Genomic DNA, 57,671 nt, shown 5'->3' with positions numbered 1-57,671 from the left:
ATTCTTAACAAATCCGGGGATAGCGAAGCGCTGCTGCAAGCAGTTCGCCGAAATGGCGCAAACTCGTTTCAAAATGAGAATTGCTGCGATTTTACGTTTCTTTACACAGTTTGGTTTTATTGTATTAACCTACTTATACACTTGAGGGTAGAGTCAATCCAAAATCGAGTGACATTCCACTAATCTCTAATTTGTCTTTTTATTTTCCGATAATCCCAAGGGTCAACAAATTTTTTATCACTCCAAACCCCAATTTTTTGCTGTTGCGCTTGTGCTTCGGCTTGTTGTACTATGTCCTTGCTCGGACATTTACTTAAATAAGAACGATATACTTTAGCCAATCCTTCTCTTAGCAAAACTTGCTGTAAAAAAGTGCCATCTTTTAAACGCACCTCTGCAATTTTTCTGCCATAGCTATCGCTGTCTGTGATATTTAACTGTACACGATTATCTGTTTGCTTGATCAGTTCCTCTATCCGTATTTTTGCTTTCATCCCCCAAACAAACTGACTTACATCTTTAGTAATTTTACTCTTTTTTTCTTTCTGAGAATGGGGTATTTCTGGAGCATCAATACAAGCAAACCGCACTGTGAACTTTTGACCATCAGCATTTTTCAACACTAATGTGTCACCATCACTGACTCTCTCAACCAGATTACCTTGAGGGGCAAACAAGTTATCGCACGCCATTAAACTCAAGGCAATGGTAGCTGTACCCAGCCAAATTAACCCTTGTTTTACAAATTTATTCATCTTCATACAGAAGGTTGGATTAGTCACTGCAACTCATCATTACATACATCAATCATGATTCTCTTATGAAGATTATGAAGCCTATTAAAGACTCTCAAAGCAATTCTGTTGATCAAGATATTGAGGAATTCCTCAATCAGTTAGAAGATATTGTTCTAAATCATTCCATATCAGATACAAGTAATTCTACAAACCAAGAAAGCAGTGAGAATACTCATACTTTTGATCTAGCCGCTTGGGAAGATGCAATTGCTGATATTGAACAGTATTTAGAGCAAAAAAACAAATAGGAATCAGGACTCAGGAGGAAGAAATAATATTAAATCTGGAAAAGTAACCGATAAATGAACGGTTTCAAAGCTGATTTCTTACACCTAATTCACCTTTTCAACCCGAAAACTCTTGATTTACTCAGGTTTTCGGCTTATCCAGCATTTTCTGCCTTTGAGCTTCATATAACATTAAAGCAGCAGTGATCCCTACATTCAAAGATTCTACTCCAGGACTGAGGGGAATTTTCACCTGGATATCCGCTAATGCGGCTAAATCCGCTGATAATCCTGCCCCTTCGTTACCCAATAATATTAAACTAGGTTTACGCCAATCTACTTGCCAATAGGTTGAATCGGCATTAGGTAAGGTAGCTATTACTTGCATTCCTGCTTGCTGACTTTGCCGAACTGTGGTTTTCAAATCTGCACTTACAGCCATGTTTAAGCGAAACCATTGTCCAGCAGAAGCTCGTAAAACCTTGGGATTATCTAAATCTACACTATCTTCACTTAACCACAAACCTGATGCACCTGCGGCTGCGGCTGTGCGAATCATAGTTCCTAAGTTACCAGGATCTTGGACAGTTTCTAAGGCCAGAACTAAGCCAGTGAAAGGAATTTGTCTTGGTTGTGCCTCTCGTTGAGCGATAGCTACTATACCATCAGGATTGACAGTTGTAGCCATTGCTGCTAGAACTTCTGGACTGACAATTTCCACCCGATAGCACTGACTACAAATCACTTCCCATAGTTGGTAATGTGTATCATGCCATTGCGAAGTACAACATACCGCATCTAAGGGATAGGAAACCGCACAAGCTTCCTCCAGCAAATGCGTTCCTTCCAATAAAAATAGTTGTTGCTTATTTCTCTCCTTTGTGGAGTGCAACTTGCGGATTTGTTTAACTAAAGAATTTTGTAAACTTGTGATCACAATCTTAGATTTTAAATTTCGGATTTGAGATTAATCCAAAATTGATATGCGGAACCCCGGACTTGAACCCGTTCGTTAATCTCAACCTCTGATTATAGCGTTACTTGTATTTACTCAACTGCCAAGTATTTTCGGAAAATTGAGCAACCGGAAAATTCAGCGATCGCTAGGTAACAAATTGGTTTATGCTGTAAATAGTCAAAGTTTAAGAAATATTAAATTCTCTTCCCAGTATACTCATGCAATGTATTGTTAATCGCCGCGATCAGTTTTCAGCAGTTGGTCGGTATTGGTTCCCCGAACTGAGTGAAATCGAGAATTTAGAAAAATTTGGTGCTTACTCGAAATTTCCTGGACATGGACATAACTATGTCTTGTTCATCTCTATGATTGGGGAATTAGATGAGTATGGGATGGTACTAAATCTGTCCGATGTGAAGCACGTCATCAAAGAGGAAGTTACCGGTCAACTAGATTTTTCCTATCTCAATGATGTGTGGACAGAATTTCAACAAACTCTCCCCACGACGGAAAATATGGCGCGAGTGATTTGGGAACGGTTAGCACCCCATTTACCTTTGGTGCGCGTCCAGTTATTTGAACATCCTCAACTTTGGGCAGATTATCAGGGAGAGGGAAAACAAGCTAATTTAACTATCAGAACTCATTTTAGTGCTGCTCACCGCCTAGCGCCCAACCTCAGTGCTGATAAATATGGTAGATGTACTCAGACTCACGGACATAATTATCATCTAGAGATGACTGTGGCAGGGGAAATAGACTCCCGTACGGGCATGATTGTGGATGTAGCTGCTTTAAATCGAGTGGTGGAAGATTATGTGGTGAAAATATTTGATCACTCTTGTGTAAATGAGGATATTCCTTATTTTGCCGATATTGTCCCCACGACAGAGAATATTTCCCGTTACATTCATGGTCTTTTAGAATCGCCCATTGATGGATTAGGGGTGAAGCTATCCAACGTTAAACTGTTTGAAAGTCATCAACTGTGGGCAGATTATTCGGGTCAGGATATGGAGGGGTATTTGAGTATTAGCACTCATTTTAGCTCTGCTCATAGATTGGCACACCCTGATTTAAGTTTGGCCAAAAACACGGAAATTTATGGTAAATGCGCCCGTGTAAATGGACATGGACATAATTATCAATTAGAAGTGACCATAAAAGGGGATATTGACTCCTCTACGGGTATGGTGATTGATTTGGGGGCTTTAAATCAGATAATTACAGATTATGTGATTGAGCCATTTGATCATACTTTCTTAAATAAGGATGTTGCTTTCTTTAATCAAGTTGTGCCGACTGCGGAAAATATTGCTCTTTATATTAGTAATACTTTGCGATCGCCTATTCAAGACTTAGGTGCAACTCTTTACAAAGTTAAATTGGTGGAAAGTCCCAATAATGCTTGCGAAATCTATGCGGCTGATTCTGAATCAATATCTGTTAATACAGCAGTAAGTCAACCAGTATTGGCAATAGTTTAAACCTATCCAGATCCTCAACTTCCTTGAGAAGTCGGGGATCTATTTTGATTCATAATGATAACGAGCTTGTAAAAAATAAACTTTATTTTCTATGACTTTATAAACCAAACGATGTTATAAATCAATGCGTCGTGACCAAGTATCAGGAACAATATATTTAAGAGGTTCAGGTTTACCTAAGCCCGTAAACGGTTGACCATCAAGAATATCAGCTACTAAATCTAATATCTTATCCCCTTTTTTGCATTCCTAACTCCTCTTTTAATTCAGCTAATGTTTGAGGAGTTTCTATTGTTGTTTGAGTCCATTCTAAAGCCCGAAATAAACGTTTAGCGTTTTCAGGTGATCTTAATAAATAAACACACTCTAATAAACTGGAAAGTTCATCTTCGGCAATTAACGCCACATTTTTCTGATTACGACGTTTAATTACTATAATTTCCCGTTGGTCACACACCTGATATAAGATAGTTGCTAAATTCAACTTTGCTTGCGAGTAAGTGGTTTCTTTGCTTAACATTCTCTTTTTTAATAAGTTTTACAACTATATTGTACAACATAGGAACTCAAAGCTAGTTAATCAGATCATTATTTGGTTAGTAAAAATATATTTGGATATTTTATGCGAACTGCAAAAAGCCGTCTTCAGGATTATAAAATTCACTCAAGATTGTAAGGATTGATAATTTTAACTGGTGTCATTTTAAAATCATCAATATTGCGAGTAACTAAAGTCAATTTATGATAATGCGCTGTTGCGGCAATCAGACTATCCATTACGGCTAATTTTTTACCTTTCAATTCTGCATTTGCAGAAAATTTTGCCCAATTATCTAAAATATCATCATGTATCGGTAAAACACGGGAATAAAATTCAATTTCTACTTTTTGCAGCCATATTTTTAGTTTTTGATATCGTTCAGGTTGTGAGTTTTGGATTTTATAAATCCCTTTTTTTATTTCAGCGATGGTAATACTACTTAAAAATAGCTGTTCCATTGGTTGCTGATTAAACCATTGACTAACTTGGGGGTTGGGAGCTTTTTTAACAAACTCAGACATTACACAAGTATCAATTAGATAAGTCATAGTTCAAAATTCCTGCCTGTGTCTTGATCACGTTCAAACAATGAGGCGATATCATCTTCGGCAGATTCATCATCTATAAAACGTAATCGCTCAAATAAAGGCAGTTCCTTTTTTTGTTGCTGCAAGTAGTTGGATAATATGTTGATGACTGCTTCCTGTGCATTTTCATAGTGACTGACTGCGATAATTTCATTAATTAATTCATCATCTATTGTGATCATGGTCATTGTTTTATTCTCCGTTCTTTTCATAATGCTAATTATCGGTTAAACAAATACCGACGACCGGCTAAACTGCGTAAATAGCGATAAATTAACCAAGCTAAAAGTCCTAACCCAAAATTGAATAATAGTTCTTGGACTATAAACCAGAAAATTTTCGGATCAAACCAAAGTTCCCACCGCAAAGGACTAATTTTTCTGGAGAGAATCAATAATCCAAATAGAGAATTTCCGCCTAGTGATAGGATTGACAATACTAAACATCTTTGCCAAGTGCGGACTGAGGATGTACGTCCAGAAATTAACTCTAAAGGATGTTTTTTCTGGAGTTTTCGCAGTAGTTGTTCTAACCGCCAAAACATCCATAATAGTACAGGAAATAAACAATAAATGAGTAAATTTGTGGGTCGTGAAAACCTCACAGAAATAGATAAAATATTGACTAAAGCATGAAAGAAAACAGAATTTAACCAAGCAATAAAAATTAAATGCCGATGGCGATTAAACCTTTTACTGGCAGAAATGTATATTGCTAAAGCATATCCCCAAGGAGCAGAAAACATGGCATGGACTGGTGTACCAATGCTACGGTCGAGAATGGAAGATGTGCCGTGATATAAATAAATCCAGGTTTCTTCCGCTGTGAAACCTAAAGCTACGGCTATGGTAAACAAAAAAACTGTGGTAGCTCGGAGATGATACTGACGTTGTAGATAGGAAATGGGCAGAATAACTGCTACTAATTTACAACCTTCTTCAATGGGAGCGATCGCTAATATTTGCCGGAAAACGACCCCAGAAAAATGACGCTGGATCTGTTGCCAGTCTAAAACTCGGTTAGCCACATTTTCCATAGCCCATTCTAAGCCCAGAGCAGCAAAACCAGAGATAGCGCCAATAATGAACAAAACCCATAAATTGAACCAAGGTGGGGCAGCAGGAGTTCTGCGGTAATAAAACCACAAAAACAGCAGGGGGGGGATAACTGCCCACAACACTAAATATAAATTAGCCACTCACCTGAGCAATGATAGTACGGTGACGAGGACTATTGCTAGTAATAGAAGGAGGTTGGAAACCTGCCCCAATTAAGGCTTGTTCAATATCCAAACTGAAATATTCATCTAAATAAGGTTCGGTACTTTTAAGCAACGTCAAAATATAAGTTGGCATTTTTTTGTAAATTTCCGATTTGGGATTCATGTCCATAATTGCTAGGTGTCCACCGGGACGCAAAATACGTCTAGCTTCAGCAAAAATCTGGTGAGTTGCTGATTGAGGTAATTCATGACACATCAAAAAAATCGAAGCTAAATCAAAGGAAGCATCTGCTATGCCTGTAGATTCTGCTTGACTATGTACCCAGTTAATTTGGGTTTGACGTTCTTGGCTACGATAGTTAGCCACAGCTAAGAAGTAAGGGGATAAGTCTAAACCGGTAATTTTGGCGTGGGGATAAACTGCCTGTAGGGCAAAGGTACTCATGCCGACGCTACACCCTAAGTCTATAACATCTTGTGGCTGCTCAGAAATAGAATTTTTGAGGATATCGTGAAAGCTTTGGCGAAGTTTTGCGTCACCTTGATTTTCCGGTTTCTGCCAAATCCTAGAGTGGACAGCATGAGCCGCAGATTCTACTTCAAAAGCAGCTTGCCAACTGAGATTTCCGGTTTCATAGGCGTGGAATGAGGTGACGTAGTAATCTGGGTAGTTTAGCTGCGGATTTTGGACTTGCGCTAAATCGCTTCCCCAATCACGGGTTTGCAGTTTCTCTACTTCCTTTGTCCAAAATACACCAATTTTTTCAGCCCGTTTAATCATCATTTGTCTAGCTCGGTGTTTAGCAAGATTAGCTACGGGTTTAATGGCTAAGATGCTATTGACGAAACGGGATGCTAAATCAGGTTCGGTCTTGATGGTAGTAGTCATAAATCAATTTTCTCTGGAACACTCTTTTTAACTTATGACATATTGGCTGGATTTGAGTCTATATCTGGCTAAATTTAGTATTTTCTCAAGTATTTTTACTCTGCCGAAAGATTAGATCTTGCTGGCTAAAACCGCGAGTTGTGTATAGTTAATCAGATTAATGGTGTTGTTAGCAGTATCAATTTTAATCCATTCCTTTTCAGAGAGTTTTTCCATGATTTTGGTTGTTTCTTCCAAGGTGATTTCTGTCACCTCTGCCAAATCTTTCAGGGGAATGTTAAAAATTTTCTGGACTTGTTCTGATTCTTGACTATAACTATCGGTTAAACTTATTAAGGTATGGGCAAGTTTAACCGCAGGTGGTGACAAGCGCATTTGTAGCCGCAGATTAATTTGACGAATTCTGCCTACCATCAGTTGCAGCATTCTATGATGTAAATGTGAGTCTTGAAACAGGATTTGAAGAAAGCTCTCCCTAGAAACACTTAGTAGTTTTACTTTGGAAAGGGAAACAACGTCCGTTGACCTGGGGAATTCATCTAAAACAGCCATTTCTCCAAAGAAATCACCTGGTCCTAAAATTGCTATGGTGAAGGATTCTTCTCCATGGGTGCGGCGAACTTTCACCCAACCGGAAACAATAAAGTAAACTGCATTACCCCAGGCATCTTCCATTAAAACAGCCCGTCCTGATGGGTAATCATGTTCAGTTGCTATATTCAGCAGCCATTCTCTGGTTTCTAGACTTGATGTACTTAGGAGTGGAAAAGTATCAATAATAATATCTTTTTTCATCTAAACCTCCAAGAGACCCCCACCAAAACTGTACTCAGTTTGGTGATGGGAGGAATGGAGGGTTAATTGTGAAATGTCCCTTGAGTAATTTTGTGCGCCAGCACAAACAATGAAAGGGACAGTTGAGCAATTAACAAATCTTTGATTTTCCATATTCGTAACCGTCCTTTTTGTGAATTGATTTACAGTATTTGTAAGAGATACCTTGAATCAGTCCAGATATTGTTGAGATATTGAAACTACCGCTAGTCCTCACCGCTACTCGTCCGATATATGCCCCAATCTTTTTACCTTTTGTGACAACAGCTTTCACAATGTCTCCGGTTTGAAAACCATTAACAAATTTGAACCGGGGGACATATCTAGAAGGAAAACCGTACTTGTCAGTTCGGCAAGATTGTCTAGTGCCGTGACCATTAGCTGTAATTAGCAATGGCTTAACACCTTTGATATTGAGAATTGGAGTTGATTGACCAACACAAGCTGCATCAATCCAGTGCGTTTTCTCTAGATTTTGCTGACTTCTATTAAACTTTGTTAACCCTCCTGAACCTGTTTCTACAGGTAATCCGGTTGCTTTGAAAACGAATAGTAATACCAAGCGAGTTGCGTTTACTGCCGCTGCATCCGCCAGTGGTCTTTTAGCTTGCTTCAAGATTTTTTCTAACTTTAAAGGGTCTTTTTTGAGGAAATCTTTGATGTCTTTCGTGCCTTTTTTAGTGTTACATTTTTCACAACTTAAAGTGAGATTTGTAATTGAATTACTACCACCCTTGGCTCGTGGATGAATATGCTCTACTTGAAAAGGAACGTCTTTCACTCCACAGTAGGCACATTGTCTACCCCACTTTTCTAGTAAGTATTCTCTGCTTTCGTAACCAGCTAAAGTTCCCTGTTGATATTCCTTACCTTGAATATCAGGATTAGCCATTAACTGCATATCAAAGCGTACTAGCTCTTGGCTAATATCCTCAATTGGTGCGAGTTTACGCAATCTTTCAACCCAAGTTTTAATATTCTCAACCCGACTTTGTAAGCTCGGTGCTAACCATCCTTCTGGGAGGTTTCTGTTTAAGAACCTTGGTTGTCTGTAACGAGTTTTTCTGGCACGTCTAGAACCTCTTAATTGTCTTCTAGGTCTTCTAGAGGTTAAAGCATCTCTAATTGCAAAGCCTCTATGTTTTAATTCAGCAGCAAATACAACCTCGCCAGTTGAATCGTTAACTAATGCCATTCCCGTGAATTTTGCACCAGGATCAATCTTTAGTCTTAGCGACGATACTGGGGAGTCAGGACAGGATTTTTTGAGAATAATTGTGAATGGAAACTGTCTAAATATTGCTGCTTTTTTGTTTCTCAATAACTGTCTAGCCTGTGCTGGATTAATTGGGTCTAGTGGTCTTTTTTTAGTGTCTAAAACAAATACTTTGGACATAATATTTTGCTCCGAAGAGCCTCCTTGCGGGTAATGTTAGCTTTGACAATGTTAGAGGTCGGTAACTATCTTAAAAGCACTGGTTTAACCCTTAAGCCTGTTTAACTTTGAAGTTCTAGAGCAGGGAACTAGCTACGCATCCCCTGGTAGGTCTTTAACTCTTACCTCTAACGTAGTTCGGTTAAGAACTGAGTCTGGTCAACTAGGCTTTTACAAGCCCTCACTTACCCGAAGGGAAGTGATGGGTGGTTGACGAATATATCTAAGGAAGGATGGTAAGTAGAAATCAGGGGGCAGTGGATAGGAATTTTTTCATTACCAATTACCAATTATCAATTATACCCAACATGACTTAATTATTTGATTCTCCAGTTAGGGGTAAAGCAAGAGCTAAACCCCTACAAATATAGGGTTTTCGTGATTTTACAAAAGTCCATGTCCCAACCGTTTTGAGTATACCTATAGGACTCCTATTTGATTTTTGATAGCCTGCGTGGCGTAGCCATACAAGACTCAGTAGGTATCAATTCTGTCTTTCCTGTTCCCAGTTAAGAGTTCCCTGTTCCCTGACCACACAAGTAAATTCACAGAATCAAACCGGATTCCTATATGTTAATTCTGAATTCTCAGAGTTTGGGCGGCAAGATAAATTTTTGTCCATTCACCTAGAACTTGATGATTTTTAAGTTGTAGTTGTTGGGCTATAGTTTCTATGGAGTTACCTGCTTTGCGGAGGTTGAGGATTTGTTGTCCTAGAGGGGTGATTTTTTCTGGAAGTTGTTGCCATTGGGTTTCTGTTAGCCCTAGATTATGTTCTTCTAGGGAAGTGGACAGCCAGTTATCAATCAGTTCTGGTTGACCTTTGATGGCAAAAACGCGGACGGCATGATAACTGAGTTTTTCCCGCAGACGATATACTTCTTTGATGGGTTTATGGAGTTGTTTGGCAATTTCTTCTTGGGATGTGCCTTGCAGATATAAGCGCAACCAATCTACTGCCTGTTGTCCAATATTTTCTAACAGGTATTGTTCAAATTTTTCCTGTACGAGTTGACGGTTGACTATTTGTTCTTCTAGGTGTTGGGTTTCTTGATATTGAGCGATCGCCTGATTATCAACTAAGTTCACTGGATTGTCGTTGTTTTCGGCGAGAATTTCCTCGGAAACAAGTTTCACTAATTCGCTGCTAGGTACTTGTGTTAAGCCTCCCCGCTGAATCCTTCGCAGGTAGTTAACAAAGCGGTATATTAAGATTGGTTGATTCCGAACTGGACGTAAACAATATTCTTCGATGCTGGCAAATAGTAATGTGTCCCGCAACCTTTTGTCCGTTGTTAATGCGGCAATGTGAGTCATTTGTTGTTGGATATATGAGTCACTTTGTATCAGGTCTTGGAGGACTTCTTGCAGGACATCAATAACGCTCCGTTGGCGATCGCGGCTGAGAGATATCCAAGTTTGAATTTTGTTTCTGACTGCCACTACACTACCCAATCGGCTAATCAGTTGACGATAAGCCTTCTCTCTGCCTATACCTAAATAACGTTTGTGCAGAATTCGCCACCGATATTCCATTGCTTGTTTAGCAATTTCTATTTCTTTTGGGTTAAGTAAATTAAACCTTTCTAAATCTACTCCCAAAAGCCAGTTAAGAATACTTTCTCTAGTAGTCTGACTTTGTTCTGGACATTCTGTACTTAGTCGCTGTTGCCAATATTGAGCTAGATTTGCCCCATCTTTTGTCATAGCAATATTGCACTCCTCGAAATTAGATTTAGCGATTTAGTAGCAGGTAATAACTCCTATTTAATTCGTTCAATAGACTGCAATACCAAATTAAGTAGGTTAGCATTGAAAATTGTCGTTATGGGAAGGCAAGAGGCAAGAGGCAAGAGGCAATAGGCAAGGGGTAATAGGCAAGGGGTAAGGGACTTCCAATAAAAAAATACCCAAAAATTTCTTGTGGTGCGGGACGAAAAGCCCGCTAATTATCAGGGACGGGCAGGATGCCCATCCCACAAAATTGGATAATTTATTTTTTGGTGTTCCCTAAGAGGCAAAAGGTAAAAGGCAAAAGGCAAAAGGCAAAAGTGAAGAAGCTTTGGGCGATTTTACTTTTATTTACACACTTTGGTTTTATTGTGTTCACCTACTTATAGGCTTTTGAACGATTGAGAATGGTGGGCTTACTTACGCCGTATTCTGCTAGTTAGGGAAAGAGGGAATAGGAGGTCACTTGATTTTGGATTGATTCCACCAAACCAGTGTAGAGGTTGAAAATTTGGAATTAACGTTAGCGAAGCGTACGCAGCGCAGCGAGTATTTTTCCGTCCTCAAGTACGGGTAATTATACCAAATTTTTGTAATCTAAAATCTAAAATCTAAAATTCCCGGTCATTACCCATTACCCATTACCTATTAACCATTACCAGCCGAATATACAAATTAGCCTCTAGCTGCACCAATGATGGGATTTTCCACAGAATCTCGATACTGTTGAACGTCTGCTGTGTAAGCAATTGGCAATACAGCTTCTACGTTTTCGTGGGGACGGGGAATAATTACCCAAGATTCGAGAGTACCACCATAAACTTTTTCTACAGCATCCACACCGGCTGCCATAGCGGCTTTGACTTCAGAAACATCACCACGAATATTGACGGTAAAGCGAGCGCTACCAACTCTGATATAACCAACGAGGGTAACTCGACCGGCTTTTACCATTGCGTCTGCTGCTGCGAGAACGGCGGGAAAACCCTTGGTTTCTAATGATCCAACAGCTTGTAGTGACATTTTAATCTCCTGTTATGAATATAAAGTTATCGGTTGCTACAAATTATTTTTATGAAGGAATACTTCAATTTTTGATAGCTAACTCTCTTAGAAAATACGGAAAGGTTCGGATTTGGAGGTGAAGTGGATAGGTAAAACTGTTTCCACATTTTCCGGGGGGTTGGGAATAATGTAGTGGGTAATAACCTCACCACCATAAACTTCTTCACCAGCAGTAATTCCAGCGGCTACGGCTGTTTGCACTTCCGCAACGTGGCCTCTGACAGCAACTATCATACGACCACTTTCGGCGATACCGTAATAGACAATGGTGACACCAGCGGCTTTAACCATTGCGTCTGCTGATGCTAAAACCGCAGGAAAACCTAATGTTTCAATTACGCCAACTGCCATTGGCATGGCTTGAATCTCCTACGTTTGGGATAACCGATTCTTATTTTACAAGAAAATGGGCGCCAAAGCCCCGGAATTAAAACCTAAAAATTTTTAGTTGATCACTAGGTATTGGTCATGGTGGTACGCACTGATGTACACTGGAATTTATGTTTCCAAGTTTTCTTCCTGCCGCCGTTGGTCAACTCACAGAACCAACATCCATCGCTTTGGCTCAAAATATCCAAAGTCAGGCGATTAGCACGTTTCTATCTAATGAATCCATTAATACCACTTATATCCAACAAGGTCACGGTGGTACACCGATTTTATTAATTCATGGTTTTGATAGTTCGGTGTTAGAATACCGCCGACTTTTGCCTCTATTGGCGGAAAAAAACGCAGTTTGGGCTGTAGATTTGTTGGGATTTGGTTTTACAGATAGATTACCGGGGATTGCTTACAGTGCGATCGCCATTAAAACCCATCTCCACTCGTTTTGGCAAACCCTGATTAACCAACCTGTGATTTTGGTGGGTGCATCAATGGGTGGGGCTGCGGCTATAGATTTTACCCTCACCTATCCAGAAGCAGTAAAACAACTGGTATTAATAGATAGTGCGGGATTAAAAGGTAATTCCCCATTAAGCAAATATATATTTCCACCTTTGGACTATTGGGCAACGGAATTTTTGCGGAATCCCAAAGTGCGTAAAAGTATTTGTCGAACTGCATACAAAAACCCTGATCTCATCTCTGAGGATGCTTTGTGTTGCGGAGAATTACACTTACAAATGCCTAATTGGACTCAAGCCTTAATTGCTTTTACCAAAAGTGGCGGTTATGGCGCTTTTAAATTTCCCCAACTTGCCCAAATTGAGCAACCAACTTTAATTTTATGGGGCGATAGTGATAAAATTTTGGGAACTGGGGATGCTCCCAAGTTTGCCAAAGCTATTCCCCAAAGTAAGCTAATTTGGATTAAAGATTGTGGACATATTCCTCATTTGGAACAACCGCAAATTGTCGCTCAACATATATTAGAATTTCGGAATTAATTTCATAATTAGACAACAAAAGCAAAAGGTATACTAAACACGGGTGAGATTTAAGGGACTACCAAGAAATAAATTGTCCCAAAAAATAATTTATGGTCATTCTAGAAATAAAAATAATCATGATTAGAGGAAATATTGCGGTTGCTGAGTTTAGGGCATAAAAAGCACATGAAAAGTCTACACTCAGAAAAAAGTAGCCGAGTGAGAAGTATGTCTATTTGAAATTATCAAGTGTTTAGTTGAAATGAAAAGTTAAGTTAAGTTTTTCCAAAACAGATATCAATAAACCAATTACCTAGATTCGGCAAAATTTCATCTGCAGAAATGTATTCTTCCCCAGATATTAATATCTTAAAAATGGAACAATACCAGCATATTCCTTTTTTAATGTTTGTTAATTCTAATGTCATGAGAATCTTTAAGAGTCCGACTTTTACAGAAGTAGCAAGATTGGACACGAAAAAGGTTTTAGAACATTATAATCCAAAAAGCATCGAAGGAATCATCTATCAATCTACTTTAATAACTTTAACTCAATCATGGTTAAGAGATTTAGCTTATCATTGGAAAAGTCAAACCCCTCCTTACATTGAGGAGATGAAGGAAATTGGCTTATTTACTCTTTTGTTTGATGGTACAACAGAGGAGTTAGAATTATTATGATTATTTATTTAGAAACTAATTCAATTATGGCAATTGCCAAAGGAAGAGACTTGAATTTCTAATCTGATTATAGCATGATATATTAAAAATAATTCTAGGAAATATGATAAAATGTAACAATACCTTGTCCAAATTAGAAAAAGCCTTGATTTGTAGCGACTGTCTTGATTGTCAAGCGATCGTTAAGGAAAAATTTAAAGTCTAGGAAAAAAGTCAGAAAATAGAGGAGAAAAACAGAACAGAACAAAACAGGTAAATTATAGATTGCCATAAATTACCAAACTAGATTGGAGGTATAAAAACGACAGTAGAACTTTATGCAGAAATTGGTTGTGAGTCTTGAGAAATAGACCAAGGAAGATGATCTCGAATCATCGCATTTAAAATAACTAACATTTTATGAACGCAAGCAGTAATGGCCAATTTTTTGGGTTTACCACGTTCAACCAAGCGCTCATAAAAAGTTTTGATAACAGGATTATGACGCATGGCAACAACAGCACCCATATAAAGAATGGCACGAACATGGGCGCGACCACCATTAATCATGCGCTTACCTTTGTGCTGACCACTATCATGATTAATTGGTGCAACACCAACTAAGCGAGAGATTTGTTTGGCAGTTAATTGACCTAATTCTGGTAAGTCAGAAACTAAAGTGGTAGAAATTACTTGACCAATGCCAGGAGTAGTTTTGAGTAGATTGACTTTATCAATCCATTGTTGATTATTTTGGGTCAACGTCTCAATTTCTTGATTGAGTTGTTGAAGATGTTGCTCAAGATAATCAATATGGGATTCAATATCTGTCAAAGCTTTACCACGAGCGCGGTCACGGCGATTCTTTTCCGCTGTAGACATTTCTACTAATTGTCTTCGGCGACTAATTAATTCGCCTAATTGACGTGACATTTCACTTTCGATTGCTAACACCTCCGGTTTCATTGCTTCACCGAAATGCGCCAAAATCTGTGCATCAATGGCATCGGTTTTGGCTAACTTACCTGTAGCTTTAGCAAAGTCTCTTCCCTGACGAGGATTGATTAATGCTACTGGTAAAAGAGCCGCTTGCAATTGAATGATTAATTCTGTTTCTAGTCCTCCTGTTGCTTCCAGTACGATTAGGTTTAAATCGTTAGATTGAAGTTGCTTAACTAGATTAGCTATTTCTGTTTCAGTATTAGCAAATTGAAATGCTTTACCCATTGGACGGATATAAACATCAAGTGTTGCTTTACTTACGTCAATGCCTACCCATTGGGAGATATAATCCATTTTTAACTCTCCAATTTCAATTACTTCTTTTTAATTTGTTTTGTTTTTATTCATCCCCTTGATTTCACTCATCCTTGCACGATACGGGCTATATTATCTATGTCTTTGTTCATAGTTTTTACCCCAGGCGACTGTTCGAGTTCTGTCATGGAGATTGTTGTGGTGATCCTTGCTACAAAGCGGTCTTTTCTGACCCAGGTTGGGACGGTCTACCACTTCTTCTAACATACCTCTAAGATACAAGGTTGGGTTGTGGAACGTGAACGTTCGCGGAGCAATTAGCATGAAACCCAACAAATGCGTTGGGTTGCGCTGTCGCTTAACCCAACCTACAGGAAATGCACAAGGTATTGATGTAATAGAAATATTTTCTTCATCAAAATTAGTTAAACAAAAAGCAGCTAGAAACTATGAAAGCCTTAGAAGTTACTGGAAAAATTCAACAGGGACAATTAACCTTAGATTATCCTTTAGAAGTTGATGGTTTTAATATTGTTAAGGTAATTATTCTCCTACCAGAAGCAGATGACATTGAATCTGATCCTGATGACACTCCAATTCAGGAAATAAAAGAGAGTTTAAAAACAGCATTACAAGAAGCAAAAGCAGGAAAAAGAATCCCTTTAGAAAAAATGTGGGAAGGAATTGATGCAGAATGATTCTTTTTTAATTAATATTGATTTAACTCCTGAATATCAGAGAAATTTAAAACATTTAGCCAAAAAATACCGAAATATTCGTTCTGATACTCAATCTTTCATTACACAATTGCAAAAAGGAAATTTATTAGGAGATAGATTAACTGGTTTTAATGAAGATGTTTATATTTATAAAGCTAGAGTCAAAAATAGTAAGTAGGTAAACAAAATAAAAATGAGGGGTATTGCATTTTTTAAAATGGCTGAAACTCAATCAGAATCTCGCATTGAGACAACTTTACATACCGTTATATACCTTTAAATTTTTCTGTTTACCTACTTAATCTTCAAAAAGGTAAAAGTGCTGGTTATCGGGTAATTTGTTTACTTGAATCAGAAACCAGCATTTTATTGTTAACCATTTACAGTAAATCTGAACAAGAAGATATTACAGATTATGAGATTAATTCTATTTAAGAGGAGTTTTATAGAGATGAATAAAAAACGCCAATAAGATAAAGATAATAAATGTTGGGTTTCCTTGCGTCAACCCAACCTACTAAAAGTTATCAAATATCTAATTCTATTTGATTAACTTTCACTTCTTTGTGTTTTTCTGCACTTTTAAGAACTTCATTAATTAAGGGAATATTTAACTTTTGTTTGTTTTCAATAATATCTTGAATTGTAATAATCTGAACTTTATCACAACTATGAGTCATGAATTTATTTTGATAAAAGCCAGCGGATTTGGCGGTTTTTAACATATCTTTTGTAGGATTTTCTAAGGTTATAAATATAGCTATACTGGCATTTTCTAGCGTCATTGTTCCTAGTAAATCCCGGATATCTCCTGATTTAACTTTACCAGATTTAACTTGAAAAATTACTTTCTCTAGTTCACCTTTATCACCATAAAATAAAACAGTTCCATCTACTCCTTTATCTGCTCCTTTTTTAGTGTTAATTATGGCTCGATTATTAGTATAAGTTAAAATTGCCCATTTTTCAAATTCTTTACGAGTGCGATCATCTGCTTTATTTGCTAATGCTATTGCACTTTCTATATCTTTAGGAATACCATGAAGTTTGATGGTATCTACAAAATCTTTACCAAAGCTGTCTTCTAATCTTTTTAAAATTAAACTAATACTTTGATAAGTAATATCAATTCCTATCCATTGTCGGTCTAATTTTTGGCAAACTGCAACAGTTGTACCACATCCACAATAAGCATCTAATATTATATCATTTTCATTAGAACTGGCTTTAATTATTCTTTCTAGTAATGATTCTGGTTTCTGTGTTGGATAACCTAAACGTTCTGGATCATTAGCATTTAATATATTAATTAACCACCAGTCTTCAGGTATTTTACCAAGAGGATGAGGTTTATAGACTTTATTAGTACCTTTATGTTTTCCCCACATTGCATCATCAGTTCGTCCAATTCCTTCCGCTTGATAGGGCATCCTAATTTTATCTGCATTGAAAATGTAATCTTTTGTTTTTGAATATCTAAAAATTACATCATGTCGTCTACCAAAATCCTTTTTAGGAGAACCTCCACCACGATAACACCAAATAAGTTCATTCAAAAAATCTCCACCCTGAGAACAAAAAACAGCATCTAATATTAACTTTAAATAGTGACTAGACGTAGGATCACAATGTAGATAAAAACTACCTGTAGGTTTCAAAACTCGATGAATTCCTGTTATTCTTAAAGTCATACTCACCAAATAAGCGAGTAAACTTCCCTTTCCTAAGACATTACTTAAACCTGAAATTAAACCAATACATTGTTGAGTAAATAAACCATGATAATTAGTAATAATTTCATCTATTCCCCGAATAGCGTGATCATCCCATTCCCAAGTATCAATAAATGCTTGAGCTTGTGCTTTATCTTCTGCACCAATATTATTATAAATTTGATTGTAGTTGCGTTTAGAATTAAAAGGAGGATCAATATAACATAAGTCAACAGACTCATCTTTTATGTAACGTCTTAAAACTTCTAAATTGTCCCCATAATAAAGTTGATTAACCATTGTTTTCGTGCAATTATTTTGCTTAAATTAACCCTGATTAATCATTCTTATACCTAATTACTTTTTTGTCATACCAGAAAATATGAGATATTCTCTGATGTTTTATTAAGAAATTTTAAGAAAATACCTGAAAAACCCTGATAATCTGGAAACAGATTGAGTTATAATGGCTACAAAGATTAACTCATCTAAGTTTTATGACTGTTACAGAAATTTTACAATTTGTGGATAATTTAGTATTTACTAAGACTGATAAACATTTAGATGATCTGCAAAAAAAGATTATTGAGGAACTATTTCAGGGTAAAACTTATAGACAAATTGCCAATATTTATGATTATGATGAGGGTTATATCGGTGATGAAAGTAGGAATCTATTTAAAATATTATCTGAAAGTTTAGGTCAAAATGTTAATAAATCTAATTTTTGTTGGACTATAGAAAGAGTTACAAAATCTAGAATTATTAATTTTGAAAAAAATAATATTAATTGGTGTTCTAATAATCAAACATCAAATCATTATCAACAGAATAATAATATAGAACAATCTAAATCCTCTTACCATGATTTAACGCTATCCCCTAAAATTACTCGTTTTTACGGAAGAAAAAAAGATTTAGATTATTTATCTAATGGGATATTAAATCAACACACTCATTTAATCTCTGTGTTAGGATTATCTGGAATTGGTAAAACTACCCTTGTGAAAAGATCTGTTGATCTAAATCTCCAACAATTTGAAGTTATTATCTGGAGAAGTTTAAAATTTCCTAAATCCCTAGATTTACTTATTGATGATTTATTGAATGTTTGTCAACAAGAAGCTAAAGCAACCATAGATGATAAATTAAAACAATTATTTAATATCTTTAAAAATAAAAAATGCTTAGTTGTTTTAGATGATTTAGAAAATATCTTTGTTAATTGTCAATTTGCAGGACAATATAAACCTGAATATCAAGATTATAAAACCTTCCTCCAAATGATCACAGAAATTGAACATCAAAGTTGTTTAATTCTCATTAGTCAGGAAAAATGCCAAGAAATGATTTCTTTAGATAGTGAACTTTATCCGATTCATTGTTTAGAATTATCAGGTTTAAATAATGCAGCTACAGAGATATTAAAAAATCAAGGATTAAAAAATGAGGAAACTTGGTTAAACTTAATTAACTTATATGAAAGTCATCCTAAATATTTACAATATATCAGTATTTTAATTAAAGATGTCTTTCAGAGTGAAGTTGCCGAATTTATCAAAGAAAATAGTTTAATTTTAACAGAAGATTTTAAATCTCTGTTTGATTTAATATGGATGAGATTATCTGAAGTTGAAAAAGAGATATTATTGAAAATTAGTCAAAATGATCAACCTATATCTAGAGATGAGATAAAACAACTTTTATCATTGTCATCAATGGATATAATTAACGGGTTACAATCATTAACAAGAAGATTTTTAGTATCCAAATTAGAAAATGATCAAAAACTATATACTCTTTCTGCCGTTTTTAAAGAATATCTCAGAATTTATCATCATTAATTATACTCCCTTCCTCTTGCTATTGGCATCTGGACTATGAGAAAATTATTTATGCAGCATCTCAGCACAAAAGGCTATGGACTGATAGAATGTGTTCACTTTCATAGCTAAGTTGCTTATAAATGAGGTATTTATGAATCAAATTCATCGGGTGGCGATTGTCGGCGGAAATCACGGTAATGAGTTAACGGGAGTTTACTTGGTGAAAAAGTTTCAGCAATATCCCCATTTAATTCATCGAGGCAGTTTTGAAACTTTATCATTACTTGGTAATCCTAAAGCTATTGCTGCACGGACAAGATATATTGATACAGATCTGAATCGTTGCTTTAATCAAGATAAATTATCAAATTCAAAAATTTCAAGTTACGAAGAATTAAGGGCAAGAGAAATTCAACAAATATTACAACCAGAAAATCAAGAATCTGTAGATACAATTATTGATGTACATACAACTACTGCCAATATGGGATTATGTATTATTCTGGGAAATTGGCATCCTTTTCTGCTGAAATTAGCTGCTGTTTTGAGTGCAGTTAATCCTTCTGTGAAGGTTTATATTCATGAACAACCTCAAGGTAGTGGTTTTCTGCGTTCTTTGTGTGATTTGGGTTTTGCGATTGAAGTTGGTGCCGTACCCCAGGGAATTTTAAATGCGGAATTATTTCAACAGACTGAACAACTTATTTATAGTATTTTAGATTATTTTGAAGACTATAATCAAGGAAAAGATTTGCCCAAAAATAATACACTAACAGTCTACAAATCAATTGGTGTGATTGATTATCCAAGAAATGAAGTAGGGGAAATTCAGGCGATGATTCATCCCCAACTTCAATTCCAAGATTATGAACCTTTGCATCCTGGTGATCCTATTTTTCTGACTTTCACAGGAGAAGAAATTTTCTATCAAGGAAATTCTACTGTTTATCCGATCTTTATTAATGAAGCTGCCTATTACGAGAAAGGAATTGCGATGCACATTAGCGAACAGCAGTTAATTAAGATTGGCTAATTCTCTGGTTTCCATGACTCTGATGATATTGTCTTTTCTCATTAATTCACGATATATATTTAGTGTTTCTTCATTCACTCTTGCGGCACTAAATCTTTCTAAATTTTGTTGGGCGCGGAATTTCCACTGATCTAAAAGTTGGCGATCGCTCAATAATTGTGTCAAAGTATTAGCTAAGGCTGGAATATCCTTGGGTGGCACTAAAATCCCCGCTTGACTATAATCTAAAGTCTCAGGAATACCATCTACATCACTGGCTATAATCGCACAACCAGCTTCCCGCGCTTCCGTTAGCACTAAGCCAAAAGATTCGCAATGTGAAGCCAGAACAAAGATATCTGTTCCTAACATATAGCGTTGCGGTTCTGCCTGAAATCCTTCAAAATGAATGCGATTACTAACACCTGTATTTTGCACCATTGCCTCAAATATCGAACGATCTGGACCATCTCCTACCAAATACAAATGTGCTTGCGGAAAGTCTGAGGAAACTATTTTAAATGCCTCAATTAACTCATAAATACCTTTGCGGGTATACATCCCAGCCACAGTAGTTATAGATGGATGTGGCATTTCTACTGGTTGATAATCTGCCAGTTTTTTATGTCGAGGACTTCCTAAAGTTCCATTACTAACCACGCGCAATTTTTGAGGTGGAATACCCCGTTTAATCATTGAATTAGCTACTGCTTTACTAACTGCAATTACCTGATCAGCTAACCCCATGAGGATAGCACTATGTTGAAACTCATTATGGACAGTAGAAACTAAATGATATTCTCGATTCTTGCGAAAAATACCTGCTAAAATCGCTCCTGTCATCATGTGTACATGAACAATATCCGGTTGAAAATCTTTAATAATTTGGCGATAATGCCAAGCAGCTTTAATCAGATTTAATGGTGTCCGACATTGATTTAAATGAAAATGTTCAACACCGTGATCTGCTAATAATTTTTCATATTCTCCACCAGCAGAAGCTACAGCAATATCCAGACCACTTTTTGCTTGTAAACAAGCTAAATCTACAGCAACATTAACAATTCCATTACCGATTTTTTGGACATGATTAGTAATATGTAGAATCCGCATTTAAATTCTCTCCACTGTAATTATTGATAGTAAATCTTCAGATGCTTACCACTCGCAACTTCACTCGGATTTAAAAAATATTTCTTCCGAATATAAAAATCGGTTAATAAATCCCCGAGGTAACATCTCAAGCTGGGAAGGATAGGCAGCAATAGCTTTTTGTTTTTTCTCTTTTACTGATGTTACTGATAAGCGATAAGCCGCTGCAATGTCTTGTAACTTCAACAGAATAAATAATGGCGATCGCCAAAATACCCAAATAGGGTATTGAAGTATTTCTGTATGAATTTGCGATTGGATAATTGCCTCTTTCACTAAATTATAAGTAGCTTCATGATCTTGATGACAGTCTTTACGGTGAGGCACATAAACCTCTCCCGGTTGATATAAATTTAGTAGTTCTGAAATTTCAGTAATTATCTGTTGCCTTTTCTCTATATTCAAAGAAGCTAAACTGCCATCTTGGTGATTTAAAAAATGAATCTCTGAAGGGGTTACTCCCAAAATATTTAACGCCATCAAAGATTCTTGTTGACGAATCTGGATAACTTGATTTTGCATAAGTGGATCTAAGCCATGAGAACCTCTACCGTCAGTTAAAAAAGTTATACCTACTTGTATTCCTTGTTCTCTTTTACGGGCAATCATCCCTCCACAACCAAAGGTTTCATCATCTTGATGAGGAGAAAAAACCATTGCTGATTTTTCAGAAAATTTCAAAGGCTGACTTCCCCAATGCAAAATCCACCAGGAAATTAAACTACAATGAATATATTGTATCTGATTTAACAATTTATTAGGGATGATTTTTTCTAAAGAGATTAGGTTTTTTTTATGATTCATAAATTTAAAATTGATTCCAGACAAAATTCAAATTTTGTAGATAATAAATATTGATGCTTCCCATAATTAAAATAACTATTTTTATAATAGTCAAACCCTAGACAAGAGTATTTATTTTTTTAATAAAGTTATGCTGAACATATCAATAAGAAAGTGTTTAAAAATCAGATAGATGCCAAAAAACTCTCTCAGAGTCTGTTTAAAAAGTCATGATTGCTGTATCGAATATTTTACCCCTCCCTAACCCTCCCCTTATAAAGGGGAGGGAACTAGTACCGCAAGGCGGAAGTCAAAAGTCAAAAGTCAAAAGTCAAAATGAAGACAGTATAGGCTTTTGGAGGATTTAGAATGGTTGGTTTATTTACGCCGTTTTGTACTAGTAGTCTGTCAACCCGAAAATGACGGGTGAAGGCAAGCAGGGGGAGAAGAGAGGCACCGGGGGCAGGGGAGGGAAGAACAGAAGTTTTTTCCGATCATTACCCGTCAAAATAAATTTGACGAACTACTAGATTTTTATTGTCACCCCTCTTTACAAAGGGAAAGGGGGGTAACAATGTGATGAAAATTACGGGATACCACTTTTCAAACAACCTCTCAGTAGTATGGAGGATTAGCAAAGAATAAATTTGAATTGCCTATATTTTACAAAAAGCTGGATCAGTTGACGACTAAGGCTTGAATGCTTACTATTTTTCTAGCCAGAAGTGTTTCTATAGAAACAGTAAATTATCAGTTAGATTAGTTAGAATTTATGGAAATCATCGAAATCCCCATAACCTACCATATAGCGGTATGCACTCTTTGTGAGATCCAGTCAGCAAATCGTTAAGCCTGTAGGGACGTGGTTTTCCCGTCCTCGATTGTATTGCATCCTAAAAATAACTGCTATATAAAGTTAAGCAGTGCTTAATCACAGTAGGGCTTAATGTTTACCATTAAATTTAGCTAGTTTTTGTATTCCATCAGACTGTAATGATTACTAAATTTTGGCTGAAGTTATAAATTGAGTAATTATTGCATTAGTATAAGTTATCTTGGGTATGCAATGGTGTGCCACTATCATGCAGATGAATTGGATTAGTTTACTAAAAGCGCAACAAACTGACTTCTTAAACCGGGTGAAAAAACCGAAAACGGCGGATCTTTCTCTTTTAGAAAGTCGAGTTAAAGGTTATCACAGTGAGGTAATGGCATTTGCGGGGGATTCATTAACGAAAATTCTTGAATGTTCTCGTCAGCAAGCTGAAATCCTCGCCAAAAACCCTCCACCGATACCACCTGAATATCCGGAATATCCTGATTGGATCATTCCCTTTCCGACTTATTTTCAACGCCAAGCAGAAGATTATCTTGTCCGTGAACAAATTGTTGATTGGATGATTACGGAACGGTTAGGAAAATTAGTGAGAAAAGTGCCACAAGACACTTTAGAAAATATGGGTTTGGATGATGAGGGAAATTTACGCGGTGAAAGTAAGTTTACTTATTTGTTAGCAAATAACCCAAAAGTAAGTATTCAAATTCACGTAGCAGATGGAGAAAGTTTTAATGGCATTAAAAAAGATAAAATTCGTTGGTCTGTTAGTCAAGAAGATATCAATAACCACCAAGTATTGATTTTCTTGTGTTTGTTTTATCCAGGAAATACCCAGTCAGGATACCACAAACAAACAGTGATTACTGGTTTTTTACCGACAAATCAACTAGATTTTTCAGACTCAAAGACTTATCTAACTCCCAGTAGCCTATTGTATGCAGGAGGATTAAATTGGTATTTACAGTCTCTGGGTGGTAAACCAGATGATGTGCCAATAAATGATGAGAAAATGATGGTAGAAACCATTCAAACCTTACCACCAGAACATCCCAAAAAGAAGATTGTTGGTGATTGGGAATGCTGGCAAACATTAAAAGGACATACCAAAGGTATTAACTGTTTAGCCTATGCTATCAAAACTTTAGTAGTCCAAGATGCCGGAACTAAAAATGTGAAAACAATCCCGATGTTAGCTAGTGGTAGCAGGGGAGAAACAAAATTATGGGACTTATCAAAAGGTGAATTAATCGAGACATTATCAGAATATCCTTGGGTTATTTCTGCCAACGTAGATGAGGTTAATTCCCTGGCTTTTAGCACCGATGGACAAACATTAGTAAGTGTAGGTGCAGATTCCACCGTTAAAATTTGGCATACTGGGGCGTTGGATCTAATTGATATTCTCCATAAACATCATGGAGATGTCCGTTGTGTGGCGTTTACACCTGATGGTAAGATGTTAGCAACTGGTGGTCATGATCGCCAGATTTTGTTTTGGAACTTGCGCGATCGCCAAGTCGAAAATACTCTATCTTTAGACGATACAGCAGCCCATTCAATGGTGTTAAGTCAAGATGGGAAAATTTTGATTACAGGTAGCTATCGGAAGATCAAAGTTTGGGAAACATCCTCAACACTCAATCAGAAAAATTTGCCAGATACACAACCAATATACACCCTGATGGGTCATTCTCATATTGTTAGTTCCCTAGCCATGAGTGCTGATGCTAAATTTTTAGTCAGTGGTAGTCAAGATCAAACTATTCGAGTTTGGAATTTAGCTACTGGGGAATTAGTTCACACTCTCAAAGGACATCGAGATAGTGTGAATACAGTTGCTTTAAGTCCTGATGAACAAATTATTGCTAGTGGTAGTGCTGATAAAACTATCAAATTGTGGCATTTACAATCTGGGGAATTATTAGGGACATTTGCCGGTCATGCTAATACAGTCACAGCTTTATCCTTTACTGCTTCTGGAGAAATGTTAGTCAGTGGGAGTTTGGACAAAACAATTAAAATTTGGCAGCGGAGTTAGATAAAAACGGCGGTCGTCTCTACAAGTTTGTGCCACTTACAAAACTGGTACAAATTTTTTATGAATAACTGCTTGACTGGCTGCTATTTTCGTGATTTTAATTGAGTACGAGTACAGTTACGGAACTGGTAAGTTATAAAAGAAGGGAACAGATAAGAAACAAAAGTTGCTGAGTTTAGAGCTTCAGTCAAAAAAAAGATGTTTTTAAACCTCTTACCTTTGCGCCTTTGCGCCTTTGCGTGAGGATAAATTCATACTTCAATTATGCAACGCCCAATTTTTAATGTTTAATAGCTTTACCTGTAATAGATGCACCCAATATCTCTGATATCCAAACTTCAATATTACGGATAGGATGGGAACGGAGGGCTGTAAAATCGGGATGGATAATTGGTTCAACTAAAATTGTAAACATTCCCAAGCGATTACCAGCTAAAACATCTGTAAACAAGCGATCGCCTACCATCCCCACTTGATGTACAGGTAAATTCATCTCCTGCAACGCCGCCCGAATTTTCCGTCGGGAAGGTTTAGCCGCACCCAAATAATAAGGTAAATTAAGAGAACGGGCAATGCCACCAATTCGCGCTTCACTTAAATTATTACTAACTAACCACAATGTCGTACAAACCCGAATTTCTTCTATCCATGCTTGCAATTCTGGGAAAGTAGAACTTGTTGTCATCGGTACTAAAGTTTCATCCACATCTAATACTAGCCCTTTCAGCCCATATTGTCGGATAACATCTGGTGTCAGCGTCAAAACTGAACCTGCTAAAATCAAGTTAGGCTCTAATAGATGGTTGCGAGTCATAATTTTTTGTGAAGGGCTTGCGCCCAGTCAGGATTCAGGAGTCAGAAAGGAAGAAAAAAAATTTGAGGTTTAGATTTATTAAGCAAACCCTAATTAAATTTAGATTTTTGAATAAGGCAAAAGGCAAAAGGCAAGAGTAATTAAATTACCAATTACCAATTACCAATTACCAATTACTCAACTTCGTTAAAAAGATGTTCTTCTAAGAGGGGTTGAAATTTACGGAACTCTTCAGGAGAAAGTAATTCTGGTTCACCTGTTTTCGTAATTCTGGCAAAAAAGAGCAAGGGGTCGAGGGGAGTATAAATTGCATACTCCTGTTCATCATGATAAAAAGTGGCAATTTCCATTAGTTGCTCTGGTTCTAAACCATTTTCTTCATCTTCGATTTCTAAAGTAAAGAATTTCGATTCATCTTCAGGAGGTAACTCACCTGCTACAGTCAAAGCATAAGCAGTATTCTTGAGAATTAGATTTTGCTCGGAAAGCACAGCTTGAGCAGTGCCGAAAATTTGGTCTATGATTTCATCATCTTCCACCAAAACGGCTTCTTCTTCGTCGCCATCGGCTTGCCAAGCAAAAATTTCTATTGGTGAATCTACAGGAAGAAGGAGAACATATTTTTCTCCCTCTACATCGAGGGTATGCTCGATGTAACATTCTAGTGTTCGTTTTAGCTCATCTGTTAAAATCAGAGAACTTTCGGAATCGTGATCATTGTCTTCAGGAAGTGGAGATGAATACATAGCTGAATTATGTAACTGTAACAATACTCTTATATATGGAAATCATTGAACCGCTAAATGACAGCCGATGTCAACCATAAATTCAGAGATAGAAGTAATAGTTTTTAGAATACCATGTTAAAAGGGATCACTCATCAGCAAATGTTACCGATCGCATTGCTGAACTACGTCTAGCATCTAGCCACTGTTGTAAAATCAATGCAGCAGCCTTACGGTCAATTAAACCCTTATTTCTTGATGGAGAGCGATTTTCAGCTATTAGCAGTTGTTCTGCTTGATAAGAAGTTAATCTTTCATCCATATATTCCAAAGGAAGTTTCAGTGCTTCTGCTAATCTAGCCGCAAATTTTTGGACATGACGGGCTTGAAAACCGATAGAACCATCCATTGAATAAGGTAAACCAACAATGAGAATTTGTACTTGTCGCTCATTGACTATTTGCTGAATTTTCTCGACATCTTCGACAAAAGACTTACGCTCAATTGTGGTTATACCCGTAGCAATTAATCCTGTGCCATCACACCCAGCTAAACCAATGCGTTTACTACCAACATCCACACCCAACGCGGAAATAAATGATTTTGATGGCTGTTGGGAGATCACGCTATTGTTGCTCATAGGGTTCATCTGTAGCTGAATCTGATGGACAAGGTGTGTCTATCATATTAGGGTTTTGATGATTGAAAGCTACAATTTCCGACTGAACTGGTGTAGCTCTTTCTGGCTGTACCTGCTGTGGTTGCGGCATCCATGACATCCCCCCAGGAATAGGCTTCCGGGTTGGTTGCAGTCCTTGTAACATTTCCTGCCACTGAATCCCTTCTAGGGAGACAAATTTCGATTCTCGTAGTTTATGCCAGACGGAACGAGACATGATTAGGGTATGTTCTTGGCGTTTAGCCCCAATTCGCTCTAAATATTCTTCTCTTTCTGGTTGATAGTCGGAGGAAGCTAATTGTAATCCCTGTTGGGGGAAATCTTGGGCGATACGGGCTAATTGAGATAATAGTTCAGGATACAACCAAGTATAGGCAGGATGAACTGTCAGTGTGGCGATATGGGGTTTTGTCCCTGTGCGATCAAGTTGCACCTGAAAATAACCAATGGCTGCTTTCCGCTGGGGTTCAAAGACGTAACCACTAACAACTTCGGTTTTTGTCATCCACTGCTTGAGGGCATCACCAATAGCACCAAACAAAGTGGTTTTAAAATCGTGGGTGTGCCGGTCAAATACTTGCCGTACCAGGGGTGGCATTGATGCTGTATCTAGTTGATATAGTAAGGGAGCATCAGCATTACTGACTGGTAAGAGGTTGGGTAAATCTGGCTCGGTTTGAATTAATTCTGCTAATAACTGGGGACTAATTTCCCAGTATGTCATTTCTGCCAGCCGTTGAAATCCATTGTGGCGATACAGTGCTAAGGCATCAACGTCATTAATATTAACTTCTAATATCCACGTCCGTGCTTCTAAAATAGATTCAAAGCAATGGCGCAGTAGTTGTGAACCTACTCCCAGGCGATCGCCAGTTCCCGCTAACATCACCCGATCAATTCGCCAAGTGCTGCGAGTTCGGTTAAAAGGCGAGACTTGAATCATTCCCAGTAGTATCCTTCCCTGTTCGGCAACATAGACCCAGAAACGGTACTGTAAAGGATTAGGAAACCAACTTAAGAATTTGAGTAACCCATACCAGTGTTTTAACCATTGCATTTGCCGCATCGCCGCATCAGTTTCTTGGGAAGAAAGATGGGACAATGATTCTTGAGTTAAGCGATCAATTCCTTCCAAATCCCTATGCTGGACTGGTCGGATAACAACGCTGAGGTTTCGAGGGAGTAGTGAAGTCATTTTGATTCAAGCCGCCATTTAACCTTTACAAAATATGATTGGTGATCTAATACTGCAATCATTTTAATGGCTTTTTGCTCTTAGGTCTTGCTTCCCAAGAGTGATTTTCTTAACTAAATGAGTAAAAAAATATAAAAAGCAGAAATTGTGAGTATACCTTTGGGGTGAAAACCACAATGTCTGCTTCTATTCTATGGTAATTCTACTAAAAATACTCTTAACTATTCACCGTAAGTTCAGGAGTTCAGAAGTTCAGGAGCATGGCTAACGCCACGCTGCGCTACCAGGAGTATGGCTAACGCCACGCTGCGCTATCAGGAGGATTTAGGGACTTCCAATTAAAAAAATACCCAAAAATTTCTTGTGGTGCGGGCATCTTGCCCGCTAACCATCAAGGAAGGGCAGGATGCCCATCCCACAAAATTGGGTAATTTATTTTTTGGTGTTCCCTTAGAAGAAGTTAGAAGTAATATCAAGTCTGGAAAATTGAGCGATTTTTGATGCTAGGATCATATTTTTCTTGCACCTCGTTTACCTTTTATATAGATAAAACTCTTCATGCGTAGGGTTTTAGGTTTATATGGCTAACGCCACGCTACGCTATCAGCAAGCCCTATTTAGATGGGTCAGTAACCCAGCCCTAAAGTGACTGGGCTTGCAAGAGTAATCAAGCAAGCCGTACTGACCAGACCACCCTGAGTTTACTCTCATGGTAGCCGTTATTTGAGTTACGACACCCACCGAATGCGTTGCCAGTTCCCTGCTCTGTCGCTTGTGATTAAACAGTTCTAATCCCCAAAATTTTGTGGTAAAATCGTAGGCTATTGACCACCAATACCGTAAGCGAAAACCAAGCTGATAGGTAAGTGTTACCAGAGAAAGATTTGGGTCTGTCATCTGATAGAACTAGGTTTGTTGCTTGTCCTATCATACCACGAATGTCTGGCCATGTCTAGTATGTCATGGTAAATTACGTCCTATCTCTAACTCCCGATGAATTGGGAAGACCACACTATACCGAAGTCAGTGTGTGGTAGTTCACATCTATAGACCTTGGCGAGAAGCAAATTTTTCAAATTCCGCTTGGGTTTGATGCAGTAATTGTTGACGACTATCTTGAATTGTCTGTTTGAAGTTGGGAACTAAGTTGGGAACCAAGTTGCGAGCTTGTAGTGTCATGTGCAGTTGTAGATGAGCAACGTATTCGCTTATATCTTGGTTATCTACAGTTGCGCCCGTTAATACATTTGATTCCATTGCCACTGAGTTCTCCTTGATGAATTAGTTGTAATTGCTTTACTAGAAGTTCGTCAAATTTATTTTGACGGGTAATGATCGGAAAAAACTTCTTTTCTTCCCTCCCCTGCCCCCCTGCCTCTCTTCTCCCCCTGCTTGCCTTCACCTGTCATTTTCGGGTTGACAGACTACTAGACTAGATCAGAAGTTATCATATTTTTTACTTAACTGCCTATTTCGCAATGAAGTGTAATGATTGGGAAAGAGGGAACAGCCAAGAATCAAGATACAGCATATTGTGGGTAAATGAGGTACAACCTTTAATCACAAAACCTTGCAGTGAGGCTGTTTTACTACTGATAGCTGCTGTAAATAACCTGATTTTTTACCAAATAGAAATTTTCTAATCTTCCCAAAGTGTATAAGTTTCGTTAAAAACTTCATCCCAACTTAAAGCAATAATATCTGGTTTTTTGCCCATTTCATCTCTAGCATCCTGTTTTGCAGCTAGAAAACACTTATCCCAAATTGATTCCAAAAAATCTCGATTGAGACCTGGCATTTCTTCTTGACTGGCATTAATTTCTGCCCTAGCTGAACGAATAGAAATTACCCAACTAGCACTACGTTTTTCCGGTTGACATTTCCACTTAATTATATGCAGTATCAATCGAGTTAATTGATTAATTACTGCTCTTTTTTATGATCGCCCCATAGACTCGGCTAAACTCTCTAAAATATTATCAACTTCTTTAATTTTCCCCTCCTCTAGCAGTTGTTTTGCTTTCACTACAGCTAAATATGGTGATTGAAAAACTAGTTCGTCATAAGGTACTGTCATAATTGGTAACTCCTTGGCTTGTTTTTTCCCAAATCTTGCATATAAATACATCATATTATTAATTTTATATGCCTGGACTTGACGATGAACCATAGACTGTTGATTATGGATAAGTAACTCAAAACTCAACACACAAAATGATTTCAGAACTCTCTCCACAAATTCATTACTTGGTGGGAATGTCTCAGCCAGAAACCCATCTGTTTGAGGTGACTTTACACATTGTCAACTATCCATCGGCAGTTCTTGATTTAAAAATGCCTGTGTGGACTCCTGGTTCATATTTAGTACGGGAATATGAGAGACATTTACAAGATTTTGCAGCTTTTGCTGATCATAAACCCTTGTCTTGGCATAAAGTTAGTAAAAATCATTGGCAAGTAGAAAAAGGTGATAGTTCGGAAGTAACTATTCATTATCGGGTATTTGCTAATGAATTAACAGTCAGAACAAATCATTTAGATGCTACTCACGGTTATTTTAATGGGGCGGCGTTATTTTTCAGAATCCCTGGTTGTGAAAGTTTACCCATATATATCCGGGTGATTCCAGCTAACCCTCAATGGCAAATAACTACTGGTTTACCAATATTTGCAGAAACAAAAAATACTTTTGTCGCGGCTGATTTTGATACTTTAGTTGATTGTCCTTTTGAAATTGGTTTTCATCAATTATACAATTTTGAAGTTTTGGGAAAACCTCATGAATTAGCAGTTTGGGGAAAAGGAAATTTTCAACCACAGCAAATGATTGCTGATTGCCAAAAAATTATTGAGGTAGAATCACAAATGTTTGGTGGTTTACCTTATGATAGATATGTATTTTTGCTGCATTTGCTTCAACAGGGTTTTGGTGGTTTAGAACATAAAAATTCTTGTTCTTTAATTTATCAAAGGTTTGGATTTCAGAATCTGGATAAGTATGAGCCATTTTTGCAATTGGTAGCCCATGAATTCTTTCATTTATGGAATGTTAAAAGAATTCGGCCTTTGGGTTTGGAAGTGTTTGATTATGATCAGGAAAATTATACACCATCTTTGTGGTTTTGCGAGGGAACAACCAGTTATTATGATTTAATTATTCCTTTACGGGCGGGTATTTATAATACCAAGGCATATTTGAATTATTTGAGTAAGGAAATTACTAGATATTTAATGACTCCAGGACGCAAGGTACAACCTTTGGCGGAGTCAAGTTTCGATGCTTGGATTAAACTTTATCGTCCAGATGCTAATAGTGGTAATTCCCAAATCTCCTATTATATCAAAGGGGAAATGGTATCACTGTTATTAGATTTATTAATTCGCGTTCATCATGGGAATCAGCGTTCTTTGGATGATGTAATGCGGCAAATGTGGGAGGAGTTTGGAAAGGATGAAGTTGGTTATACTCCCGAAGAATTAGAGGGTGTGATTGAGTCTGTAGCGGGTATGGATTTAAGAGATTTCTTTCAACGCTATCTTCATGGTTTGGACGATTTACCTTTTAATCAATATTTGCAACCTTTTGGTTTGCAATTAGTTGAGGAAAAGAATGAAGAACCTTATTTGGGTGTGAGGATAAATACTGAAAATGGACGGGAGATAATTAAGTTTGTGGAAGCGGGTTCACCGGCACAATTTGCGGGAATTGATGCTGGAGATGAATTATTAGCGATTGATAGTATTAGGGTGGGAAATCAGTTAAATGAACGCTTGAAGGATTATCGAGCGGATGATTCTATTCAAGTTACTGTTTTTCATCAAGATGAATTGCGGACTTATTCTGTTACTCTAGCTGCATCAATTCCTGGCAAGTATCAACTTAAAGTTGTAGAAAATCCTTCTTTCACACAAATGGAGAATTTTGCCGGGTGGTTGGGTGTGTCTTTGTCTGAATCAGGATGTCCAGGATTTCAGGATTAATTGTCTGAATCAGGATGTCCAGGATTTCAGGATTATCAGGATGAAAATTTCTGATTATTATGTTTGATTTGCCAAAGAAGAGAGAGGGGAAGAAATTTTCTCCTTTCTTTCTCCTGAATCCTGACTGGGCGCAGGCCCTGCGCCCCTACCTCCTGACTTGTTAGTTGTTTTGACTTTTTAATACTCCTGGTTCTTGCTGAATCGGTAAAATATCTAAAGTATCAGTTTGGGAACAATATTTCAGATCTTCTAAACATTCTAAACGTAATAAGCGTTGACCATGACTAGCTTGATGCAGTAGTCCTAATAGGTCATTTTGCCATTGGGAGTAAAGAGCGATCGCACTAATCGTCTCATCATTACCACCGATTTCTGCGAGGGAACAATTAGTTTGTTGGCAAATACTATGAGCGATCGCCCCTGCACATACTGTATCCTCTAAGGAATAACTTCCCTCCCAACCAGAACCCACAATCCAGACAGTTTCCGGTTGCTGTTCTAAGAGAAATTTAACTACGGCTGCCCGATTAATCAAAGCTGCTGCCAGGACAATGGGGGCATTTTGGATTCGTTGTAAAGCCCTTGTCCCATTGGTGGTACTAATAAATAACCTTTTCCCAGCGACTAATTCTGGTATGCAATCTAAGGGTGAGTTACCCAACTCAAAACCAGCTACTTTAGCTCCACCCCGTTCTCCAGCCCTGAGTCGCTTTTCTGGAGGCCATTTTTCACTCACTTCCATGAGTTGATTTAAATCACTGAAAACCTGCACAGCTTCGCCCCCAGCGGCTAAAACCGTAGCCATTGTACTAGTTGCTCGCAGAACATCAACGGCGATCGCACATTCTGGAACTGTATCAGTTGGGGTCAATTCGGGAGTGTGATATACAAATATCTTCACGTGCTGGCTACACCTTTTTTATTAAGACTGCGGTAATATTTTACCTACTTGATGTCACCAACTGACGATACTATTTTTCAATCTATTAAGATAGAAAAGGTAACGGGCAGGAGAAATTGGGGTAATTTGAGTGATAATTTAGACTCCATTTCCCATTTACTACGGATTAAAACTTGATAGTTGCACCAGCTACAGCTAAAGCAGCCCAACCCAGCATTAATGCCAATCCTCCTAATGGGGCAACTGCGCCTAAAGACTTAATACCCGTTAAACTGATAGCATATAAGCTGCCGGAAAAAATTACCACACCAATTATAAATAACCAACCACTAACTAAAAGCGTCGTCGGGGGACTTTCTAAACGACTCATGAGGATGGCGACTAACAAAAGCGCCAGAGCGTGATACATTTGATAACGAGCGCCAGTGTCAAATATTTCTAAAGAGCGATAGCTGCGCTCGCCGAAGGCATCGCTAATTTTTTCCCGCAAAGCATGAGCGCCAAAGGCACCACCAGCAACAGATAAACCGCCAAAAATGGCGGCTATAGTTAAGAAAAACTGTGTCATCTGACCTATTAAACATCAAAATGATATGATACAGCCCCTTCTTCAGTTACTTGAAAATTCGCATTAAATTCTTTAGCTTTCTTATCTAAATATTGTTTAGCTTCCGCTGCCGGTAATTGGGACTGCATGGCAAAACTTAACAAAGTTACTCTTCCTTGATTTTGTAGTAACATTTGATAAAATTGGGCTTGCAATTGTTCGCTGTTTTGTTGTTTTAAGGCTTTTTTCTCTTGTTGACTTTGTTTATACAAACCTAATGCTAACCAACTCCCCAATATCGCGCTAGGAACACCAAAAATTATTCCGCCTACAATAGTATCTTTGCTATTCTGAACCGCATTGGGAGCAGAAAATACCTGTTCCCCCTCCACCGGATATACTATTACTCCTGATTGCGCTGATTTATCTATGATTTCTGAAACTGATATTGCCAAAAACATGAATCCAAGTGTGAGTAGCCAACCAGCAGCCAGTTTTTCAGCCGTCTTCATAGTTCTACTTCAGATTTAGACATTGCTTGTAATTTTAACCTTACTTACCTTCAGCTTCCAGTAATATTGCGAATTGTTGACCAAGAATTATTCGCCAATCACCCATTACCTAACCAACTGCATGGCAGAATTAAAAAACTGCCGACATAAACCCTTGGTAATTAAAATAGTTGTTAACAAATTGGTGACAGCTACCATAAAAATAATTAAAATCTCATAGGATACAGCCTCTAGCGGTGTGATACCGGCTAATAATTGTCCATTGGTGAAGGTTGGTATTGTCACCATACCGATCAACATCATTTGATTCAAAGTCGGCATAATTGCAGCACGAATCGCTTCTTTGCGGTATGGCTTAATTGCCTGTTCAGGTGTTGCACCCAGACTTAAATGGGTTTCTATTTCTGTGGGAAATTGGTTGATACTACTAACTAAACGTTCTCCGGCTATTGCGGCTGCATTCATGGCATTACTCAGCAATATACCAGCTAAAGGAATGATATAACGTGGTTCATACCATCTTTCTGGTTGAATAATCAAAAAATTGGTGTAAAGCAATGTTAAGGAGGTGCTGACAAAAATCGCACTTCCAGCTAAAGGTAAGACTTGTGGAATTTTTTGACTGATGCGGTTGCGAGTAATAATTGCCGTAATTGTCAGAATTATTGCTAAAATTCCCACTACTGCCCAAACATTGTTAACGGCAAAAATGAAGTCGAAAATGTATCCTAGTACAAGTAGTTGGAGGATAGTTCTACCAGTAGCTACGCTTAAATTTAATTCTAGTCCTAATTTCTCCCATGCCGATATGCCAATGGCGATCGCCATTAAACCCATCGCTAAAGCCAAATCTACCATATCTAACTTGATTAGCTCTGGCATAATTTATCTACCTCTTAACGATTGAAAACTTTAGCATAAGTAGTTGAAAAAATTAAATCGGGTTGTCGCAGGAGAGGGAAGGGAAAAATCTTCTTTCTGACTCCTGACTCCTGACTTCTTACTCCTGACTCCTTTACAAATAAAAACTCATGATTAAAAGTGTAAATTCGATTCCCGCCTTTGATATTAAACAACAATATGCCACCATTGAAACTGAGGTAAGTGCTGCTGTCTTGGCGGTTCTGGCTTCTGGGCGTTATATTGGTGGTCCAGCAGTTACAGATTTTGAACAACAATTTGCAGATTATCATGGTGTCAGTGAATGCGTAGCTTGTAACTCTGGTACTGATGCTCTATTTTTAGCATTACGCGCTTTAGGAATTGGGGCAGGTGATGAAGTTATTACCACACCCTTTACTTTTTTTGCGACAACGGAAGTTATCAGCACTGTCGGGGCAATACCAGTATTTGTAGATATTGATGCGACTACATTTAATTTAGATGTAGAAAAAGTAGCAGCAGCGATTACATCAAAAACCAAGGCAATTATGCCAGTGCATTTATTTGGACTCCCTGTGGATATGACAGGATTAATGGAGATTGCCAAAGCTCATAATTTAAGAGTAATTGAAGATTGCGCTCAGGCTACCGGTGCAAGTTGGGAAAATCAAAAAGTTGGGAGTATTGGACATATTGGTTGTTTTAGTTTCTACCCTACCAAAAATCTTGGTGGTTGCGGTGATGGTGGGGCAATTACCACGAATGATCCAGCGATCGCTACTCAACTACGAGTTTTGCGAGAACATGGGAGTAAAGTAAGATATATTCATGAGGAAATCGGTGTCAACAGTCGTTTAGATGCCATTCAAGCCGTAATTCTGCAAATTAAACTGCGCTATCTTGATCTTTGGAACTCTAGACGTAAGCAAATCGCTGATTATTATTACCAACACCTCAGCCAAGTTTCTGATATTATTGTCCCCCAAGAATTTCCTGGGGGAGTTGGTGTTTGGAATCAATACACTATTCGGATTTCTGGAGAAAGACGCAATGGTGCCAGTGGTAAATATCGAGATTCCGTAAAAAATCAAATGCAGGAACAGGGGGTTAATTCCATGATTTACTATCCCTTACCCTTACATTTGCAGCCAGTGTATAAAAATTTAGGTTATCAACTAGGACAATTACCAGCAGCAGAGCAAGCAAGTCAAGAGGTTTTATCTTTACCCATGTTCCCCGAATTGGAGCAAGAACAACAAGATAAAGTCATTGATACGTTGAAAAATTGTTTATCTTGAATTGTCGGGGTGAGAAGAAGCAGGGGGCAGGGGGGCAGCGGAGAATATCTTTACTCTTTACTCTTGCCTCTTGCCTCTTGCCTCTTGCCTCTTGCCTCTTGCCTCTTGCCTCTTTACTCTTGCCTCTTGCCTCTTGCCTCTTGCCTCTTGCCTCTTGCCTCTTGCCTCTTGCCTCTTGCCTCTTGCCTTTTACTTCTTAAGCAAATGTGCGAGTATTTGCAGTTGCTAAAGCTTCTACTAAACTACGCACAGCAGCAATCATGGCGATTTCGCTATTGAGTTGGTTAATAGCAGAACCGACACCAACACCAGATGCACCAGAGGCGATCGCTAGAGGTGCAGTAACATTAGAAATACCAGAAGCACACAGTACAGGCACAGAAACCGCACGAGCAATTTCATAAGCAGCGGCTAAAGTAGGAGCAGCCTTTTCAATTAAACCCAAAGTACCGGAGTGAATGGGATTGCTGCTAGTACCACCTTCAGTTTGAATAATATCAGCACCCGCTTTCACCAAATCTTCAGCCAATTGTACCTGTTGGTCTAAGGTAAGAATATGGGGAACAGTCACAGATAAGGTAATTTCTGGCAGCAAGGTACGGGTTTGGCGAGTTAGTTCCAAAACCTCAGCAGCTTCAAATATGCGTCCTTGGGCATAGAAAGAATCGAAATTACCAATTTCAATCAAATCAGCGCCAGCAGCCACAGCAGTGACAAACTTCTCTGGTTCAACCGCAGATACACAAATAGGTAACTTAGTCAAGTTTTTCGCCAATCTTACCAAATCCACATCAGCAGCAATATCCACAAAAGTAGCACCACCCAAATCAGCCGCTTTTACAGTCGCAGCCACACTAGCAGCATTGAAGTTATTCAAACCGCTAATTACTTTTAGCACAGGATGAGAAAATGCCCGGTTGAGGTTAGGATACATAGTCATAATTTTTCTTTTGCAGCAAGTTTTCAGTAGGAATATTTTTACACTAAATATAACCATCCTACTTCAATTAGGAAAATATATTAAGATTTTTTGACAAATCACGCCTTTAGCCTATACTGAGAGGTGTTTTTACAATTGTTCTAAATTTTCAACCACCCTCTCAGTTAAATTAGATCAAACTGGTAATACACTACAATAAAATGGTATTTATTTTATAGTTGAACATCAACCTTTTTAATTGTTATAGTTGTAGGCATTGATCATGGCTACATCTAACCTCTGATTTATCCTAACTATGAAAAAATCATCACGATCTAATCAAGATGTTTCCTCTCAACCATTTATATTCTTAAAAACGGGCATATTTCCCAAATCAATCGGGAAAACATTCCAGAAAATTCTCAGTGATATATCTCCAAATGCAGATCAAGAATTTATTAAAAAATATCAAATATCCAGACAGAGGACAACTATAGCCGTCAAATTCTTATTATTATTGATAATAATTCCCCTGCTAACTCATCACCTATCCAAACGGCTGTTTATTCTTCCCATAGTAGAAAATCTGAGAAACGATCACTCCGGGCAAATTTTTCTTAATCAAGAAATGGAAGAAAAAGCCTTTCATGAATTAAAAATATTTACAGCAAAATTAAAGTTTGAAAGTTTACTGGATTCAGAAACTAAAATTTCTCCAGAAAATCGAGAATCCAAGATTAAAGCCAAAGCCATAGAACTAGCAGCAGAATTTCAACATAAAAGTACCAATGCCATTAGTAATATCTTTGCTGATATTATAGCCTTAATTGCTTTTGCATTGGTTATTGTTTTTAGTGCAAAAGATATTATTTCTCTTCAACACTTTATAGATCAAGTTGTTTATGGCTTAAGCGATAGTGCTAAAGCTTTTTTAATTATCCTATCTACAGATGTATTTGTCGGCTTTCACTCACCCCATGGTTGGGAAGTAATTCTGGAAGGATTTACAGAACACTTAGGTTTACCAGCAAATAGGAATTATATCTTTATGTTTATTGCCACATTTCCTGTAATTTTAGACACTATAGTTAAATATTGGATATTCCGCTATCTTAGTCGTTTATCACCTTCAGCATTAGCTACCTTAAAAGAAATGAATGATTAATCATCATAATTGGGCATATTTCCCATTGTCAACATTTCTGAGAATGCTAAAATGGGGCATAATCATTGTTGGTCTTCATGAATTATGCGTATTCTATTTAATCAAAAATTCAAAATTACAGTATTTATTGCTGCTTTATTAGTAATTGTCTTCACTAACAAGCAACCAATTCAACAGCAACAAATTGTTAAAAATGTATCATTATCCCAAATAGGAAATCCTCCAATTCAAGTATCTTCTGATAATTTACCTACGCCAAAACCATCTAATATAAATGCCAAAAATAATGAAAAGTCCACATTTTATTCAGTTATTAATGAATGGCAAAAATATCAATATAGTATTAATTCTAATCAAGTATTGACAGCAGGAAAATTACCAAATAACCCCATAAATTTTAATCAAGCTGACTTATTAACCGTACTTACCAATACTAGAAAATACTTTCAACAATACTCTCAAGAAGATCCCGATATTCAACGCACAGGTATCTTAGTAACTCAAGGAGTTACGGTTAAAGATATTCTAAAAACATTAGATTTTATGATTGTCGTCTTAGAAGAAGACATTTCTAATAAGCGGACAACTCGGTTACAAGATCCTAACTTTATTAACGCCAATTTTCGCGTAATTAAATGGTCTGCCCATAACCCAGAAAATCCCCAACAGAAAAAATTAAGAATTACTAAATATGCAGCTTTTATTCATTCCGGTTCTCGACAAAAAACTTCTAAATACAATACACCAATTTATGCTATTAAGGAAGAAGTAAGTCAACATAAATTTTACACTCAATATACAAAACAAGATGTTTTATCAGGTATTTATGAACCTGGAGGTAAGGAATTTGGCAAAGTTAAACCTATTGCTTATTTAACTCGCAATGGCTTAGAAGCAGCACTAATGCAGGGAACTGTTTTAGTTAATTTTACTGATGGAACTAAAGAGTTTTTAAACGTAGACAAAAATAATGGAATGTCCTATATTCGAGGTCTAAAAGCCACTGCACAAAAGCGTTATTGGTATTTTCAAGAAGTTGATGCAATTAAAGGTTATGGATATAAAATAGATGCTAAAATATCCATCAAACCAGGAGTAACATTTGCAGGAGATGTGCTAAACATTGGTTTAGGCAGAATAATTGTCACTGAAGACAATCAAAAACGGTTAAAAATGGGTGTAATTGCCGATACAGGTGGGGCATTTTTACCCAACCTTTATCAACTTGATTTCTTAGCAGGAACTTTTGCTAGTGAAAAAGATTTTGAACAATATATTCAAAAATTACCTGAATATACAAATGCCTATATTTTAGTGAAAAAGTGATATAGATCCCCGACTTCTCAAAGAAGTCGGGGATCTGAAGATTACACTTACAATCCAGCGAACCATTCATAACCCATATCTTCCCAATAACCTTTAGCATTTGATAATTTACTGGTGAGGGTAACTCTTGTTACCCATTTACTTTGTTTATAGCCAAGTTTAATGGGTGAGGCTAATCGCAAAGGCGCACCATTTTCCACAGGCAAAGCTGCACCATTTTTTTGATAAGCTAATAGGGTTTGTGGGTGTAAAGCTGAAGCGATATCCCAACTTTCATAATAACCATCTGCTGATTTAAAATAGGCATATTTAACCTGGGATTTAGGTTGAGAAAGGGCGATAATTTCCCGCAAACGAATGCCACCCCATTCCACAATTGCGGCCCAACCTTCTACACAAACATGACGAATAATCATGGAAGTGAGAGGTAAGGCTTGAATATCTGCCATACTCAAACTCAGAGGATGATTTACTTCACCATCTATAATTAAACGATATTTTTCTAAATCAATAATTGGTGTAGATTTAAAGCTATTAATTATTAATTGACTTGGTTCAATTTGACTAGGTAAAAATTCTGGAACTGGCTTTTGAGGTTGAAATATTAACTCTTCAAATTTCTGATTGAGAGGTTCAGAAAGTTTACCTACAAAATCTGCAAACATGGGTGTACCACAACCACCCAGTAATAAACTCATACTCGAAAAACCGGAAATTTGTAAAAACTTTCTCCGTGCAAATTCATGATTATTCATTTTAATTCCTCAATGCTGCTAGTTTTTACCAAAACATAGATTTTGTTAAGGCATTGCCGCCTACATTCTGCCCTAACCGCCAATGAAACCAGACAAATACTACCACTATCGGTACAGAAGCAAAGTGGACAATTCTTAATGCTTGCCAACTGCCAAAAATATCAACTATCCAAGAAAATTGAGCAGGTTTATACATTCCTATACCTGTAAATATTGCTAGTAATAAAAGAGGAATGATGGCTGTATAAATAATTCGATGCCAAGCATAGTTTAAACGTTGGTGATTCTGAGTTTTTTGTAATGCCTTTATATCTTTGTCGCTAACAAATCTTTTTTTCCAGCGTTGGGTAGCAAAAATATAAATTCCATAGCAAAACAGATTTATAGAAAATAGCCACATGGCTGCAAAATGCCAATGTCTGCCTCCAGCCAACCAACCACCTAAAGTAAAGAGGGGAAAAATACTTAATCCACCACGCCCACCAAAGACAGGATTTGCATTGTAAATTTGCAAGCCGCTGGTGATCATAATAAATAAACTGATGACATTGCCAGCGTGAAAAATTCTGGCAGCGATCGCTTGACTGGGTGATTTGCGGGGTATTTCAGGAGAAGTCATAAATAGGATAGAAAAATTTTAATTCGGTTACAAGTATTTGGGAAATAATTTACTGAGTTAGAATGTGAGTCCAACTGGGAAAGTCAAAATATTCTTGATGTTGAACCTGAGATTATTACTGATTTTACATTGTAATAGTCACATCACATAACCTCTGTTTCAACTTAGTTTTCACCATTACTGCAAAAACATAGTTAAATTAGGAAAGAAGGGGTAATCGGACAAAATTAATTACACACATTGTCTTTCTGTTCCCTTTTCCCTAACGACCCGATTGAATTTAATTTTGTCCAACTACTTACTAACACTTATATTTTAAGATGCTGGCTATTTTCAGAAATTTCCGAGATGAATGTGTCTCCGGCGCGTCAAAAGCGATCGCTGCGCTGGCAAAAGGCAACGCATCCCTTGCAGCAAGTATCGCCAATTGGTGGTCAGAATTCACCCTTCAGACCAAACTCCTAGCCGTCGCCACCCTCATGGTTTCCTTAGTCATGAGTGGTTTAACCTTCTGGGCTATAAACACAATTCAGCAAGATGCACGTCTCAATGATACCCGCTTTGGTCGAGATCTAGGATTACTCCTGGGGGCAAATGTAGCCCCTTTCATTGCCGATCACAATTTAACTGAAGTTGCCCAATTTTCTCAACGTTTTTTCAGTGCCACTTCTAGCGTGCGTTATATGTTATACGCCGATGAAACTGGGCAAATCTTTTTTGGTCTTCCTTTTTGGGAACCAGAGGTAGAAAACTCCCTCACTATTAAGCGCCATATCCAACTACCAGAAGATTATCCTGGCAATGAAGACCAGCCAATGGTTAGGCAGCATAACACCCCCGATGGCGCAGTTACAGATGTATTTGTGCCTTTAATAGTAGATAAAAAATACTTAGGTGTGTTAGCAGTTGGTATTAACCCTAATCAAACCGCAGTCATATCCACTAATTTCACCCGTGATGTTACCATTGCCGTTTTTATCACAATTTGGGTCATGGTAATTTTAGCAGGAGTAATTAATGCTTTAACTATTACTAAACCTATTAAAGAATTACTAGTAGGTGTTAAACAAATTGCGGCTGGAAATTTTAAACAACGGATAGATATACCTCTAGGTGGTGAACTAGGAGAACTAATTTTCAGCTTTAATGAAATGGCAGAACGGCTAGAACGTTATGAAGAACAAAATATTGAAGAATTAACTGCCGAAAAAGCTAAATTAGAAACCTTAGTCTCCACCATTGCTGATGGTGCAGTCTTGATTGATAATAATATGCAAGTAATATTAGTCAATCCCACCGCCAGACGGATTTTTGCTTGGGAAGGAGTGGATGTTGTTGGTAGTAATATACTGCATCAATTACCCCATAGTGTCCAAATGGAAATATCCCGGACTTTGTATGAAATGGCAGCCGGTGAATGTGAAAGTGCCGAATTTCGTATCCTCCTAAAACAACCAACTCAACGCACAATTCGCATTGTTTTAACCACAGTTCTCAACCTGCAACGAGAAAGTATTAAAGGCATAGCTATCACCGTTCAAGATATTAGCCGGGAAGTAGAACTAAATGAAGCAAAAAGCCAATTTATCAGCAACATTTCCCACGAATTACGCACACCTTTATTTAACATTAAAACCTATATTGAAACCCTGCATGATTATGGTGAAGATTTAGGAATTGATGAACGCAAAGAATTTCTACAAACAGTTAATAATGAAACTGATAGACTCACCCGTTTAGTTAATGACGTTTTAGATTTATCAAAACTTGAATCAGGTCGAAATTACACTTTTGATAAAGTAGATTTACCACAAGCAATAGAACAGACATTACGTACCTATCAGCTTAATGCCAAAGATAAAGGCATTGAAATATACCAAGAACTTAATCCTGATTTACCTTTTGTTCTCGGCAATTATGATTTATTGCTGCAAGTATTTGGCAACTTAATTGGTAATTCTCTTAAATTTACTCTAGCCGGTGGTAAGGTAGTTATTCGTGCCTATCAACTAGATGCTAATTCTTATTCTCAGCATCATGCTGGTAAAGTGAGAATTGAAATTAGTGATACAGGAATTGGTATCGCACCAGAAGATCAACAAGCAATTTTCGACCGATTCTTTCGTGTAGAAAATAGAGTTCATACTCTAGAAGGAACAGGTTTAGGTTTATCAATTGTTAGAAACATTATGGACAGGCATCATAGTCAAGTAAATTTGGTGAGTGAAGTTGGTATCGGTACTACTTTTTGGTTTGATTTAGAAATATTTGAGGAAGAGATTTTATCAACTGTGGAAACTATGCCAGAAACCTTAGAATTAAACCAAGTTTAAGGAGACAGCTAATACCATCAGAATCAAGCATTAAACAAGGTTATTAATAAACAAACTAATAACAAAGCTAGTATTAATAACAGAGTTTGATGGCGTTTTATCCAATTATTAACCCTGATACTCAAGCTATAACGAGAATTTTGCTTTTGCAATTCTAATGTACTTTCTTCCATATTTTGATAGAGAGGACAATCTTGAGCATAGGGATATTGGGGAAAATTACAGGTATGATCAAAATGATAACTACAACTGTCGCATAAATAATCATTTCCTTGAGCGTGGTGCAAGGGAATACCAGGATGTCCGTAAGCTTTCAGCAATAAGCGACATTGAGGACAAGTAATTGCTTGACTATCAATAATTTGATGACAACGAGGACAAGGTATAGTAGCCAAAACAGAAAAAGGATAGATAAGTAAACATCTTAATTTTACCTATTATCTGGACTAATAGAGCAGGAGTCAGGAGTCAGGAGTAAAACTGGCTTAGTGTCTAAGTAGGTTGGCGTTGGAAATTGTCGTTATGGCAAGGCAAAAGGCAAGAGGCAAGAGTGAAGAAGCTTTGGGCGATTTTACATTTCTTTACACAGTTTGGTTTTATTGTGTTCACCTACTTAGTCAATTTTTCCAAGAAATTGGGAATTTGAGATTTTGTTGTCACTTCAAGACGTATAATTAAATAATGACGGCGTAATTGGAGTTCATAAAGTAATGCTTAAAAAAAATCTCTCTAACTTAATACAAGAAGAAACCACAAAATTTACACCCCTACAAGGTGAACCTGTAATTGAAGTTTCGGCTGAAGCAGTATTGGAAACCCAAGTACCAACAGATAATACTCCTGTTATTCCCATCAATAATCAGTTAGAACTAGAAGCCAGTATTAAAGAATTGCAAAAAACAGTTTCTACATTAAAACAAAAAGAATCCACTTTAATCAAACAAATTAGCGATTTACAAACAGCTTTTTCAGAAAAAGAAGCATTGGTAGAACGTTTAACGAGGGAACTTTACGAGACAAAACAAACCGCATTACAATTAGCAGATTCTAACTCTCAGTTGCTAGAAGAAATCAAGGTTTTAAAACAACCTACTCAACCATCTTATCCACAGATGAGTCAACAAGCTAGTCAAATTTCCAAATCCATCCAATACAAAAAATCTCATAGATCAGTAGAACGACTGCAAGAAAAGCCCAATCAAGATAGTGAAGATTTTTCTCAAAATACTTGGTTATATGATTGAAGTCAGGATGAATAAGAGGGTGTTTGAAAAGTCATGATTGCTGTATCAAATATTTTACCCCTCCCTAACCCTCCCCTTTACAACTACGGTGTACACACAAGTCTTAAAATTCCACCTATGACTTGGTTTCGTTATCTAATTTTAGGCTGTGCGATAGCGAACGCATTGCGTCCCGGAGGGAACTAGCGCGACCTAGGAATCGCTCTGGAAGTCTTTCATTGCCTTCCCATAGCGTTTCCCACAGAGGAGGAATAACGAAGCGATAGCGAACGCATTGCGTCCCGGAGGGAACTAGCGCGACCTAGGAATCGCAAAAACCACGGGATTATGTGATCACTTGCGCTCGTAATGACAATTTCAGGGGTCTATAACGCCTGAAACCCTTGCAGATACCACTTGTGTGTACACCGTAGCCTTAAAAAAGGGGGAACTAGAGTCAAAGTCCCCCTTGGAAAGGGGGATTTAGGGGGATCTCAAGATTGCTAAGGAAGGGGTTTTAATTTAACTCTGTGGTCTGCTGTAGTATTTATGACCTGCCATAGCCATTGCTAAAAATCCCCACATAATCATCCCTGCAATACTCAGCATCCCGCTATAAATAATTAATTGGGCGCAAGAACTGATACCAATAGCGCGGGCAGCACTAAGAAAACTATCAAAACGACCTTCTGTATAATTACTAACGGTAATTAGCATTAATACTAACCCACTAATATAGGGTATAGCACCAATCCAACCCAAGGTAAAAAACATATCTAAAATGCCGCTATCAATAACAATGACTTCTATTTGTCCAGTTTTTTCATTCACTTTCCAGATATTTCCAAAGCCGTTACCGACAACATTAGAAAGAGCTAAATTCAGGTTTCTGTCATAAGTTGCGGATCTATCTCTAAAACTACCATCTTGTTCGAGATTGGAAAAACTTTCAAATCGAGTGGTAATAACTTTAGAAAGCGGTTCGATAGTCACCAAGGGAATAACGCAGATTGACATTACTAAAATTATGGTAATTAATCGCATTTGAATTTTGGGTTTTACTGAACCAAAAATCATAATTATTCCTAATAACCAGCCGCCCCAACTTGTCCGCACTTGGGAAAGTAAGAATGATAAATAACCCACAGCAGAAGCGGGGAAAATTAACGGACCAGTGCTGGTAAATAATAATAGTAAACCAGCTTGCATGACAGTTCCGAATGGACCAGGTGAGTGTAATGTACTCCAAACGCGCATTCCAAAAGGAATTGGGTGTCCAGCACTGGTAAACATTTTCGATTGGATTAGCCAATATCTATCCCATTCAGGAGCGACAACAAATTGATAGACACCGTAAGCTCCCAGGATGAGTACACACCAAATAAATGTTCTTTGCAGATGTTGACGATAACTGGGATAATCTCGCCAATTAGAAAATAAATGAAAAGCAAAAATTATGGGACTTAACCAATCTAAAAAACTCCGAACTACAGGGAGTGGTTGATTGTAAATTAAACCTATTAAACATCCATAACAAACTCCTATGGCTGCTAAAAGAAATGGCAGTCCCCCTTGACGAAGACTGCTAGGTAGATGTTTTGAAAAGGTGAATATGGTCAGGAATACGACTAAATAAGGTGCAATTAACATTTGTCGGGTGGGGTCCCAGCCAATTTTATAGTCAACTAAACGAGTGATTAAGGGGGTGAGAAACCATATCCACCAGGTGAAGCCGATATAGTGGATGGGATGCCGTAAGTATAAAAACGCCGCTACTAGAAAAGCAGTGGCGGGAAAAACGAGGCGTAAACTACCCGTACTGGTAAAGTAGCAAGCTGTGATCAGGAGGATAAAAGCAAGAATGATAATCCAACTTTGGGCTGATCGATCTTGGGGAGAAAATTGTTCTTTTAAAACTGTATTGAAAAGTGTTGGTTTGGAAATCATTTTGATCTGAATATTCTATAAAAAGTTTAGTTAGGAGATAGATCCCCGACTTCTTCAAGAAGTCGGGGATCTCGGTTGTCGGTTGGGGTAATTAATAACTAAGATGGTGATTTCCTATTTTTCTATATTTTTGATATCCTAACCATCTTCCTCGTAAGGATGCTCGCAATTTTTTACTGGCGATTTCTTTTTGTTGGGGAAATAGTCTCAGCCATTGACATATTCCTAAACTTTCTCTTGTACCAACTAAAATTGACCAGGATAAAAATATAATTTGACGCAGGGGGGAAAGATGTTCTAATAAAATTAAGGTTTCGTTGTGGACTAGGTTAATTAATGCGGTGTCGTTAAAGTTGTGGCGTTGATCTTCGTCAAATCGTTGGGCGGGATAGTGATCTACTCCAATGCTGGGATCATAAATTATTTTCCATCCAGTACGTTTGAGGGTGAGGGCAAAGGACATTTCAAAATGTACTTGTGCGCCTGTTCCTTGCATTCTGTCATCAAATCGCAGTTTACCGATCGCTTGGGTACGAAAGCTCATATTCACACCTTTGAGAACATCAACTTCACGGGGTGCGCCTATTCCTAAGTGGTGGTTGCCAATGACGCGCCCCCACCATTGCAATTTACCAACTATGGGACGAGAACCATTTTCGAGTTTGTCTCCTTGATACACCCAATCACGACCACCAACGCCACCAACGGCATAATTAACGCTAAAGTGAGTATTAATTTTTGCTAACCAATCCGGGTGGGGGGCGGCATCATCATCGGTGATGGAAAGAATGTCTCCCTGTACTTGTGCCAGTCCGGCGTTGAGGGCGGAGACGACTCCCGGCTGGGTGACGGTGACAATCTGTAAGGGGAGGAGGTGGGGCGGAAATTGTTGGAGAAATTGCTGAGTTTCTGTGTCTGTATCTCTGACAACAACGATCGCCTGATCAACTGATTTAGTTTGCTGTTGCAGTGCTTTCAGACAGCGGGCTAGGTCTTGAGGACGGCGATAGGTGGGAATGAGAACTGTGTTTCTCATGGGTGATTAACTCCTCAAATATATTTAGATAGGTTTGTGCCATTGTTGACCAGCTATGTTGTTCGGCAATAGTCCGGGCAACTTTACCCATTTTTTGACGCAGTGAGCGATCGCTATTTAACAACCCAATCGCATCGGCTAAAGCATTAACGTCATCACAATCGTCTAAAACGATGCCACAGTCGGGATTAACTAAATCAGCCGCACCAGTAGTAGTGGCGGTAATCACGGGCAAACCTGAAGCCATCGCTTCAATCACTACAAGTCCAAAAGGTTCATAACGGGATGGAAATACAAATAAATCTGATGCCCGTTGAATTTGGGGCATATCACGGCGATAACCTAAAAAATGCACTCTTTTACTAATATTTAATGCCTTTGCCATTGCCGGATAAGGGCTATCTTGAGTACCACCGACAACTGCTAAATGTAATTCAGGAACTTTTACTAAGGCATGAAGTACAGTATCTAAGTTCTTACGAGAAATGCGAATATCACCTGCAAATAATGCCAAATTAACATTCTCAGGCAATCCCAATTCCGTCCGAGAACTGACACCAGGAGCAAATTCTTGTAAGTCTACACCATTAACAACAACCCGAATTTGTGAACGAGGTACATCAATATTTACTAATTCTTGGGCAACTTTTTCTGAGACAGCAATAATAATTTTAGATTTCCGAAAAGCTTGTTTTTCCCAATAAGCATTAGCCGCAGTAAATAACCATTGATATAACCCGTACAAATCTTTACGTTTATGGGAAATATGCACAGGCGATTTCAACCAAGAACCATGTACAAAATGCACGGCATTCACATCACTTGCCCCCATAGTAATCGCGCCATTGACCTTAATCAAATCTAAATTGGCTCTATTTTTACGCAACCAATCGGCACTTTTTTGAGCAAAGATGAAATTGCGAATAAATTCCGTAGGATACCCTTCTACTGGAATATAAATACAATTAACAGCACTATTTTCGGCTAACTCTGGGGCAATTTCACTAGCTAATAATGTCAGATCATGACCACGACGAATGGCTTCTTGAACTACTTCATAATTAACTCTACCTTGACCATCACCTTTTCTGATTTTGTGGGTAACAATACAAATTTTCACTGATAACCTCTTGTGATTTACAAAAAAAAGGGAACAGGGAATAGAGGCGTTGCTGATTAAGGGTATGAATTTTAGTCTCACGCAAAGGCGCAAAGACGCACTGAGGTTTGAGTTTTAAAGATTCAATTTGGGAATTTCATACCTCGATTCAGCAACGCCAGTTTTTTCTGTTCCTTGTTCCCTCTGAATAAATTAGGAAATTTTCCAAATTTTATTCGTTAGATTGGTAGGAATAAAACTAATAATTAAAGCCACTAAAGTTCGTAAATTGAATTTTTGTTCACTTAAAGTTTGCCAGAAATAACGGCGGGCATCTGTAATTTTTTGATCTCGTAATAAGCCAATTCCTAAAGTTGTATTAGCTTCTAGCCATTTGGTTTTAAAGTAGGACTTAAATTCCTCTAACCGTTGATCTTCCATAAAAGTTTGATAACAGAATATCTCACTTTTACCTTTACGGATTTTTGCTTGAACATTGCGACTACCACTGAGCATAGTATCAGTTTGTTCATGCTCTCGATATTGGGTTAATTTTTCGGGAACATAGTAAACTCCATAGCCAGAAATACAACAAAGATATGTTAAATATAAATCCCACATTCCGTCAACCTCTGAAGGAATATTATCCCAATTAAGCACTCCATTTCTAATTACACAAGCAGCCGCAGTGGGAATACTTTTATCAATTAAGCCAATTTGAGTGAAATTTTTATGAACTCCGGGAGTGATTTGATCACGTTTATAACTGCGGGTATTGTTTTCAGTGGCAGCTACATTAATTTTACTATCACCATCTATAATATATTGGTCACAAAATGCCAAAATTAAATCGGGATTTGCTTCTAAATTGGGGACAAGTTTAGATAAAAAATCCTCATTCCATATATCATCATCATGGAGACTAGCCACATATTTACCTGTAGCAATTTTAAAACCATGAAACTGGTTAGCTAACATCCCAATATTTTGCTCATGTCGCCAAAATTTGATCCGTGAGTCTTGAAATGATTCAATTAGTGCTTGAGGATTTTCAGAACTACAATTATCAGAAACAATAATTTCTAGATTTTGATAAGTTTGGTTAACAGCACTATTAATGGCTTGTTTCAGGTATTCTGGGCGATTATAGGTGGGGATAATGACGCTCACCAAAGGTTCGGAGGAGTTAATATTTAACATTGATTGGAGGATGAGAAAATAAACTATGGGAAAATTGAATTATTGTTTATCTCACTTCATTTTGAATTTGATAATATTGCCAAAATTTGCCACGTTGTTGAAGTAGCTCTTGATATGCTCCCTGTTCTACGATTTTTCCTTGTTCTAAAACTACAACTTTATCTGCTTTAGCTATAGTAGAAAGACGGTGAGCGATCGCAATGACTGTGCGCCCAACAGATAGCTTTTCTAAGGATTCTTGAATTAACCGCTCAGACACAGAATCTAAGGCACTTGTAGCTTCATCTAGAATCAGGATTTGGGGATTTTTTAGCAATGCGCGAGCGATCGCAATTCTTTGTCTTTGTCCACCTGATAACCGCACACCTCTATCTCCTAATTGCGTATCAAAACCCTCCGGCATTTCTAAAATAAATTCTAAAGCATTTGCTAATCGTGCAGCTTCTTTAATTTCTGCTTCTGTAGCTGTTGGTGTCCCGTAAGCAATATTATTCCAAACAGAAGTATTGAAAATAAAAGTATTCTGACTCACAACTGCTATCTTAGAACGCAGAGAGTTAATGTCAAATTTGCGAATATCAACTTCATCTATATAAATATAGCCGTCAGTAGCATTATGAAAGCGAGGAATTAAATCTGCAAGTGTGGTTTTACCAGCCCCAGATGAACCAATTAAAGCCGTCATTTCCCCTTGTTTAATCGAGAGAGTAATATTATGTAAAACTCGTTGATTAAGACTATAATCAAAATCTACAGACACCAAATCAATTGATCTTCTAAAACCAGGAAATCTTAATGCGCCATTTTGAAAATAGATTTTATCATCAGGTTTCAACAAATCCTTGATATTTTCCACTGCTCCCGCTTGGGTACTTAAAAAAGCCACTACCCCATTCAAATCCTGAGTCATAGGGATAATGCGGAACAGGACAAAAAAGAAAGTTAACAAAGCCGAAACTTTCATTAATCCTGTGGCTAAAGCCACAATAATCATACTAATCAGAATTAGCGTAGATATACTCTCAGCCAAAGGCTTAACTATCAAAGAAATCCAATAAACACTTTTCCAAGTATTAACAATTTTTTCACTGGCTTGATAATAGCGGTTTCGCTCAAATTCTTGAGTAGAAAAAGCATGAATTGTGCGAATACCTTCGATAAACTCTAGCACCCTAGCAGTAAAATTATCATTAGCGGAAGTAATCGCAAAACTACGTTCTCTAATTTGTTTATTTAAGGTAGATAATGCTACCGCCAAAAGACTAAATAGTAAAATAGAAACTATAGTCAGTTTCCAGGAAAGTATAAACAAAGAAATAGAATAGACAATCAGCGTAAAACTTCTAGTGATTAAAAAAGCTAGTCCACCAAAAATTTGTCTAATTCTCTCCATTTCACTGGTAAGAATATTAACTAATTCCCCGGATTTCTTATGACTAAAATAATTGAGAGTTTGAGCCTCTAACTGTTGAAAAATTCGTTTACGCAGATTATCTACTAAACTGATTTCACTAAACTGGATGCAAATCTGTCCTATATAATTAAAGGATGCCCGCATACAGGTTGTAACAACAATTAAAGCAGATATTCGATATAATCGCTCCGTTGCTGAACCATTAATTCCTAAAATCAAAATATCAAACCACTCTATCCCTGTTTTCACAGGTTCAGAACCAGGAGTAGTTAGGCTTTGCAGGAACACCAGCAAAAATCCTAAACCAAACCCTTCAAAACTTGCAGCTAAAGCCGAAAATACGATAGCTAAAATAGCCACAACTCGAAAGTGTTTAAATTCTCGTAATATTACCCGATTATTTTGCCACCAACTTGTAGCTTGCAATATTTTCATAGTTGACGGTAGAAATTTGGAATCCATAAAAATTTTGACCGATAATTTTGATAATTAAGTATAGAAGCACCAATCTCAAGAAAATTAATATGCTTACATAGGAGCGCGACGGATAAAACGACCAAGAGCAGAACCACAGAGAATTTCAAATTTTTGCCATAGTATTTTTGGTATTGAATATAATTGAATAGGTGTTTGGCTATGTCGCCAATATAATTTATCAGTTATGGTGGGAGAACTACCTTCTAAAGCACTGAGAAGTAATTTTTTGCGCCAAGGTTTAATATGTGGGACTGTGGCGTGAGACATAATAGTACCACCAGGAACAAAATCCATACCGTCTGGTCCAACGGTACTCAAAGGATAATTAGTTAGCATCAATGCTAAGTTTAAATAAGTCTGATCTCCATACAGATATGGATAATGATTAAAGGTATTACCGTTATAAAGATCCTTTAAATTGGCATATCCTGCCATTTCACCCAATTCTTCTAATTTCTGCCAAACTTTCAAGATAGATTTGTAGTTTTTATGAACTCCAATGAAGCCACTATTGTAGTGATAATCTAACTCGCGCTCACAAGCAAAACCATTATTTTCAGCAAATTCTTTCCATGCTAACCGTCTCGGATGATTCGCCGGCACAAGATACCAAGAATCACCACAAAGAGCAATTCCTCGACTTACCCAATTTTCATAAAAATCCCAGTTACATTTATTGACAATATCAGGATCAAAGTAAAATAAAGCATCAATATCTGGGCAATAATTTTCCCACAATTGGGACATAAAATCAGGTTTATAAAAGCCTAAATGTTTTGGAGTTGTTAGTTTGACAAATCGGATTGCACAACCTTCATCTACAGAAAACTCTTGATAACCAGTTTCTGTTTTTAGCTCCTTAGCCCAATCGGGTGTATTTCCACGATAACCAGCCCAAATTATGCCTCGAAAACCATGATAATACAGGGAATTTACTAAAGCCCCCACACCATAATGGTAGTCTTTTTCAAATACGGTACAAATCGCTGTTTGCATGATATTTCTTATTTTTTAATTAGCTACATAATTCATAGTCATCAATATGAGAACAGGAAGTATTCATCAATTAGATAAAAATGCTTGAAAACACAGAGCCAATAGATTTATTCTCAACTATAGGCAGTTTATCCTTCCCATCTATTTACGATACACCGCTAAATTTATTTTGCTTGTTTAATTTGTTATTTTGTGATTCTAAACTTAATTTAACTGCACTTTCCAAAGATAAACAACGATTATTGATTAGACAAAATTTTCCCTGCAATATATTCAATACATTAGATAAATTATTCAAAATGAATGTACCTAAAATAATGTTCAAATCTGTCATTTCCTGTTTAGCCATAGAACTAAACTTAATAATCTGAAAAAGTTGCCCATTTTCTCCGACATACCACTCATAATTAAACAGCAATTTGGGGGAATATATTTGCATAGTTATTAATCCTCCGAGAATGACTGGACTCATAAATAACAGCAAAAGTAAAGCCCAAGTCCAATCAATTATTATTTGTAAAGTTCTGAAAATTTGATTACCTTTCTTTGGCAATTTTTGATGCCCAGAAATGTTTATAAATATGGGCTTATTAGCTTTTTGACAAGCATTTGCCCAAACTTTTAATAAAGAATCACCGATTTTGGGATCTATGCTGACTAAACTAACTGGAGAATGTTTTAAACATTCTATTAAAGATTCTTCATTTTCTAGTGCAGCTAAATGGGGTTGTGAGAATTTTTCAGAGGCTTTTACTAATAATTTTCCTCTGCGCCATTTTAATGAGCATGATAGGAAGTTAAAATTTTCAGATTGCTGGGGGACAATAGAGTTACTATTTAGACTAGAAATGACTGAAATTGGCATATATTAACAGCGATAAATTAGTAAAAGATTGACTGAATATTTACCATTAGAAAATTAATATTTTCTTGACCGAACAGTATTGTATAGGAGTCCTATAGCAATGATTAAATATGACAACAGAAAATTAGGGACACTTGGATTTATGATCAAGAGTAGTCATCTCAGAGAAGATACTAACTTTTTGCAACCCTGATAAAATTACTTCGGTTTCGTCCTGGAGATTTTGATGATGGGTTTCAATCTCTAGAATATAAGACTCTCGATAAATAAATCATCAAGAAACAACTTCTTTATTCACTCTTTAAATAAATATTACTTTCTTCTCTATAATATTAAGATATGGTGAAATGAATTAATCGTAACTAAATAAAAATAAACCTTGTTTTATACTTGCAAAGTATATCATAAATTACTTATTAGGTAAATAAAAATAAATGTGAATTGTATTAGTAATACAACAAAAATATTTTGTATAGTGAATGGTCATTTGCCAACATACTACAGTAATAAATTGAAAATTGAAAAAGCAAATAATATCATTTTTTTAGCAGAGATTTATAAACAAAACTCAATACATTTAACCAACAAGTATCTAACCCTAATTAGACGTGAATTCGATAGCGTAGCGTGACGACGTAGGAGTTATTGAACCTCACCCCAATCCCTCTCCGCGTTGGAGAGGGGCATATTGGTTTGTTTTTAGCAGCATAAAATCAGAGTTTTAAGCCTCTCTAGTATTAAATATTATTCCTTTTCCCTCTCCTCTTAGGGAACACCAAAAAATAAATTACCCAATTTTGTGGGATGGGCATCCTGCCCGTCCTTGATGATTAGCGGGCAATTCGTCCCGCACCACAAGAAATTTTTGGGTATTTTTTTAATTGGAAGTCCCTTAGAGACTGTTTTAAAGGTGGTAAGTAGTCGGACAAAATTAAATTCACTCGTTGAGAGAGGGAACTCTTAACTGGGAACAGGGAACAGAAAAATCAATTGTGTAATTAATTCTGTCCCATTACTTATCTCGTAATTTTCATCACATTGTTACCCCCCTTCATAAGGGGAAAGGGGGGCACTACTTAATTGATCTTGAATAGTCAACACAAAAACCCCTGTCTAATGCAGGGGTCAATATATTTTTGTGGGTTAAATAGTCAGCAAATATTTTGCTTTATTCTTCCATTGCTGGTTGTAAAACTAATTGTTTTGCTTTTACATAAGGTACATAGGTGCTATCAGATGGAGATACGCCATTGGCTACAACCCCAATCAGATTTAACCTACTCAACATCCCTGTGGCTTGATTAAGTTGGGTGCGGGTCACTTTACCAATACTTGCCATCATCACCACACTACGACAGGATGATGCCGTGAGCATAGCATCTACTAACCCAAGAACGGAAGGGGCATCTATGATTACCAAATCATAATTTTCTTCAAATGCAGCTATTAATTGAATCATCCGGGGAGAACTCAAAAGATGAGCAGGATCGGTCGGAGTTGGTCCGGCTGTTAAAATATCAATGTAAGACGACCCAGAGTAAGGAACACTGATCTGATTAGGTAGATTAACTTCACTTTCTAATAAACTAGAAAGTCCTTGTTCATTAGGAAGATTTAACTGTTTGTGCAGATTAGGATCGCGTAAATTGGCATCAATTAGTAAGACTTTTTTATGTAGGCGAGCCGCACTCATGGCTAGACCTAATGCCAAAGCCGATTTACCATCATCTGGTAATGCTGATGTCACCATTAATGATCTTAAATCTGAGACTTTATTAAGCAGTTCAATATTTTTGTAAATGAGATCAAGTGATTCCCAACGGGGAGAAGATTGTAATACTTGAATTGTCCAAGGTGCGAGAACTTCTGGTTTGCCAAATGGCAATTTTATCATGGATTCTCTGGGTTTGGGAGGTGGCAATTTAGGAGTTGTTCCTAATAATGGGAGAGCAGCTTGTTTTTCTAATTCCGCAGTGGTATGTACAGCGTCATCAGATGCTTCACGAATAAAGGCAGCAAGTCCTCCTAACATTAACCCAATTACTCCTCCTAATAAGAGATTTTGTCTCATGTTAGGACCAGTATGAAGACCTTCTTGGGGTTCTTCTACTACCTCCCAATTAAATCCACCTTTAGAAAGTTCTTGGCGTAATTTTTGTTCTGCTCTTAATAATTGTTCTAATCTTTCTCTACTAAATTGTAGTTGAGGCAGGATGCGATTATAATAAGCCAATAGAGAAGGAAACCGCTTGAGGTCGGCTTGTAATTCTTTCTCTTTGGCTGCTAAGGTTTGATCGCGGGCGGTTAATGCAACGATGGTTGTTTGGGTTTCTACTAATTGACCTGTGAGATTAAGATCAATTTGTCCTAGTTGTCCTTGTTCTAAAAGATTGTCTCCAGAATTAAAGGTAGAGTTGGTTTTTTCTCCTAAAGTTCTGCTAACTTCTTTTTGTAAAAGTTGCTTTTGACTTTGCAGTTGTTCATATAATTTTTGAACGCTGGGAGTATCATCTGTGAAACGTAAACGTTCTTGTGCTAAAGCCAGTTCTGTTTTTTGGATTTCATTGAGTAAGCCTTGGTAGCGGGTAGACTGACTCAGACGAGAAGAAACTAAGGCATTTTGTGGAGAACGGTTCAGTTGTGTTTGCAAAGATTTTTGCTTTGCTAAGGCTTCTTCATACTGGGAACGAGTTGTTTGTCGTTCCTGTTGGACAGTATTTAAAGCTATCTCTACGGTTTTAGCTTGAGCATCTGGATCAATTAAATTTTGACTTCTGCGAAATCTTTGTAAATTTGCTTCGGAAGCGGTTACTTCATCAGTCGCTTTTCTTAATTGATCTCTGATAACTTGTAAACCTTTTTGTAGGCGTGAATCTTGTTGTTGTTTATTGTATTCTAAATAAACCTGCTGAATTGTTTTGAGGACTTTCTGAGTTTTTCCTGGATCGCTATCGGTGTAATCAACTTGAAATATTTTAGTAGCAATATTATCCTCTGGAGTCTTAATTTGAGTGAGGACTAAGGATTTTTTTAAATCCATTACAGTTAAGTCTGGATATTCAGTTTTAAGTCTATCAACTGCTTTTTTAATCAGTCCAGAACTCTGCATCAAGTTTAATTGAGTAGCTGTATCTACCTCCACATTAGCATCAGTAAATTGACTTTCAGTGTTATCTGTTTCTTTCTTGCCTTGATAGTTAGGCTCTACTAACAATTGCATGGTGCTTTTGAAGCTGGGTGGAGTTTTTAATGTAATGATGCCAGCAATAGCCGTAGAACTGAGCAATACTAATAATAACCAGGGAAATCTTCGCAGAATTACTGCAAACATTTGTCCATAACCTGGTTCTGTTTCTGATGCTGAATTTATATTGGGATTTAGACTAGTTTGAACCACTTTTATTATCCTTATCTGCGATACACTACGCAAACACCTAAAAAATTAAATGAATTAGTGATGCACAACTCCAATGCTGCAAGGCAGAATTAAAAATTAAAAAAGCAAATTATATAAGCTTTCTAGGAACTTTTAATGATGAGTTATTTTTGCCATGCTGCACTAGTAGTCTGTCAACCCGAAAATGACGGATGAAGGCAAGCGGGGGGGTAGGGGAGGTAGGGGG

55 protein-coding genes and 1 pseudogene are annotated in these 57,671 nt (G+C 37.3%); 16 read left to right on the top strand and 40 right to left on the bottom strand.

The features are described from left to right. Positions 1-179 precede the first annotated feature (179 nt). The gene (locus tag AN486_RS01525; protein ID WP_039199637.1) at positions 180-755 is read right to left on the bottom strand and encodes a thermonuclease family protein; all 576 of its coding nucleotides are present in this window, start codon (positions 753-755) and stop codon (positions 180-182) included. Between the two features lie 65 nt (positions 756-820). On the opposite strand from AN486_RS01525, the gene AN486_RS01520 reads away from it, so the two are divergent. Further along, positions 821-1,045: a hypothetical protein gene (locus AN486_RS01520; RefSeq protein ID WP_081981308.1), complete on the top strand. Its 225-nt coding sequence runs from the start codon at positions 821-823 to the stop codon at positions 1,043-1,045. Between the two features lie 121 nt (positions 1,046-1,166). Here the strand turns inward: AN486_RS01520 and AN486_RS01515 are convergent, their stop codons facing one another. After that, positions 1,167-1,961, bottom strand: coding sequence for an RNA methyltransferase (locus AN486_RS01515; RefSeq protein ID WP_039199638.1), 795 nt, complete (start codon positions 1,959-1,961; stop codon positions 1,167-1,169). A 239-nt stretch (positions 1,962-2,200) separates the two neighbouring features. Between AN486_RS01515 and AN486_RS01510 the strand changes: the two genes are divergently transcribed. Continuing rightward, positions 2,201-3,469, top strand: coding sequence for a 6-carboxytetrahydropterin synthase (locus AN486_RS01510; protein WP_290598849.1), 1,269 nt, complete (start codon positions 2,201-2,203; stop codon positions 3,467-3,469). A gap of 114 nt (positions 3,470-3,583) precedes the next feature. Here the strand turns inward: AN486_RS01510 and AN486_RS26585 are convergent, their stop codons facing one another. The 11 genes from AN486_RS26585 to AN486_RS01455 form a co-directional block, all read right to left on the bottom strand. Further along, positions 3,584-3,676 carry a type II toxin-antitoxin system YoeB family toxin gene (locus tag AN486_RS26585; protein WP_367142411.1) on the bottom strand — a complete coding sequence of 31 codons (93 nt, stop codon included), beginning with the start codon at positions 3,674-3,676 and terminating at the stop codon, positions 3,584-3,586. 22 nt (positions 3,677-3,698) lie between these two features. Then, positions 3,699-3,989: a type II toxin-antitoxin system Phd/YefM family antitoxin gene (locus AN486_RS01500; protein ID WP_168635872.1), complete on the bottom strand. Its 291-nt coding sequence runs from the start codon at positions 3,987-3,989 to the stop codon at positions 3,699-3,701. A 140-nt stretch (positions 3,990-4,129) separates the two neighbouring features. Next, complete coding sequence (locus AN486_RS01495; protein ID WP_168465443.1) at positions 4,130-4,558, bottom strand: type II toxin-antitoxin system VapC family toxin; 429 nt, start codon at positions 4,556-4,558, stop codon at positions 4,130-4,132. After that, positions 4,555-4,785: a type II toxin-antitoxin system VapB family antitoxin gene (locus AN486_RS01490; RefSeq protein ID WP_168635873.1), complete on the bottom strand. Its 231-nt coding sequence runs from the start codon at positions 4,783-4,785 to the stop codon at positions 4,555-4,557. Before AN486_RS01490 ends, AN486_RS01495 begins: the two co-directional genes overlap by 4 nt. Positions 4,786-4,817: 32 nt before the next feature. Continuing rightward, positions 4,818-5,795 (bottom strand): PrsW family intramembrane metalloprotease, encoded by a 978-nt coding sequence (locus tag AN486_RS01485; RefSeq protein WP_168635874.1) that lies wholly within the window; start codon positions 5,793-5,795, stop codon positions 4,818-4,820. Then, complete coding sequence (locus AN486_RS01480; RefSeq protein ID WP_168635875.1) at positions 5,788-6,708, bottom strand: class I SAM-dependent methyltransferase; 921 nt, start codon at positions 6,706-6,708, stop codon at positions 5,788-5,790. The genes AN486_RS01485 and AN486_RS01480 overlap by 8 nt, the downstream gene beginning before the upstream one ends. Positions 6,709-6,819: 111 nt before the next feature. After that, positions 6,820-7,503 carry a Crp/Fnr family transcriptional regulator gene (locus tag AN486_RS01475; RefSeq protein ID WP_290598843.1) on the bottom strand — a complete coding sequence of 228 codons (684 nt, stop codon included), beginning with the start codon at positions 7,501-7,503 and terminating at the stop codon, positions 6,820-6,822. 130 nt (positions 7,504-7,633) lie between these two features. Next, entirely contained in the window at positions 7,634-8,938 is a 1,305-nt protein-coding gene (gene iscB, locus AN486_RS01470) for an RNA-guided endonuclease IscB (RefSeq protein WP_290598841.1), read from the bottom strand. Between the two features lie 612 nt (positions 8,939-9,550). Further along, on the bottom strand, positions 9,551-10,684 hold the full coding sequence (locus tag AN486_RS01465; protein ID WP_290598838.1) for a HetZ-related protein 2: 1,134 nt from the start codon (positions 10,682-10,684) through the stop codon (positions 9,551-9,553). Between the two features lie 699 nt (positions 10,685-11,383). Continuing rightward, positions 11,384-11,731 (bottom strand): carbon dioxide-concentrating mechanism protein CcmK, encoded by a 348-nt coding sequence (locus AN486_RS01460; protein ID WP_039199651.1) that lies wholly within the window; start codon positions 11,729-11,731, stop codon positions 11,384-11,386. A gap of 87 nt (positions 11,732-11,818) precedes the next feature. Beyond that, complete coding sequence (locus AN486_RS01455) at positions 11,819-12,130, bottom strand: carbon dioxide-concentrating mechanism protein CcmK (RefSeq protein WP_053540890.1); 312 nt, start codon at positions 12,128-12,130, stop codon at positions 11,819-11,821. 143 nt (positions 12,131-12,273) lie between these two features. On the opposite strand from AN486_RS01455, the gene AN486_RS01450 reads away from it, so the two are divergent. Next, entirely contained in the window at positions 12,274-13,161 is an 888-nt protein-coding gene (locus AN486_RS01450) for an alpha/beta hydrolase (protein ID WP_053540891.1), read from the top strand. A gap of 324 nt (positions 13,162-13,485) precedes the next feature. Next, positions 13,486-13,824, top strand: coding sequence for a hypothetical protein (locus AN486_RS01445; protein WP_053540892.1), 339 nt, complete (start codon positions 13,486-13,488; stop codon positions 13,822-13,824). A gap of 315 nt (positions 13,825-14,139) precedes the next feature. On the opposite strand, the gene AN486_RS01440 is transcribed toward AN486_RS01445, so the two are convergent. Next, complete coding sequence (locus AN486_RS01440; protein WP_027404406.1) at positions 14,140-15,099, bottom strand: IS110 family transposase; 960 nt, start codon at positions 15,097-15,099, stop codon at positions 14,140-14,142. Positions 15,100-15,509: 410 nt separating this feature from the next. Between AN486_RS01440 and AN486_RS01435 the strand changes: the two genes are divergently transcribed. From AN486_RS01435 to AN486_RS01425, 3 genes and pseudogenes are all read left to right on the top strand, one after another. Continuing rightward, positions 15,510-15,758 (top strand): hypothetical protein, encoded by a 249-nt coding sequence (locus AN486_RS01435; RefSeq protein ID WP_053540893.1) that lies wholly within the window; start codon positions 15,510-15,512, stop codon positions 15,756-15,758. Continuing rightward, positions 15,748-15,957, top strand: a complete 210-nt coding sequence (locus tag AN486_RS01430; protein ID WP_199924336.1) for a hypothetical protein — start codon at positions 15,748-15,750, stop codon at positions 15,955-15,957. The genes AN486_RS01435 and AN486_RS01430 overlap by 11 nt, the downstream gene beginning before the upstream one ends. Before the next feature lie 122 nt (positions 15,958-16,079). Further along, a pseudogene (locus AN486_RS01425) lies at positions 16,080-16,214 on the top strand (type II toxin-antitoxin system RelE/ParE family toxin); the annotation flags it as partial. A gap of 92 nt (positions 16,215-16,306) precedes the next feature. Here the strand turns inward: AN486_RS01425 and AN486_RS01420 are convergent. Continuing rightward, positions 16,307-17,791, bottom strand: a complete 1,485-nt coding sequence (locus AN486_RS01420; protein WP_053540894.1) for a DNA methyltransferase — start codon at positions 17,789-17,791, stop codon at positions 16,307-16,309. A gap of 197 nt (positions 17,792-17,988) precedes the next feature. Between AN486_RS01420 and AN486_RS01415 the strand changes: the two genes are divergently transcribed. Then, entirely contained in the window at positions 17,989-19,335 is a 1,347-nt protein-coding gene (locus AN486_RS01415) for an NB-ARC domain-containing protein (RefSeq protein ID WP_053540895.1), read from the top strand. Between the two features lie 133 nt (positions 19,336-19,468). Next, on the top strand, positions 19,469-20,350 hold the full coding sequence (locus AN486_RS01410) for an aspartoacylase (protein ID WP_290598827.1): 882 nt from the start codon (positions 19,469-19,471) through the stop codon (positions 20,348-20,350). On the opposite strand, the gene AN486_RS01405 is transcribed toward AN486_RS01410, so the two are convergent. Together AN486_RS01405 and AN486_RS01400 are read right to left on the bottom strand one after the other, a co-directional pair. Then, a complete protein-coding gene (locus AN486_RS01405) occupies positions 20,333-21,442 on the bottom strand; it encodes a glycosyltransferase family 4 protein (protein WP_290598825.1) in 1,110 nt (369 codons plus the stop codon). The genes AN486_RS01410 and AN486_RS01405 overlap by 18 nt on opposite strands. 60 nt (positions 21,443-21,502) lie before the next feature. Further along, a complete protein-coding gene (locus tag AN486_RS01400; protein WP_290598823.1) occupies positions 21,503-22,285 on the bottom strand; it encodes a PIG-L deacetylase family protein in 783 nt (260 codons plus the stop codon). A 1,061-nt stretch (positions 22,286-23,346) separates the two neighbouring features. Between AN486_RS01400 and AN486_RS01395 the strand changes: the two genes are divergently transcribed. Beyond that, positions 23,347-25,140 carry a WD40 repeat domain-containing protein gene (locus tag AN486_RS01395; RefSeq protein ID WP_053541391.1) on the top strand — a complete coding sequence of 598 codons (1,794 nt, stop codon included), beginning with the start codon at positions 23,347-23,349 and terminating at the stop codon, positions 25,138-25,140. A 280-nt stretch (positions 25,141-25,420) separates the two neighbouring features. On the opposite strand, the gene AN486_RS01390 is transcribed toward AN486_RS01395, so the two are convergent. The 7 genes from AN486_RS01390 to AN486_RS01360 form a co-directional block, all read right to left on the bottom strand. Continuing rightward, complete coding sequence (locus AN486_RS01390) at positions 25,421-25,954, bottom strand: YqeG family HAD IIIA-type phosphatase (RefSeq protein ID WP_053540899.1); 534 nt, start codon at positions 25,952-25,954, stop codon at positions 25,421-25,423. 173 nt (positions 25,955-26,127) lie between these two features. Then, the gene (locus tag AN486_RS01385; RefSeq protein ID WP_027403039.1) at positions 26,128-26,700 is read right to left on the bottom strand and encodes a DUF3727 domain-containing protein; all 573 of its coding nucleotides are present in this window, start codon (positions 26,698-26,700) and stop codon (positions 26,128-26,130) included. A 127-nt stretch (positions 26,701-26,827) separates the two neighbouring features. Continuing rightward, entirely contained in the window at positions 26,828-27,319 is a 492-nt protein-coding gene (gene ruvX, locus AN486_RS01380; RefSeq protein WP_053540900.1) for a Holliday junction resolvase RuvX, read from the bottom strand. Next, the gene (locus tag AN486_RS01375) at positions 27,306-28,553 is read right to left on the bottom strand and encodes a GNAT family N-acetyltransferase (protein WP_053540901.1); all 1,248 of its coding nucleotides are present in this window, start codon (positions 28,551-28,553) and stop codon (positions 27,306-27,308) included. Before AN486_RS01375 ends, ruvX begins: the two co-directional genes overlap by 14 nt. A 1,044-nt stretch (positions 28,554-29,597) precedes the next feature. Beyond that, the gene (locus AN486_RS01370; RefSeq protein WP_039200714.1) at positions 29,598-29,810 is read right to left on the bottom strand and encodes a hypothetical protein; all 213 of its coding nucleotides are present in this window, start codon (positions 29,808-29,810) and stop codon (positions 29,598-29,600) included. Between the two features lie 382 nt (positions 29,811-30,192). Continuing rightward, complete coding sequence (locus AN486_RS01365; protein WP_290598899.1) at positions 30,193-30,477, bottom strand: DUF29 family protein; 285 nt, start codon at positions 30,475-30,477, stop codon at positions 30,193-30,195. Positions 30,478-30,489: 12 nt separating this feature from the next. Next, entirely contained in the window at positions 30,490-30,723 is a 234-nt protein-coding gene (locus AN486_RS01360; RefSeq protein ID WP_233455457.1) for a hypothetical protein, read from the bottom strand. A 44-nt stretch (positions 30,724-30,767) separates the two neighbouring features. Between AN486_RS01360 and AN486_RS01355 the strand changes: the two genes are divergently transcribed. After that, positions 30,768-32,534 (top strand): M61 family metallopeptidase, encoded by a 1,767-nt coding sequence (locus AN486_RS01355; protein WP_168635881.1) that lies wholly within the window; start codon positions 30,768-30,770, stop codon positions 32,532-32,534. A gap of 160 nt (positions 32,535-32,694) precedes the next feature. Here AN486_RS01355 and AN486_RS01350 read toward each other — a convergent pair whose 3' ends face one another. The 4 genes from AN486_RS01350 to fetB all read right to left on the bottom strand — a co-directional run bounded on the left by AN486_RS01350 (position 32,695) and on the right by fetB (position 35,376). Beyond that, a complete protein-coding gene (locus AN486_RS01350; protein WP_290598814.1) occupies positions 32,695-33,435 on the bottom strand; it encodes a 2-phosphosulfolactate phosphatase family protein in 741 nt (246 codons plus the stop codon). A gap of 166 nt (positions 33,436-33,601) precedes the next feature. Then, positions 33,602-34,003 (bottom strand): DUF423 domain-containing protein, encoded by a 402-nt coding sequence (locus AN486_RS01345; RefSeq protein WP_053540904.1) that lies wholly within the window; start codon positions 34,001-34,003, stop codon positions 33,602-33,604. 8 nt (positions 34,004-34,011) lie between these two features. Beyond that, the gene (locus AN486_RS01340) at positions 34,012-34,494 is read right to left on the bottom strand and encodes a hypothetical protein (protein WP_168635883.1); all 483 of its coding nucleotides are present in this window, start codon (positions 34,492-34,494) and stop codon (positions 34,012-34,014) included. A 105-nt stretch (positions 34,495-34,599) separates the two neighbouring features. Next, positions 34,600-35,376 carry an iron export ABC transporter permease subunit FetB gene (gene fetB, locus AN486_RS01335; protein WP_027403049.1) on the bottom strand — a complete coding sequence of 259 codons (777 nt, stop codon included), beginning with the start codon at positions 35,374-35,376 and terminating at the stop codon, positions 34,600-34,602. A 149-nt stretch (positions 35,377-35,525) separates the two neighbouring features. Here fetB and AN486_RS01330 point away from each other — a divergent pair, with 149 nt between their 5' ends. Further along, positions 35,526-36,674, top strand: coding sequence for a DegT/DnrJ/EryC1/StrS aminotransferase family protein (locus tag AN486_RS01330; RefSeq protein ID WP_290598808.1), 1,149 nt, complete (start codon positions 35,526-35,528; stop codon positions 36,672-36,674). 196 nt (positions 36,675-36,870) lie between these two features. Here AN486_RS01330 and AN486_RS01325 read toward each other — a convergent pair whose 3' ends face one another. Then, complete coding sequence (locus AN486_RS01325; protein ID WP_290598806.1) at positions 36,871-37,614, bottom strand: DUF561 domain-containing protein; 744 nt, start codon at positions 37,612-37,614, stop codon at positions 36,871-36,873. A 295-nt stretch (positions 37,615-37,909) separates the two neighbouring features. Here AN486_RS01325 and AN486_RS01320 point away from each other — a divergent pair, with 295 nt between their 5' ends. After that, positions 37,910-38,758 (top strand): hypothetical protein, encoded by an 849-nt coding sequence (locus tag AN486_RS01320; protein ID WP_053540908.1) that lies wholly within the window; start codon positions 37,910-37,912, stop codon positions 38,756-38,758. 84 nt (positions 38,759-38,842) lie between these two features. Next, positions 38,843-40,084 (top strand): hypothetical protein, encoded by a 1,242-nt coding sequence (locus tag AN486_RS01315; RefSeq protein ID WP_290598804.1) that lies wholly within the window; start codon positions 38,843-38,845, stop codon positions 40,082-40,084. Between the two features lie 47 nt (positions 40,085-40,131). Here AN486_RS01315 and AN486_RS01310 read toward each other — a convergent pair whose 3' ends face one another. Next, positions 40,132-40,839: a molybdopterin-dependent oxidoreductase gene (locus AN486_RS01310; RefSeq protein WP_290598802.1), complete on the bottom strand. Its 708-nt coding sequence runs from the start codon at positions 40,837-40,839 to the stop codon at positions 40,132-40,134. Between the two features lie 25 nt (positions 40,840-40,864). Further along, positions 40,865-41,458, bottom strand: a complete 594-nt coding sequence (locus AN486_RS01305; RefSeq protein WP_290598800.1) for a cytochrome b/b6 domain-containing protein — start codon at positions 41,456-41,458, stop codon at positions 40,865-40,867. A gap of 320 nt (positions 41,459-41,778) precedes the next feature. Here AN486_RS01305 and nblS point away from each other — a divergent pair, with 320 nt between their 5' ends. Continuing rightward, positions 41,779-43,791, top strand: a complete 2,013-nt coding sequence (nblS, locus tag AN486_RS01300; protein ID WP_233455458.1) for a two-component system sensor histidine kinase NblS — start codon at positions 41,779-41,781, stop codon at positions 43,789-43,791. Positions 43,792-43,814: 23 nt separating this feature from the next. Here nblS and AN486_RS01295 read toward each other — a convergent pair whose 3' ends face one another. Continuing rightward, positions 43,815-44,186: a zinc ribbon domain-containing protein gene (locus tag AN486_RS01295; protein WP_053540912.1), complete on the bottom strand. Its 372-nt coding sequence runs from the start codon at positions 44,184-44,186 to the stop codon at positions 43,815-43,817. Between the two features lie 315 nt (positions 44,187-44,501). Between AN486_RS01295 and AN486_RS01290 the strand changes: the two genes are divergently transcribed. Beyond that, a complete protein-coding gene (locus AN486_RS01290; protein WP_053540913.1) occupies positions 44,502-45,035 on the top strand; it encodes a hypothetical protein in 534 nt (177 codons plus the stop codon). Between the two features lie 501 nt (positions 45,036-45,536). Here AN486_RS01290 and AN486_RS01285 read toward each other — a convergent pair. From AN486_RS01285 to AN486_RS01250, 8 genes are all read right to left on the bottom strand, one after another. Continuing rightward, positions 45,537-46,961, bottom strand: coding sequence for an O-antigen ligase family protein (locus tag AN486_RS01285; RefSeq protein ID WP_053540914.1), 1,425 nt, complete (start codon positions 46,959-46,961; stop codon positions 45,537-45,539). Between the two features lie 91 nt (positions 46,962-47,052). Then, a complete protein-coding gene (locus tag AN486_RS01280; protein WP_053540915.1) occupies positions 47,053-47,997 on the bottom strand; it encodes a glycosyltransferase in 945 nt (314 codons plus the stop codon). After that, on the bottom strand, positions 47,915-49,117 hold the full coding sequence (locus AN486_RS01275; RefSeq protein WP_290598795.1) for a glycosyltransferase family 4 protein: 1,203 nt from the start codon (positions 49,115-49,117) through the stop codon (positions 47,915-47,917). Before AN486_RS01275 ends, AN486_RS01280 begins: the two co-directional genes overlap by 83 nt. 192 nt (positions 49,118-49,309) lie before the next feature. Continuing rightward, positions 49,310-50,296: a glycosyltransferase family 2 protein gene (locus AN486_RS01270; RefSeq protein ID WP_053540917.1), complete on the bottom strand. Its 987-nt coding sequence runs from the start codon at positions 50,294-50,296 to the stop codon at positions 49,310-49,312. Between the two features lie 46 nt (positions 50,297-50,342). After that, on the bottom strand, positions 50,343-52,172 hold the full coding sequence (gene hepA / locus AN486_RS01265; protein WP_290598792.1) for a heterocyst formation ABC transporter subunit HepA: 1,830 nt from the start codon (positions 52,170-52,172) through the stop codon (positions 50,343-50,345). Positions 52,173-52,238: 66 nt separating this feature from the next. Beyond that, positions 52,239-53,183, bottom strand: a complete 945-nt coding sequence (locus AN486_RS01260; RefSeq protein ID WP_053540919.1) for a hypothetical protein — start codon at positions 53,181-53,183, stop codon at positions 52,239-52,241. Positions 53,184-53,328: 145 nt separating this feature from the next. Next, the gene (gene hepC, locus AN486_RS01255; protein WP_053540920.1) at positions 53,329-54,048 is read right to left on the bottom strand and encodes a heterocyst development glycosyltransferase HepC; all 720 of its coding nucleotides are present in this window, start codon (positions 54,046-54,048) and stop codon (positions 53,329-53,331) included. 1,168 nt (positions 54,049-55,216) lie between these two features. Then, positions 55,217-57,445 (bottom strand): polysaccharide biosynthesis tyrosine autokinase, encoded by a 2,229-nt coding sequence (locus AN486_RS01250; RefSeq protein WP_053540921.1) that lies wholly within the window; start codon positions 57,443-57,445, stop codon positions 55,217-55,219. Positions 57,446-57,671: the final 226 nt, after the last annotated feature.

It is taken from the genome of Anabaena sp. AL93 (genome assembly GCF_001672085.1).
Lineage (GTDB): Bacteria > Cyanobacteriota > Cyanobacteriia > Cyanobacteriales > Nostocaceae > Dolichospermum > Dolichospermum heterosporum.
Note: the sequence above shows the minus strand (reverse complement) of the source record. Positions and strands in the feature narration are given on the sequence as shown.

Coding starts and splice junctions, on each gene's coding strand:
- AN486_RS01525 (WP_039199637.1), bottom strand. CDS start 755: ATGAATAAATTTGTAAAACAAGGGTTAATTTGGCTGGGTACAGCTACC.
- AN486_RS01520 (WP_081981308.1), top strand. CDS start 821: ATGAAGATTATGAAGCCTATTAAAGACTCTCAAAGCAATTCTGTTGAT.
- AN486_RS01510 (WP_290598849.1), top strand. CDS start 2,201: ATGCAATGTATTGTTAATCGCCGCGATCAGTTTTCAGCAGTTGGTCGG.
- AN486_RS01500 (WP_168635872.1), bottom strand. CDS start 3,989: ATGTTAAGCAAAGAAACCACTTACTCGCAAGCAAAGTTGAATTTAGCA.
- AN486_RS01495 (WP_168465443.1), bottom strand. CDS start 4,558: ATGACTTATCTAATTGATACTTGTGTAATGTCTGAGTTTGTTAAAAAA.
- AN486_RS01490 (WP_168635873.1), bottom strand. CDS start 4,785: ATGACCATGATCACAATAGATGATGAATTAATTAATGAAATTATCGCA.
- AN486_RS01480 (WP_168635875.1), bottom strand. CDS start 6,708: ATGACTACTACCATCAAGACCGAACCTGATTTAGCATCCCGTTTCGTC.
- AN486_RS01475 (WP_290598843.1), bottom strand. CDS start 7,503: ATGAAAAAAGATATTATTATTGATACTTTTCCACTCCTAAGTACATCA.
- iscB (WP_290598841.1), bottom strand. CDS start 8,938: ATGTCCAAAGTATTTGTTTTAGACACTAAAAAAAGACCACTAGACCCA.
- AN486_RS01465 (WP_290598838.1), bottom strand. CDS start 10,684: ATGACAAAAGATGGGGCAAATCTAGCTCAATATTGGCAACAGCGACTA.
- AN486_RS01460 (WP_039199651.1), bottom strand. CDS start 11,731: ATGTCACTACAAGCTGTTGGATCATTAGAAACCAAGGGTTTTCCCGCC.
- AN486_RS01455 (WP_053540890.1), bottom strand. CDS start 12,130: ATGCCAATGGCAGTTGGCGTAATTGAAACATTAGGTTTTCCTGCGGTT.
- AN486_RS01450 (WP_053540891.1), top strand. CDS start 12,274: ATGTTTCCAAGTTTTCTTCCTGCCGCCGTTGGTCAACTCACAGAACCA.
- AN486_RS01445 (WP_053540892.1), top strand. CDS start 13,486: ATGTATTCTTCCCCAGATATTAATATCTTAAAAATGGAACAATACCAG.
- AN486_RS01440 (WP_027404406.1), bottom strand. CDS start 15,099: ATGGATTATATCTCCCAATGGGTAGGCATTGACGTAAGTAAAGCAACA.
- AN486_RS01435 (WP_053540893.1), top strand. CDS start 15,510: ATGAAAGCCTTAGAAGTTACTGGAAAAATTCAACAGGGACAATTAACC.
- AN486_RS01430 (WP_199924336.1), top strand. CDS start 15,748: ATGCAGAATGATTCTTTTTTAATTAATATTGATTTAACTCCTGAATAT.
- AN486_RS01420 (WP_053540894.1), bottom strand. CDS start 17,791: ATGGTTAATCAACTTTATTATGGGGACAATTTAGAAGTTTTAAGACGT.
- AN486_RS01415 (WP_053540895.1), top strand. CDS start 17,989: ATGACTGTTACAGAAATTTTACAATTTGTGGATAATTTAGTATTTACT.
- AN486_RS01410 (WP_290598827.1), top strand. CDS start 19,469: ATGAATCAAATTCATCGGGTGGCGATTGTCGGCGGAAATCACGGTAAT.
- AN486_RS01405 (WP_290598825.1), bottom strand. CDS start 21,442: ATGCGGATTCTACATATTACTAATCATGTCCAAAAAATCGGTAATGGA.
- AN486_RS01400 (WP_290598823.1), bottom strand. CDS start 22,285: ATGAATCATAAAAAAAACCTAATCTCTTTAGAAAAAATCATCCCTAAT.
- AN486_RS01395 (WP_053541391.1), top strand. CDS start 23,347: ATGCAGATGAATTGGATTAGTTTACTAAAAGCGCAACAAACTGACTTC.
- AN486_RS01390 (WP_053540899.1), bottom strand. CDS start 25,954: ATGACTCGCAACCATCTATTAGAGCCTAACTTGATTTTAGCAGGTTCA.
- AN486_RS01385 (WP_027403039.1), bottom strand. CDS start 26,700: ATGTATTCATCTCCACTTCCTGAAGACAATGATCACGATTCCGAAAGT.
- ruvX (WP_053540900.1), bottom strand. CDS start 27,319: ATGAGCAACAATAGCGTGATCTCCCAACAGCCATCAAAATCATTTATT.
- AN486_RS01375 (WP_053540901.1), bottom strand. CDS start 28,553: ATGACTTCACTACTCCCTCGAAACCTCAGCGTTGTTATCCGACCAGTC.
- AN486_RS01370 (WP_039200714.1), bottom strand. CDS start 29,810: ATGGAATCAAATGTATTAACGGGCGCAACTGTAGATAACCAAGATATA.
- AN486_RS01360 (WP_233455457.1), bottom strand. CDS start 30,723: ATGGTTCATCGTCAAGTCCAGGCATATAAAATTAATAATATGATGTAT.
- AN486_RS01355 (WP_168635881.1), top strand. CDS start 30,768: ATGATTTCAGAACTCTCTCCACAAATTCATTACTTGGTGGGAATGTCT.
- AN486_RS01345 (WP_053540904.1), bottom strand. CDS start 34,003: ATGACACAGTTTTTCTTAACTATAGCCGCCATTTTTGGCGGTTTATCT.
- AN486_RS01340 (WP_168635883.1), bottom strand. CDS start 34,494: ATGAAGACGGCTGAAAAACTGGCTGCTGGTTGGCTACTCACACTTGGA.
- fetB (WP_027403049.1), bottom strand. CDS start 35,376: ATGCCAGAGCTAATCAAGTTAGATATGGTAGATTTGGCTTTAGCGATG.
- AN486_RS01330 (WP_290598808.1), top strand. CDS start 35,526: ATGATTAAAAGTGTAAATTCGATTCCCGCCTTTGATATTAAACAACAA.
- AN486_RS01325 (WP_290598806.1), bottom strand. CDS start 37,614: ATGACTATGTATCCTAACCTCAACCGGGCATTTTCTCATCCTGTGCTA.
- AN486_RS01320 (WP_053540908.1), top strand. CDS start 37,910: ATGAAAAAATCATCACGATCTAATCAAGATGTTTCCTCTCAACCATTT.
- AN486_RS01315 (WP_290598804.1), top strand. CDS start 38,843: ATGCGTATTCTATTTAATCAAAAATTCAAAATTACAGTATTTATTGCT.
- AN486_RS01310 (WP_290598802.1), bottom strand. CDS start 40,839: ATGAATAATCATGAATTTGCACGGAGAAAGTTTTTACAAATTTCCGGT.
- AN486_RS01305 (WP_290598800.1), bottom strand. CDS start 41,458: ATGACTTCTCCTGAAATACCCCGCAAATCACCCAGTCAAGCGATCGCT.
- nblS (WP_233455458.1), top strand. CDS start 41,779: ATGCTGGCTATTTTCAGAAATTTCCGAGATGAATGTGTCTCCGGCGCG.
- AN486_RS01290 (WP_053540913.1), top strand. CDS start 44,502: ATGCTTAAAAAAAATCTCTCTAACTTAATACAAGAAGAAACCACAAAA.
- AN486_RS01285 (WP_053540914.1), bottom strand. CDS start 46,961: ATGATTTCCAAACCAACACTTTTCAATACAGTTTTAAAAGAACAATTT.
- AN486_RS01280 (WP_053540915.1), bottom strand. CDS start 47,997: ATGAGAAACACAGTTCTCATTCCCACCTATCGCCGTCCTCAAGACCTA.
- AN486_RS01270 (WP_053540917.1), bottom strand. CDS start 50,296: ATGTTAAATATTAACTCCTCCGAACCTTTGGTGAGCGTCATTATCCCC.
- hepA (WP_290598792.1), bottom strand. CDS start 52,172: ATGGATTCCAAATTTCTACCGTCAACTATGAAAATATTGCAAGCTACA.
- AN486_RS01260 (WP_053540919.1), bottom strand. CDS start 53,183: ATGCAAACAGCGATTTGTACCGTATTTGAAAAAGACTACCATTATGGT.
- hepC (WP_053540920.1), bottom strand. CDS start 54,048: ATGCCAATTTCAGTCATTTCTAGTCTAAATAGTAACTCTATTGTCCCC.